The organism is Tenacibaculum finnmarkense genomovar ulcerans, from assembly GCF_900239495.1.
Lineage (GTDB): Bacteria > Bacteroidota > Bacteroidia > Flavobacteriales > Flavobacteriaceae > Polaribacter > Polaribacter ulcerans.
Map to the genome: position 1 here is coordinate 230,687 of NZ_OENE01000007.1, position 54,079 is coordinate 284,765.

Below are 54,079 nucleotides of genomic sequence, written 5' to 3' on the forward strand. Positions count from 1 at the left end.
AATATTTAAAATAAACTTTTTACTCCCCCTCATACCTAGTAGCCGTTGGGCAAAATAACAATTCTGTTGGATTATCAATATCATATAAATACTGATAACTTCTAGTTTCTTTTTGGCAATAAGGCGCTATTAATTGTAGCATGTTTTCAAAACCTGCTAAAGTTAGCACACAAAAAAATGTTTGCTTGTCTTTGGTTAAAATCCCTTCATCAGATTTGAATAAACCAAAAATTAAATTACAATTTCGAGTCTCAATAAAATCAATTTCAGAGACATCTAATCGTTGTTTTTTTTCGATAACAGTCTCTTTAATTAATGCACTAAATTTAGTCGCTTCCTCTTTATTGAAATTGTACAAACGCACTACATGTTCATCAAAACCATTGACATTATCTATATAATCTACTTCCATTTTCTCTTACTTTTCTTTATATAATAAATATTAATGTGCTTGTAACCAATTTTCACCAATTCCGATTTCTACATCCAACGGAACTTCCATTTTAAAGGCATTTTCCATTTCTTGCTTAATAATTGGTTTGATAATTTCTAATTCATCTTTATGAGCGTCAAAAACCAATTCATCATGCACTTGCAATAACATTTTCGATTTAAAATTTTCCTTCTCAAATCGCTTATAAATGTTAATCATTGCTAGTTTTATAATATCGGCGGCACTTCCTTGAATTGGCGCATTTACAGCATTTCTTTCTGCTCCTGAACGTACCATTCCATTTCTCGAATTGATATCTTTTAAATATCTACGACGATTTAAAACCGTTTCTACATAGCCATTATCACGCGCAAAATCGACTTGTTTTGCCATGTAATTTTTTAACTTCGGATAGGTCTCATAATAGGTATCAATCAATGCTTTTGCTTCTTTTCGAGATAAATCCGTTTGATTGCTCAATCCGAATGCCGAAACCCCATAAACAATACCAAAATTGACCGTTTTTGCGTTGCTACGTTGCTCACGAGTTACTTCATCTAAAGGAACATTAAAAACTTTTGATGCCGTAGAAGCATGAATATCTTCGCCATTTTTAAAGGCTTCAATCATGGTTTCTTCTTGGCTTAATGAAGCAATAATTCGCAATTCAATTTGAGAATAATCGGCAGCTAATAATACATAATTTTCATCTCTTGGGATAAAAGCTTTTCGAACTTCCTGTCCTCTTTTTGTACGAATCGGAATATTTTGCAAGTTCGGGTTGTTAGAACTCAACCTTCCTGTAGCAGCAACCGCTTGTGCATACGAGGTGTGAACACGCCCTGTTTTTATGTTTACTTCGTTTGGCAAAGCATCAACATAGGTGCTTTTTAGTTTTTTATACTGACGATATTCTTGAATATCTCTAATAATTTGATGGTCTTTCGCTAAAAGAGAAAGCACCTCTTCGGCGGTAGAATATTGCCCTGTTTTGGTCTTTTTTGGCTTTTCAACCAACGCCATATTTTCAAACAATACAATACCCAATTGTTTAGGAGAAGCAATATTAAATTCTTCGCCTGCTTGCTGGTAAATATTTTTTTCTAAACGTTCAATATCGTTTGTTAAATCAACAGAAAGTTCTTTTAAAAATGGCACATTTAAGTTAATTCCTTCAATTTCCATCGCTGTTAAAACCGATACTAAAGGCGTTTCAATATCATTAAATAGCTTGGTTACATTTCCACTTTCTAGCTCTTTTGTAAAATGTTCTTTTAATTGCAAGGTAATATCGGCATCTTCAACGGCATATTCGGTTTGTTTGGCAAGTTCAACAGTTCGCATTGACAGTTGATTTTTCCCTTTTTTACCAATCAAATCGGTAATTGGAACAGGCTGATATTTCAAATATGTTTCGGCTAAAATATCCATTCCATGACGCATATCAGGGTTAATTAAATAATGCGCAATCATGGTATCAAATAATTTTCCTTTAACAGAAATAGTATAATTTGATAAAACTTTGAGATCATATTTTAAATTATGCCCAATTTTTTGAATAGTTGATGCTTCAAAAAATGGCTTAAATTCTTCTAAAATAACAGCTGTTTCTTCTTGATTTTCAGGAAAAGGGACATAATATCCTTTGCCTATTTCCCAAGAAAAAGAAATTCCGATTAATTCAACTTCCAAGGCTTTTAAACCTGTAGTTTCGGTATCAAAACAGACCGATTTTTGTTGCATTAATTTTTCTAGTAATATTTTTCTTGATAAAGGAGAATTTACCTGTTGATAAAAATGCGGGGTATTTTCAATAGTTTTAAAACCAGAAACAGCCACTTTTTGATTAACAGTTCCAGTTCCTGGAGCGGCAAATAAATCAAATTGTCCATCGGAATCTGTTACAGGAATAGCCTTTGTTTCTTCTTGGCTTTTCAGTGAGTTATCTGCCAAATTTTCTGTTTTACTTTCGGTATTTTCTTCGGATGATTTTTCACCTGGTTTTACAGGAACAGCAGCAGTAAAGATTCTAACAAAAGTATCGGATAAACGTTTAAATTCTAATTCGTTAAAAATATCGGCAGTTGCTTGAATATTTGGCTGACACATTTCAAAATTATCCTGATCAAAATCAACAGGAACATCCAACATAATCGTGGCAAGTTCTTTTGATAAAAGCCCTAAATCGGCATTTGCAATTACTTTTTCTTTCATTTTCCCTTTCAAATCGGCAGTGTTTGCTAGCAGATTTTCCATAGAACCATATTGTGCTAAAAATTTCTTAGCCGTTTTGTCGCCAACGCCAGGTAAACCAGGGATATTATCCACCGCATCGCCCATCATTCCTAAATAATCGATCACTTGTTCAGGACGTTCTACGCCAAATTTTTCTTGAACTTCAGGAATCCCCCAAGTTTCATATCCACCGCCAAAACGAGGGCGATACATAAAAATATTTTCAGAAACCAATTGAGCAAAATCCTTATCAGGGGTCACCATAAAGGTTTTGTATCCTGCTTTTTCGGCTTTTTTTGCAAGCGTTCCTATAATATCATCCGCTTCATATCCTGATTTTACAACCACAGGAATATTCATCGCTTTTAACATGGCTTCAATATATGGAATCGCAATTTTTATAGCCTCAGGAGTTTCCTGTCTGTTGGCTTTGTATTCAGGGAAAGCTGCTCTTCTATCTACAGAACCACCACGGTCAAAACAGACGGCTAAATGGTCGGGGCGTTCTCGTTTTATAACATCTAACATCGAGTTTGTAAAACCCAAAATAGCCGAAACATCCATTCCTTTCGAGTTAATTCGTGGATTTTTAATAAAGGCGTAATATCCTCTAAAAATTAATGCAAAAGCATCTAGTAAAAAAAGTCGTTTTTGATTTTCCATTGGTGTTTTTTAAGCCTGTTGAAGTGTGGTTGAATATTTTTTTAAAAGCTATTTGAAAAGAAATGAACAACTAAAAAATAGTCATTAATTCAGTTGGCAAAGCTACGAAACTTTAACAAGACGTTAAAAATTGATTTTAATAATCAACCTATCTTTGTCTTACTTTTAAATATATTTATATGTCTCGATGGTTGCTTTCAATTTTAAGTATTGTATTTGTTGTTGTTATTTTTGAAACCTATGCTTTTCAGGCGATAAAAACAATTACTAAAAACACATTTATTCGTTATAGCTGGTTATCTATTGGTTTTTTAGCCTATGCTTATTTTTTTTATGTGGTATTTTCTTCGGATAGAAGTTCAGGGCAAACCTTACAATTTCAGGTTGCTTTGGGCATGCTTTTAGTAATGTTGCTTCCTAAGTTATGTATGTTATTGGTATTGTTTGGCGAAGATTTTTTTCGATGGATTCAAAAGGGAATTTCTTATATTTCATCCGAAGAAACAAAACCTTTAGCGGGGCGAAGAACTTTTATCGCAAAAATAGCCTTAGCAATGGCATCCATTCCTTTTGCAGGATTATTATATGGAATTTTTAAAGGAAAGTACAATTATAAAGTACTAAAATATCAATTGTCGTTTAAAGATTTACCCGAAGCTTTTGACGGTTTTACCATCACACAAATTACCGATATTCATTCAGGAAGTTTTACCAATAAAGAAAAAATAAGCTATGCGGTTGATTTGGTAAATCAGCAAAAATCGGATATGATTCTATTTACAGGCGATTTGGTTAATAATTTCGCCCACGAAATGGACAATTGGATTGACGTATTTAAAAAATTAGAAGCGCCTGTTGGTAAATATTCGGTGCTAGGAAATCATGATTATGGCGATTATTCTACTTGGAAAAATGATGCAGATAAAAAAGCGAATTTTAAGGCGATAAAAGATTTACATCCTAAAATAGGCTTTGAATTGTTATTAAACGAACACCGATATATTGAAAAAGACGGGCAAAAAATAGCCTTAGTCGGTGTTGAAAATTGGGGAAAAGGCTTTAATAAAGCAGGCGATTTAGGCAAAGCATCCGAAGGAATAAAACAAGAAGATTTTAAAATATTAATGAGCCACGATCCAAGCCATTGGGAAAACAAAGTAAAAAAAGACGCTTTTAATTATCAATTAACGTTGAGCGGTCATACGCATGGTTTACAATTCGGTATTGAAATCCCAGGATGGATAAAATGGAGCCCATCGCAATATGTGTATAAACAATGGGCTGGTTTGTATCAAGAATTTGGGCGTTATATTAATGTAAATAGAGGCTTTGGTTACCATGCTTTTCCAGGAAGAGTAGGGATTTGGCCTGAAATTACGGTTATTGAGTTGAAAAAAGCCTGATTTTGTTGTATATATCATAACTATTTGGTTAAAAAATACTATTTTTAAGAGAAATATATTTAAAAAACTAGATGTATGGCAAAATTTGGCGAAATTATAAGTAACAATAAACCCGTTTTAATTGATTTTTATACTGATTTAAATCCTTTAGATTCTACGGTAGAAATGCTTAGGCATGTTGCTGCTGCTTTAGGCGATAAGGCAAAAGTAATTAAAATTGATATTAAAGATAACGAAATACTGGCTAAAGCTTTAAGTATTAGAGGGAATCCTACTTTTATAATTTATAAAGAAGGTGTAATGAAGTGGCGAAAAACAGGCGTTCAAGACGCAAATACTTTAATCGGTTTGGTGAAGAAATATTTGTAAAAAAGTATTTTACCTTGTCTTTTCTATTAAAAAAAACCGCATTACTTAATGTATTATCATTAGTAATGCGGAAGTTCTATTGCTTTTAAAATACTTAAAATTAAGGTTTAATAGTATCTAATTCTCGAACAGGTTGTTGCGGTTCATTAGCCATTAAATGTTTAAATAAATTGGCATGATTCAAATAGGCTTCAAAGGCTTTTTTACCGTATTCCATATCATTATCATATTTTGTAATTTGTTGAATTAAATTTTGATACATGTATAAACTTGTTTCTAAATTATCAATAATTAAATCAACATCTTGGTCTTTAAAAGTACTGTAATATTTTAATTTTTGTTGAAAAACATCAATTAAAGTTTCTACGGTTTCATGTGCTTTTTCAATATCGCCCATGCGGTAATATAATTCAGGGTATTCTAAAGAAACACTATAGTGTTCAAATTGTTTAATTGGCAATTTATATAGCGATAAATCTAACACATCTTTTGCATTTACCGAATCACCTTCTTTTAAATATTCTTCGGATAAACGCATTAAATTATTACGGATAGAAATTGCGTTGCGCTTAGATTGCTCATCTAAATAAATTTTACCATTGTTGATGGTTTTCCAATTCCATTTTTTAACATTATCGTACATTTTTTTAGTGTCGATACGTCCCATACTCATTATTGATTTCCCTTTGTTTGATGTTTTAATAGGAACAAATTTATACGACATTCCGTCTAACTGTAAATAATCTTTTAACCAGATATATTCTTCATCGGCATTTGCTCCACCTGTGAAATAAATCGGACGTTTCCACTGAAAATTATTTAAAATATCGAGCATTAAAATTCGATTTTTGGTTAAACCTTGCTCGCTAACAGTAATATCGATATAGTCTAAAATTTTATCGGCATCTTTTTGTGCTACCAATCCTGTTTTTAAAACATTGGCTTTATTTACAGGAATTCGAATATGATTTGTAGGATAAAACTTTTCTCTAACATCATTTTCTTCATCAATATAATAGGTTTGGTCATTATCACTTTCAATCCATCGCATAAAATTATTTATAGACATTATAGAGTCTTTAAATCGTGGATGCGCAATATGATACGCCATATCTAAGGTTCCGTATTTATATTGTTCGTGTGTTAATTGCGACGGAATCGGATCTGCTTCATAAGTTTTCTTTTTCATTTGATCGATATACCAAGCAGTTTGAAAAAGACTCGTATTTACAATTTTAATATCCTGACGAACACCCTCAACTTGTTGCATATACCAAAGCGGAAAAGTATCATTATCGCCAATAGTAAAAATTATCGCATTCGGGTCACAACTCTCTAAATAGGTTTGTGCATTTAACTGCGAAATATAACGGTCGCCTCTATCGTGGTCATCCCAATTTTGAACGCCCATTAATACAGGAACAGCCAATAATGAAACTGCCGATACTCCAATTGCAACGGTTCTTTTGTTTGCATAATTTTTTAAATAATCATACAAAGCAAAAACACCAAAACCTATCCAAATTGCAAATACATAAAACGAACCAACTACGGCATAATCACGTTCACGAGGTTCAAAAGGCTTCGGGTTTGTATAAAAAATAATTGCAAAACCAGTAAAAGCAAAGAATAGGGCAAGGGTATATAAATTGTTTTTATCTTTTTTAGATTGATAAATTAATCCTATTAATCCTAAAATTAAAGGCAAGAAAAAATAGTTATTACGTCCTTTATTATTTTTGATGTCATCAGGTAAATGTTGTTGTGAACCCAAACGAAATTCATCAATAAAATCGATACCACTTAACCAGTTTCCATTTTCAATATCTAAATGACCTTGGGTATCGTTTTGTCTTCCCACGAAATTCCACATAAAATAACGCCCGTACATGTATCCAAATTGATAATCAATCATGAATTTCATGTTCTCTAAAAACGTAGGTCTTCTTTTACTTCGAGCCGGGATTCCTGCAATTCGTTTGTAATGTTGCTCGGAAGCAGGGTTTACCATTCTTGGAATAAATCCTTTGTGTTTGCTCGAATAATTAGGAACTATATTTTTGTATTTATTGACAATAATATATTTTCCGTTTTTCTTTTCGTATTTCGGTTTATCATCCTTAAAAGGTTGCTCAGCATCTTGAGCTCTATCATGTGTAACTGAATAATAGTTATCATAAAAAACATTGGCATCGCCATATTGTTCACGGTTATAATAGGCTAATAATTCACGCGCACTCGATGGATTATTTTCGTTAATAACAGTGTCGGCATTTGCACGAATTGGCAACATCAACCAAGATGAAAAACCAATCATAATAAATAGTACTGACAATATCAAAGTATTTGCCATTACTAGGTTATTTTTGCGGGTAAAACTTAATCCGAAGAAAAACAATCCGATTAAAATAATTCCAGCAATAATAGTTCCTGTGTTGTATGGTAAACCTATTTCATTGATAAAAAATAATTCTGAAACACTAAAGAATTTAAGGGTAAACGGAAACAAGAATTTAAAAACAAAAGCTAAAACCAATATTGAAATTAAAGTCGCAACTGCGGTTGTTTTTAGAGTGATGTTTTTATAAGTTTTGAAGAAATATAACATCACAATTGATGGAATAACCAAGAGCGATAAAATATGAACTCCAAACGATAAACCAACTACAAAACTAATAATTACGAGCCATTTGTGTCCTCTTGGAGTATTTATTTCGTCTTCCCATCGTAGCCCTAACCAAAATAATAACGCCATTAAAAATGAAGACATGGCATATACTTCACCTTCTACGGCACTAAACCAAAAACTATCTGAAAAAGTATAGGCTAATGCACCAACTAATCCACTACCTAAAACAGCGATGGCTTCATTTTTGCTAAATTCGCCATTTTTGATAGCCATTTTTTTAGCCAAATTGGTAATGGTCCAAAACATAAATAAAATAGTAAAAGCACTGGCTAGGCCCGACATGAAATTTACCATTTTAGCCCATTGACTAGGATCGTTGCTAAACATGGCGAAAAAAGCACCTAACATTTGAAACAAAGGCGCTCCTGGTGGATGCCCAACTTCTAGCTTAACAGCGGTAGAAATATATTCGCCACAATCCCACGAACTAACGGTTGGCTCTAGGGTTAAAGTGTAGGTTATTAGTGCTACTGCAAATGAAAACCACCCTAAAAGAGTGTTCCATTTTTTATAATTAAAATTGTTCATAGTTTTTTATATAGTAAAACACGAAAGTATTAATAACTGTTCATTTTTTATTGAAAACAAAAATATAATTTTAAGAGATTTAACCAAGTAATAGCCTACACAAAAAGATGTTAAAATAAAAAAAGCAAAAAAAGTTTGTGTATATAAAACTTTGTGCTATATTTGCACCCGCAATAAGTAATTGGCCTATGGTGTAATTGGTAACACACCGGTTTTTGGTACCGACATTCAAGGTTCGAGTCCTTGTAGGCCAACTTAGTAATTTTAAAACTTTAAGTTAGCTTTAAAAATTACTGAAATATGAAAAATATTTTTATATTTGCAACTTATTAACTGGCCTATGGTGTAATTGGTAACACACCGGTTTTTGGTACCGACATTCAAGGTTCGAGTCCTTGTAGGCCAACAAAAGCTTCATAATCGTTAAGATTATGAAGCTTTTTTGGTTTTATGAATTTAATTCTTCTTTTAAGGCTTCAATTACTTTTTTACTATTTCCGATAAATATTTTATCTTCCAAAATAAAAACAGGGCGCTTTAAAAAAGTGTATTCTTCTAAAATAAAATCACGATATTCAGCTTCGCTAATTTCCTTGTTTTTCAACTCTTTTTCTTTATACAATCGTGCGCGTTTATTAAACAGGCTTTGATAGCTGTCGGTTAATTTTCGCATTTCTTCTAATTGGCTAACAGTAACCTTATTGGTTTTTATTTCTTGCTTTTCAAATCCGTCAATGTTCACTTCTTTTAAAATGCGTTTGCAAGTATCGCAGGTTTGTAAATAATATACTTTCTTCATCGTTTGAGTGGTTTAATAATTATCTTTGATCTCCGCTAAAATAAGTAGAAAAATGAACACACAATTTGAAATTTTAAGAAAATCGAGAGCAGTAGTTTTAAAAAAAATCGAAAACTTATCGATAGAGCAATTACATAAAATTCCTGAAGGATTTACAAATAATATTGCTTGGAATCTTGCTCATTTAGTAGTAACTCAACAGTTATTACAGTATAAATTATCAGGATTAAATTGCTTGGTTTCTGATGAATTAATTGAAAATTATAAAAAAGGAACAGTTCCTACAGAAACATTTTCGGAAGAAGAGCTGGAGGAAGTAAAAGAGTTGTTTATCGGCTTACCTGATACCTTACAAGAAGATTTTGAGGCAGGTATTTTTACAGAATATACAGCTTATGAAACAAGTACAGGTTTTACAATAGATTCTATAGAATCGGCAATAGCTTTTAATAACTTACATGAAGGAATTCACTTAGGTGTTATTATGGCGCTAGTTAAATTGGTATAATAAAATTACTATTATATTTTTTTTAAGAATATTATAAAAACATAAAAACCTCGAAATTTTTAAAATTTCGAGGTTTTTTTAGTGCTTATTATTTCGATAGTAAAGAAGTTTACTTCATTAATATTATCGAAATAAAACTAATTACTTAGCTTCAGCAAATCTTCTTTCTACTTCGTTCCAGTTGATTACTTTAAAGAAAGCATCAATATAATCAGGACGACGGTTTTGGTAGTTTAAGTAATAAGCATGTTCCCAAACGTCTAATCCTAAAATAGGAGTTCCTTCGCAAGCAACTCCTGGCATTAATGGATTGTCTTGGTTTGGCGTAGAACAAACTTCAATTTTTCCACCTTTGTGAACACATAACCAAGCCCATCCTGAACCAAATTGAGTTGCAGCAGCCTTAGAAAAAGCTTCAATAAATGCTTCTTTTGAACCAAATTCAGCTTCAATAGCATCTTTTAATTCTCCAGATAAATAACCTTTATCTTCTGGGTTCATTACTGTCCAAAATAAAGAGTGATTGTAAAATCCACCTCCGTTATTACGAACAGCTCCGTTATTCATATCTAAATTAGCAAGAATAGTTTCAATAGATTTTCCTTCTAAATCAGTTCCAGCAACTGCTGCATTTAATTTAGAGGTATATCCGTTATGGTGTTTGCTATGGTGAATTTCCATAGTTCTAGCATCAATATTTGGTTCTAATGCATCGTAAGCATATCCTAATTCTGGTAATTGAAAAGCCATAATTGTTTATTTTTAAGTGAGTTAATTTTTTGTTTTAATAAATGTAAATTTAATTCAAAAAAATAAGGCAAACAACTGTTTGCCTTATTCTAAATTTATAGAACTATAAATAATTGTTATTATTTAATATACTGGTTTTTCATCCGAAGAAAATTCCTCCATAAATTCTTCTGCTTTTTCTACCATTTGTTTACTTCCGCAGAAAAAAGGCACACGTTGGTGTAATTCTGATGGCGCAATATCCATAATTCTTGTAAATCCGTCTGAAGCTTTTCCTCCTGCTTGTTCACAGATAAAAGCCATTGGGTTACATTCGTATAATAAACGTAATTTTCCGTTAGGCGTAATGGTGGTTGATGGGTAAATATAAACACCTCCTTTTATCATATTTCTATGAAAATCGGTAACTAATGAACCAACATAACGAGCTGTATAAGGTCGGTTATCAGCTTCATTTAAATCTTTACAATGTACTAAAAAACGTTTCATTCCTTCTTGAAAATACGTAAAATAACCTTCGCTTACCGAATATATTTTTCCAATTTCAGGAAATTTCATGTTAGGATGCGATAAGTAAAAAGTACCAATTGCTGGGTTTAACGTAAAACCATTTACACCGTTACCAGTAGTAAATACTAACATTGTTGAAGTTCCGTATGCCACATAACCAGCAGCTACTTGTTCGTTTCCTTTTTGTAAGAAATCTTCTTTTGTTACAGGTGTTCCTACAGGAGAAACTCGTCTGTAAATAGAAAAAATCGTTCCTACCGACACATTTACATCAATGTTTGATGAACCGTCCAAAGGATCCATTAATAAAACATATTTATTTTCGTTTGTTTTATCTTTTCCTTCAACAATCACAAAATCGTCTTCTTCTTCACTTGCAATACCACAAACAATTTCACGGTTAATAAGTGTTTGTTTAAAAAGGTCGTTTGCTAAAATATCTAATTTTTGTTGGGTTTCTCCTTGTACGTTGATATCGCCAGAAGCGCCTGTAATATCGACTAAACCAGCTTTTCTAATTTCGTGATTCACTACTTTTGCAGCTAAGCGAATTGAGTTGATTAAACGAGATAATTCACCAGAAGAGTATTTAAAATCTTTTTGATATCCAATAATAAACTCACCTAGAGTCATGTGCTTGTTGTTCATGTCAAATTTTTGTGTGGTTTACAAAGATGCCAACTTTTTTGCGCTTTTACAAAGTTTTTACATCTTAAAATTTTAACAAATAGAAACGATGTGTTTTAATTTTCTATTTGTTTTTTGGCAATATATATTAAGAATTACCTTTGCTTAAAATACAAGTGATGAGTTTTATAATTAGAGAAGGAGAAAAAAAAGATGCACAATCAATATTAAATTTAATTATTGAATTAGCTATTTTTGAAAAAGAACCAAATGCTGTTGAAATTAATCTTGAAACGTTAATTTTAGATGGTTTTTCTGATAATCCGAAGTTTAAAACCTTTGTAGCTCAAGAGATTGATGGAACAATTATAGGAATGACACTTTTTTATGAGCGCTATTCTACATGGAAAGGAAAATCAATTCATTTAGAAGATTTAATGGTTACTCAAACAAAAAGAGGCATTGGCGCAGGTAAAAAATTATACGGTTCTGTGATGAATTATGCACAAAAAAATGGTTTTAAAAGAGTTGCTTGGGAGGTATTAGATTGGAATACAAATGCCATCGATTTTTATAAAAATACAGGTGCAACAGTTTATAATCAGTGGCGAGTTTGCCAAATGGATGAACAGCATTTAACACAATTTTGTAATGAGAATATTTAAGTTTGGAGGAGCATCAGTAAAAGATGCCGATGCTGTAAAAAACGTAGCAAACGTGTTGCAGCACGAAGGTACAGAAAATGTTTTGATAGTCATTTCGGCAATGGGAAAAATGACCAATGCTTTTGAAGAAATTATCAATGCTTATTTTTATAAAAAAGATAATTTAAAAGAAGCGATTTGTTTTGTTGAAAATTTTCATCAAAAAATAGTAACCGATTTATTTGGTAAAAAGCATCCTGTTTTTAATAAAGTAAACCATTTATTAGGCGAATTAAGTGGTTTTATGGTTCAAAATACTTCGGATGATTATGATTACCTATATGATCAGATGGTTGGTTTTGGCGAGTTGTTATCGACGACTATTGTGAGTGCTTATTTATCTGAAATTGGCGTAGAAAACAAGTGGATAGACGTTAGAAACTGCATTAAAACTGATGCCAATTATAGAGATGCAAAAGTAGATTGGAAGCTAACCGAAGCGCAAATAAATACGCATATTGTTAAAAAAACCTTAAATATTACCCAAGGTTTTTTAGGAAGTACATGGCTTAAAACAGTTAAAAACAAGCAAAATACGCCTATAACAACAACCCTAGGAAGAGAAGGTTCTGATTACACCGCAGGTATTTTTGCCTATTGTTTAGACGCTAAAAGTGTAACTATTTGGAAAGATGTTTCTGGTGTTTTAAATGCCGATCCTCGGGTGTTTACACAAACGGAATTGCTACACGAAATTTCTTATACCGAAGCTATTGAAATGGCTTTTTATGGCGCATCTGTAATTCATCCAAAAACGATTCAACCTTTAGAGAAAAAAAATATTCCACTATTTGTGCGTTCTTTTGATGATTTATCAAACAAAGGAACTTGTGTAGGAAAAGGTACTAAAATTAACCCTGAAGTACCGTGTTTTATAGTGAAAAAAGATCAAATTTTGATTTCAATTTCAGCTAAAGATTTTTCTTTTATGGTAGAAAGCAATATCAGTGCTGTTTTTGAGAAATTACATAAATATAAATTAAAGGTAAATTTAATTCAAAATTCAGCCATTAGTTTTTCGGTTTGTGTAGAAGATAAATATGATTTATTTGACGCTTTTTACACTGAATTAAAATCAGATTTTAAGATAAAAACTTACAAAGAAGTTACACTTTATACGATTCGTCATTTTGATGAAAAAGCGCTTCAAAAAATACGTAAAAAAGGAAAATCAATTATAAGTCAAATTAATACAGAAACAGCGCAGTTGGTTATACAATAAAAAATTACAGTCTCGCAAAATTCAGTTATATTTGCATTTATGCCAAATTTGAATTAATGGGAATAGTTACATCAAAAGAAATTGCTAAAGTTATCGGATTAGATAAATTAGGTGTTGTAGGAACTTTTACAGGATGGTTATTGATGAGAGTTTTACGCATTTCTGCAATTAATAAAATATATGATAATAATAAAGATAAAACAGATTTAGAATTTTTAAATGGTGTTTTAGCTGACTGTAAAGTTACTTACGAAATACCTGAAGAAGATTTAAAAAGAATTCCTAAAGAAGGACCTTTTATTACCATTTCTAATCATCCTTTAGGAGCTATGGATGGTGTTTTATTACTTAAAATATTAGTAGAAAAAAGACCTGATTACAAAATTATAGCCAATTTTTTATTACATAAAATTGAACCTTTACAGCCGTATATAATGCCCGTAAATCCTTTTGAAGATAGAAAGGATGCTAAATCGAGTATTGCAGGAATTAAAAATTCATTATTGCATTTACGTGAAGGAAAACCTTTAGGGATTTTTCCTGCGGGAGAAGTTTCTACGCATCGTGATGGTAAATTAATGGTTGATAAACCTTGGGAAGATGGAGCTGTACGCTTAATTAAAAAAGCAAAAGTACCGGTAATTCCTATTTATTTTCATGCTAAAAACAGCCCGTTATTTTATTTACTGTCTAGGATTAGTGGAACTCTTAGAACGGCAAAATTACCATCGGAAGCAGTTTCTCAAAATAATAAGGTGATAAAAGTACGAATAGGAAAAGCTATTTCTGTAAAAGATCAGGCGGAATTTAAAGATATTCCTTCTTTTTATCAATTTATAAGAAAGAAAACATATATGTTGGCGAATCCTTTTGAAAAAGAAACGTCAAAAATATTATCACCTCAAAATTTAAAAATACCTAAAAAAGCTAAAAAAATTACGGCACAAAGAGCGCCTGATTTATTTGCTAAAGAGGTGGATGCTTTAAGAGAAAAGGGAAGCCGATTATTAGAAAGTAAAAATTATGAGGTCTTTTTTGCAAATGCGAAAGAAATACCAAATATTTTACATGAGATTGGTCGTTTACGTGAAATTACTTTTAGAGATATTGGTGAAGGAACAAACAAAGCCATCGATTTAGATAAGTTTGATAAATATTATCATCACCTATTTTTATGGGACAGCGTTGCTAAAGAATTGGTTGGGGCTTACCGAATGGGCTTAGGGAAAGATATTTTTAAAAAGTACGGAATTAACGGTTTTTATATACATACTTTATTTCGAATTGAGCCTGAATTGTATAGCATGATGGAAAGTTCGATGGAGTTAGGGCGTGCTTTTGTTGCAAAGAGTTATCAGCAAAAACCAATGCCGTTATTTTTACTTTGGAAAGGAATTGTACACGTTACATTGCGTCATCCTGAATATAAATATTTATTGGGTGGTGTGAGTATTAGCAATAAATTTTCGGCGTTTTCCAAGTCGTTAATGATTGAGTTTATGAAGTCTCATTATTACGATCCGTATGTGGCGCAATATATTTATCCTAAGCAAGAATTTAAAGTAAAATTAAAAGATGCCGATAAAGATTTTGTGTTTGATGCCACCAAAGCAGATATGCAAAAATTCGATAAAATTATTGATGAAATTGAGCCAGGGGCATTGCGTATGCCCGTGCTTATTAAAAAATATGTGAAGCAAAACGGACGTTTAGTAGCCTTTAATGTCGATCCGAAATTTAATAATGCTGTGGATGGTTTGCTGTATATAAAAGTAGCTGAAATACCTGATAGCACCTTAAAACCTGTTATAGAAGAGTATCAGGCACAATTAGAAAAGCAAGCTTCTGAAAATTTAAAGAAGTAGTTTTTAAAGGTTTTGAAATCAAATAAAATAGAAAAGCATCGTAGTTATTACGATGCTTTTTGTGTGGTATAAATTATTATTTAAAAGACAGTATTTCAATACTATTTGTAATTTTTTATCTGAATATGATGATATATATATATTCGTGTAAAATTTAATATATATGAAAACAAGAAAAAACAAAATTGAAAAAATTTTAAAAGCATGGCTACTATGTTTTAGTATTTCCTTACTTTTATGGAGTTGTGAAAATGAAGAAATTTTAAATACATCAAAAGCGATAACAAATGATAAAAATATTGAGGTAACTTCTATTACTTTAAATGAATTATATAATAATAAACAATTAAGTGAAAAAATTAAAGCAATAAACCCAATATTAGATATTCATCTAAAAAATATTCAAAGTCGTTAGAAAATCCAACAAAAATATACTGTTTTAACAGATGAAATTATAAAAATTCAAGAAAATAAAATTGATACTTATACTTTTAGAATAGGGAATAATGATTACAATACTTATTATTTTGAAAATTTAGTTATAAAAAAAGAAAAAAATATGTATAAATATTATGTATATTCTTATGAAGCTAATTCAGATGACCAAATCTTTACTTTAAAGATAAAACATATTACAAGTAATCAACTAAATTCATCTATAGAACAACAATTAAATAAAGTAGCAGCTTATGATGAAATCACTAGTTGTTGGTATACAGAGTCTTTTGACAGAGACTGTAATTGTCGATATGTAGAAGTTAATTTTTGCCATAGTAGTGGTGGCGGCGGTAGCTATGGTGCAGTTAGTAGCGGTGGTAGTATTAAAACTATAAAAGATAATTTAAATAATTATAATACAAGTGGGAATAATAGTTTTAATACTAATAATATTGGAAGTAATTCAAGTAGTTCGGGTATTTCATATGTAGGTGTATTGAATCCTCCTTTATTAGAATGTGGCGATGGTTATGAAAGATATTTTGATAAAGATTTAGGTCCTAGAGGGCAAAATATATGTAAACGCATAGCAATAGAAAATTTTTTAGGATTATCACTTCAAGAAACAAATTGGTTAAATAAACCTGAAAACAAATTAATTAAAACTAATATTGAAAATTTTTTAGATAAAAATAATAGTGATGCAGATGCTAAAAATTGGATTAAACAGGCCTTTGAAGAGCTTATAACTGAAAATGAAATTGATTACAATGTTTCAAATCTTGTAGATGCAGAGCCTGTTAAAAAATATATGGGAACTATTTCAAATTTTAAATTTTTACTCGATAATAGTCCAAGAAAAGTTGGTGAATTTAAAGGAGTTGAAGCTAGTGATTATTTGAAAAGCTTAGGAGAAACTAAATTTAATCTCTCACAATTTCGACCATTACCTACACAAACAGGTTTTTTTAACAATAAAATCGGAAGATATATATATACAAAAAAAGGGGGATGGATTGATATGGCACACTTTATGTTTTATGCGGGTAAAGCTTATCAGTACAAACTTAATGGTAAAATCAACCCAATAGGTGAGGCTGTGCAAGATGGATTTAAACAAGAACTATCAGACTCTTTTGTTGCTAAACATTCTGCTTACAGTTATGAAGATTTACCTAGTGATAAGTTTGGAGCTAAATTTGCAGTAAATCACTTCAATATTCAAAGTAATTTAACTTTTAGTGAACAATTAACTAATTATTTTAATAATGTATTAAAAGCATCTACTCCTAAGAGTGCTCCAAATTACAATGATACTCCCAGTAACGATTCAAAAAATAACCCTACAAAAACAAATAAAACTACAACACCAATATTTACATTACAAAATAACGAATTATGAAAAAAAGATATATTTATATAATTATTATTTGTGTTTTTATTTTCAGTTGTATTCTTTTTTTAAGAAATAAAGAGTCTTATAGTTATGTAGAAAAAGGGAATGAAATGATTAATAAAGTTTATCTCTATAAAAAAGAACATAAAAAATTTCCTGATTCAACTTCTAATTTTATTATTAACACTGAAATGGGACAAGGACCATATTACAAAAAGCTAAATGATACAGTATTTATTGTTTATTATAATCTAGGTTTAGATCATGATCAACTAATATTTAATTCTTTTACAAAAGAATGGAAATAATAAAATTATAACATCTATATAAAAAAAGCATCGTAAATTTTACGATGCTTTTTTTTGTTTAAAAAAGAACTATTTTACTTAAAAAACGTCCTAAAAATATCATTTCCATTGGCAAATAAAAGCAAGGTTATCAACAAAATAAAACCTACTAATTGTGCATATTCTAAAAATTTATCACCAGGTTTTTTACCGGTAATCATTTCCCATAAAGTGAACACTACATGACCACCATCTAAGGCAGGAATTGGCAATAAATTCATAACGCCTAACATAATTGATAAGAAAGCAGTGATGTTCCAAAAAACTTCCCAGCTAAATTCGGCAGGAAAAATACTTCCGATTGAAATAAAACCTCCCAAACCTTTGTAAGCACCTGTACTTGGGTTAAAAACCTTTTTTAATTGCTTAATATAATTGGTAACCGTTGACCATGCTTTTACTGTTCCCGCAGGAATCGCTTCGCTAATTGAATATGTTTTTTTAGCTAATTTATAATAGCCTAATTTCTCTAAATCTTTTGATGATAATTGCCCTAATCCAACTCCTAATTTTCCTTTTTCAGTAATTTTTACAGGAATACTTAAGCTTTCAGAAGCTCTTTGAATAGTTATATTAACCGCTTGTCCTTTGTTTTTTTCTAGTTCAATTTTTGCCTGATCTAAATATTTTGTTGAAACACCATTTATAGCAGTAACAATATCTTTTGCTTGTAAATCGCTATTAATATTTGGTGAATCTTTAGAAATATTTGCAATAACAAGCGGTAAACGAACCGAAATAAAACTTCCAGAATTTTTATCTCTATCAACTAATTTTGAAATAAAATCGGTAGGAATTTCTTTTTCAATAACAACGCCATTTCTTTGAATCGTATAATTATTTCCGTTGATAAACTCTAAAGGAAGTTCACTAAATTTTCGAATTGCTTGCCCGTCAATCGTTAATATTTTATCACCAGTTTGTAAACCTAAATCTTTTCCTAATTGACTTTGTACCCAAACACCATCTTTAAGATTTTCGTTTGGTAAAAATTTTTCACCATAAGCATACATCAAACAAATGTAAATTACAATCCCTAAAATAAAGTTTACCGTAACTCCACCTAACATAATAATTAAACGTTGCCATGCTGGTTTAGAACGAAATTCCCAAGGTTGTGCAGGTTTGCTCATTTGCTCGGTATCCATACTTTCGTCAATCATTCCCGCTATTTTTACGTAGCCTCCAAGTGGAATCCACCCGATTCCATAAACAGTATCGCCTATTTTCTTTTTGAAGATAGAAAACTTATAATCAAAAAATAAGTAAAATTTTTCAACCTTAGTTTTAAATATTTTTGCGGGTATAAAATGCCCTAATTCATGTAAAACAATTAAGAGCGATAAGCTCAAAATAAATTGTACTGCTTTTATTAACGTCTCCATAAAGATGTATTTCTAAATTTAAAAATAGCACAAATGTACGTATTTTCAATACAGCTGTAAAAGTTTGTAGTATTGATGTGGTTTTGTTTTTATATTTTTCTTTAGATAAGATATATAAAAGTTGTTTTTAGCTGTATTTTAGCTGAAATTTAATCAAAAATGGATTTAAAATTCTTTAAAAAATCAAAAAGTACCTTACTTTTTTTACTTGTTTTTTCTTTGATAGGCATTCCTGTTTTTTATCATTTGGTAAAAGTAGAGGATAGATTGCCTGTTTACAATCCTGCCGATATCAACCCTCGATTGGTAGATACATCAGTGCGTTCAAAATCAAAAAATCATAAGATTGGCGCTTTTAAACTCATCAATCAAAATGGCGAAATAATTACCAATGCCAATTATAAAGATAAAATTTATATCGCCGATTTCTTTTTTACCCGATGCCAAACAATTTGTCTTTTGATGGCATATAATATGAGTGAATTGCAAGAAAATTTTAAAGATGATGACGAGATTATGTTTTTATCGCATTCGGTAACCCCTGTAATGGATAGCGTTCCGCAATTAAAAAAATATGCCGATGCAAAAGGCGTAATTGATGGAAAATGGAACGTAACCACTGGCGATAAAAAGCATATTTATAACTTAGCACGTAAGCATTATTTTGCTGTTTTAGATGAAGGCGATGGCGGAGAACAAGATTTTGTACATACCGAAAACTTTGTTTTAATCGATAAAAAAGGACAAATTCGAGGCATGTATGACGGCACAAAAGAAGAAAATATGCAAAAAATTATAGATGATGTTATCTTGTTAAAACAGGAATATAAATAGAATATAATAGACCTCACAGGTTTTTAAAACCTGTGAGGTCTGACAGACTAATTTTACTTTAATTTATTTCCTTCATCATCAAAATTTTTGCTAATTTCTTGCTCTGTTTTAATTACCGATACCGCTAACGACAATAACATAATCGCCATAGGTTGCCAGCTGATGGTTTTATTTAAAGAAACAAAAATCAACGATGCCACCAATGAAATACTCGAATAGATTAAAAATTGTTTGGTGAAAAAGCTATTGGCAAATTGCCAAATTGTATCATTTTTGATGGTTTTATTGGTTCGGTATCCGTAGATTAAATTTATTTTTTTAGGTGGGAAAAAATAAAAGATAATACTGAATAAGAATAAAAATCCGTTTATGGAAAGTACGTAATAATAAGGGTTCATATTTATTTTTTAATTTATTTTAGTTATTTTTTAGTCTTTAATTGAAGCTATTATTTCTTTTAAAAATAGATTCATATCGGCATTTTTGGTTAATCCTGTACGAACGATGACCAAATTTTCAGTGGGCAAAATAAACACATTCTGTCCTTTATACCCATTAAAAGAATACATATTTTTAGGAACATCAGCATATTTTTCGCCAGCATTTAACCAAATTTGCGCACCGTATTGCTTATCGGAAGTTGGGGTAGGCGTGGTGGCGTACTCTACCCAATCTTTATCAAAAAGATGTTTGCCATTCCACTGACCATTATGTAAGTATAAAAGCCCGAGTTTTGCCCAATCTCTAGTGGTTGCCCAGCCGTAAGAAGAGCCTACAAAATTACCACTCATATCAGTTTCTATAAGCATTGAATTCATGCCGATTTTATCGATTAAAGCGCTGTACCAATAATCTAAATATGCTTGATGCGTGCTAAATTTACTGCGGATAAGCCCCGAAATTAAATTGGTTGTTCCTGATGAATAATTCCAATTTTCGTTTGGTTTTGATGTTAAAGGCTTTTTTAATGGTGTTTTAGTCATGTCATTTTCTAGGAAAAGCATTTTTGTAGCATCGCAAATACTGTTGTAATCTTCTTTCCAAGCCAAGCCTGAATTCATCTGTAATAAATTATGAAGCGTAATATTTTTACGTTTATCGTTTTTCCATTCTTCAAATAAATTAGCAGCATTTATATTTATTTTGCCTTCACACTGCATAATTCCAACAATCGTACTGACAATGCTTTTAGTCATCGACCAACCTAATTGTTTGGAGTTTTTATTAAAACCATCGGCATATTTTTCGGCAATAATTTGATCTTTATAAATTACTAAAATCGATCGTGTTTTGTTTTTTGCATCAAAAAGGGTGTCAATAACGTTGTTTAATTTTTTATAATTGATATTCTTAAAAATGCTGTCTTTCTGATTGGCATTTCCGTACGGAAAAGGCGCAGTATTATCGGGTTTACTACGTTTTGGAATGGGTGTTTTTTTAGTGATATCATAATCATTATTAATTAAAACAGCGCCTAAACCTTCACGATAAACGGCTTTTCGGGTTAATAAACCAAAAACGGAACCTGTTGCCGATTTTTCCTGGATATTTATTTCATCCGAAGTTAAATTAATAGGAGTGAAGTTGTTGTCGTTTTTATCGGTAAATTCTAAACTTCTACCCGCCAAAAAAATGGAGGAAGCGGTGTTTTTAGCCGAATATCCTGCTAGTATGTTTAGCTTCGGATAATTTAAATAAACAAGAATGCTAAGTGTTAAAACACTAAAAAAAGTGATGAATAACACGATTTTCTTTAAATTTTTCATAAAAAACAGTTTTAACAAATGTAAGAATTTAATTGATTGATGTTTGTAATTGAAATACAACTGCTACCTTTGTTACAAATATTATTTTTTATGTTTATTGTAGATAAAATTAGAGCTGATTTCCCGATTCTTAACCGAGAAGTTCACGGAAAAAAATTAGTATATTTTGATAACGGAGCAACTTCTCAAACGCCACAAATTGTTATTGATGCCATTGTTGATTATTATTCAAATTACAATGCAAATATTCATCGAGGCGTGCATACGTTAAGCCAAGAAGCTACCGATAAATATGAAGAAGCGCGTTTAAAAGTGCAACAACATTTTAACGCTAAACATTCGTATGAAATTATTTTAACCGCAGGAACAACGCATAGTATTAATGTGGTTGCTTCGGGTTTTTCGGCTATTTTAAAAGCAGGAGATCAGGTAATTGTATCGTCTTTAGAGCATCATTCAAATATTGTTCCTTGGCAAATGCTTTGTGAAAAAACGGGGGCTATTTTAAAGGTAATTCCGATGAATGAAGATGGTTCTTTACGCATGGATATATATCATGAATTATTAAATGCAAACACGAAATTGGTGTTTTGTAATCATGTTTCAAATGCCTTAGGAATTATCAATCCGATTAAAGAAATTATTCATGCGGCACATAAATTTGGTGCCTATGTTTTAATTGATGGAGCGCAAGCAGTACCGCATATAAAACCAGATGTACAAGGGTTAGATGCTGATTTTTATGTAGCATCGGCACATAAAATGTGTGGACCAACAGGGGTTGGTGTATTGTACGGAAAAGAGGAATTGTTAAAATTATTACCACCTTATCAAGGAGGTGGCGAAATGATTGAAACGGTAACTTTTGAAAAAACAACCTACGCAGGATTGCCTCATAAATTTGAAGCAGGAACGCCAAATATTTGCGGTGGAATTGCTTTTGGAGCGGCAATAGATTACTTAAATTCAATAGGTTTTGATAATATCGCCAAACAAGAAGACGAATTATTAGCCTACGGAACACAAGAATTAGAAAAAATTGAAGGCTTAAAAATTTACGGAACAAGCGATAAGGTTGCTGTAATTTCTTTTAATTTAGAAGGGATTCATCCGTATGATGTAGGGTCGATTTTAGATAAATTAGGCGTTGCCGTTCGTACCGGGCATCATTGTGCACAACCGATTATGAATTTTTACGGAATCCCTGGAACTGTTAGAGCATCGTTTGCTTTTTATAATACAAAACAAGAAATTGACGTTTTAGTAGCTTCTGTAAAAAGAGCGAAAATGATGTTGAGTTAATTTCTTTTTTTTAATAATTGAGTTTTATATATTAAAAAACCTCACAGATTTTTAAATTCTGTGAGGTTTTTGTTATTTATAGCTTGTTTAAAAATAAAATAAACTGTCAGTTCGAGTGATTTTTTTCCTTCAAAAAAATTGTATCGAGAACTTTTTTGTGTAAAATTCATCAACATAAAAGAACTCAAATTCTCGATACAATTTTAATTCCTTTTAGTCATTAAAATCACTCGAATTGACAAGAATTATCAAAAAAAGCGAATAACTACGGCAAATCAGGATGCAAAACTGAACTAAATTCAGTTTGACGGACGGAATTTAGATAATACACTTGGTTTTATCTACTTATAAAATGAAGCAGAAATTCCTAGCCCCGATTGAAGCAATTGTTTGAGCTCTTTTTTTGATTTTTCTTCAAAAAAAAGCGAGTGCGGAAAGCGGGAAATAGCTTCAAATAATTTTTAATCTCTTGACATAAAAATTTGTAAAACATACCAAAATAACAGCATTAACGAAGCAAATAATCCGATGGCGGCAGGGATATAATCATCAGTAGAAAATTTGTGAACAAGGTTTGAGGTTTGGTATAAAATAGACCCCGCAGCTAATACGCACATTCCTACAGAAAACCATAAACCAAGGTTAAAACCAAATAATGTTCCTGCAATTAATAAGGCAATGGCAATGAAAAAACCAATGCTTAAACCTGCTTTTATAAAGGAAAAATCTTTTTTGGTGATAAATACAATTGATGAAATTCCTGCAAATAATCCTAGGGTTACAATTCCTGCTTGCTTGATAATTTCAAAATTATTGGTGTATGAAATTGCCATGTAAATTAACGGAATAAAGATAAATGCTTCGGCAAATACATAGCCAGAATAGGCTAAATATTGTAAGTTTTTGTCGGTTGTTTTTAAGGCGGTGCTTTCGGCATAATTGGTTATTAGCATAAAACCACCGAGCAATAACAGCCACTTGTAGCCTTGTGTCATTGATAATGCAAATTCGACAATGCTGGCGTTTTGCAATAATAAATATTCAAAAAAGATAAATAATAATACGCCTAAACCAACGTGTGCGTATGTTTTTTTGTAAAAAGAAACGCGGTCTGTTACTGATAATTGCCCTACGCGAATTTTGTTGTTAAATGAGTTTTCCATGAAAATTTTTTAAGATAAAATGTAAATGTAAAGGTATGTTTTTTAAGCGAAATTTAATTTTTGTTTTACTTTTTGAAAAAACCTTTTTTGTAATTTTTGTTTCATAATTATTTATCTAACAAGGGCTGTCTGTGTCTTGAATTTGTTTTACTTTTATCAAAAATAAAATTTTACATTTTGAAAAATATTAAATTTCCTACACCGCATACTATTTTGTTATTAATAGCTGGTTTGGTGGCACTTTTAACTTGGTTTATTCCTGCGGGTAAATTTGATGCTTTGCAGTATCAAAAAAGTAGTAACTCGTTTACATATTCACATTTAAAAGAACAAAAAATACTTCCTGCAACTCAAGAATCATTAGCGGAATTAGGGATTAAAATTCCTTTAGAAAAATTTACAAATGGCGATATTTCTAAACCGATTAGTGTGCCAGGAACTTACACCGAATTACCTGCGCAACCTCAAGGAGTTTTGGCTTTTTTTAAATCGCCAATAAGAGGAATTACCCAATCGTCAGACATTATTTTGTTTGTGTTGATTTTAGGAGGTGTTATCGGAATTATGAATTTTACGGGTGCTTTTGATGCAGGAATTGCATGGCTGGCAAAAAAATTAAAAGGGAAAGAATATTGGTTAATTTTTGTGGTAATAAGTTTAATAGCGGCGGGTGGAACTACCTTCGGATTGGCAGAAGAAACCATTGCTTTTTACCCTATTTTGATTCCTATATTTTTGGCGGCAAGATACGATGCTATTGTTGCTTTAGCCTGTGTTTATATAGGTTCGTCTATTGGAACTATGTGTTCAACAGTAAACCCGTTTAGTGTGATTATTGCTTCGGATGCGGCAGGAATTAACTGGACAACAGGTTTTGCCGGAAGGTTATTAATGCTGGTTTGTGGAATTGTTATTTGTGTTATTTATATTTTACGTTATGCTAATAAAGTTCAAAAAGATCCGACAAAATCAATTATTTACGACCAAAAAGAAATGATTGAAAATATCTTTGGAAGTAGTACTTCTGACACCCATGTTTTAACAGGAAGATTGCGTATTATATTAACTGTTTTTACGCTTTGTTTTGTAGTAATGATTTACGGAGTTTCTCGTTTAGAATGGTGGTTTGAAGAAATGACTGTGGTCTTTTTAGTAGGGGCAATTCTTATTGGTTTTTTAGCCAAAATGAAGGAAGAAAATTTTGTAACAACCTTTATAAAAGGCGCAAATGATTTGTTGGGTGTTGCGTTTATTATTGGAATCGCACGAGGGGTTTCAATATTGATGGAACAAGGATTAATTAGCGATACTATTTTACAAAACGCTAGTGAATTTACTACAGGAATGCCAAAAGGAATTTTTGCAAACGTGTTATTGTTTATTTATTCGGGCTTATCATTTTTTATTCCAAGTTCGTCAGGAATGGCGGTTTTAACCATGCCGATAATGTCGCCACTAGCCGATACGGTTGGTATTGGGCGTGAAATTATTGTCAATACTTATTTATACGGAATGGGTTTATTTTCGTTTATAAATCCAACAGGATTAATTTTAGCCTCTTTGGCAATTGTAAAAGTTGGTTATGATAGATGGCTGAAATTTGCACTTCCTTTGGTTGTTATTTTAACAATTTTCACCATGATTTCTTTAACAATTCAGGTATATTTATAGACGATGAAATATTATTATACATTTATTCTTTGCTTTTTTATCTTCGGATGTAATAAGGTAGACAAAACGAGTATTAAAAAGATGAAATCACCTAAAATAGTAATTGCACATCGTGGTGCATCAGGATATTTACCCGAACATACCATGGAGGCTAAAGCAATGGCGTATGCTATGAATCCTGATTATATTGAGCAAGATTTGGTACTAAGTAAAGATAATGTTCCAATTGTTATTCACGATATTTATTTAGATGATGTAACCAATGTTGCGCTTGTTTTTCCTGATAAAAAAAGAGCGGATAATCGGTATTATGTAATCGATTTTACTTTTGATGAATTACAGCAATTACAAGTAACCGAACGGTTTGATACCAAAACACAAAAACAATTTTATCCAAAGCGATTTCCTAAAGGAAAAGGAAATTTTAAACTTCATTCTTTACAACAAGAAATTGAACTTATTCAAGGTTTAAATTATAGTACAAATAAAAATATTGGAATTTATCCAGAGATAAAAAATCCTGATTTTCATCATAAAAATGGAAAAGATATCGCTAAAATAACTCTAAATATTCTTTCTGATTATGGATATAAAACCAAAAAAGATGCTTGTATTTTTCAATGTTTTGATGCCAAGGAATTAGAAAGAATTCGAAAAGAACTAAAATCGGATTTGTTTTTAGTGCAGTTAATAGAATTTGATGAGCAAGTTAAAAAATTAGAACATTTTGCAACTTATGCCGATGGAATAGGACCGTGGTATAAGCAAATTTTAGCCGATAAAGTAGCCGATAAATTTACCTTTACAAACTTAGTTTTAAAGGCGCATCAGCTCGGCTTAAAAGTACATCCGTATACTTTTAGAGCCGATAGTTTAGACGAGTTTTCTTCGTTTGAACAAATGATGCAGGTATTATTTTTTGAAGCGAATATTGATGGCGGTTTTACTGATTTTCCTGATAAAATGGTCACTTTTTTGAATGAGAATTAAACTTTTAAATGTCAGTTTCACATCCTGATTTGCCACCATTTTGTCAATTCGAGTGATTTTAATTACTAGAAGGAATTAAAATTGTATCGAGAATTTTATTTTGATTCCTTTTGATGCTAAAAAATTACTTGAACTGACAGATTATTTGTGAACTTTTGTAATAATATTTTATTGACTAAAATTTAAACAGGTTCTTAAATTTTTTAAGATTGTTTTTTTTCTTGACTATCAATATCTTTTATCAGTTTAAATGCAAAATAAATAATCCCTAAAGAAGCTAAAAGAATACAAATCCACATAAAAATAGTGGTTTGCCAAAAAGGTATATTTTTAGGCGATACGGCTTTGCTTTTGTTTTTAGAAAACGATGTAATATTTGTTTCAGCAATGTTTTTTGTAGTCGATGAAATGAAATTTCCTAAATCGTATGACGGTTTTGTTAAAGTGGAATCAACTATTATTTTGTAATTAGTTGCTTTCTTCAAATTAGCAATTAAATAGATTGGCTTCTGAAAGAATTGAATATTTTCTATTGCTAAAGCAGGATTATCTTTATTTTCAATTTCGATAATAAATTCTTTTTCATTTAAATTATTAAAGGTAAACGAATTTTTATTTTTAGAATTTAGTTTAAACGATGCAATAGTTTGGGTGTAGCTTTCTACACGTTTTTTAATTTTTCGTTCTCTTTTTACAAGTATTTTAGCATTTCTTAGAAAAAAATCGGAATCAATTTTAAAAGAAATACTATTGATATTATGCGAATTTTCAGCCGTAAATTTAAGTTGTGTAACTTTTTTCTTTTTTTCGGTAGCAATTAATTCTTGTTTGTATTGATTTATTTGAATCGCATTTTGAGTAAAAATTTTACTTTTATAAATTCCAGCTTCCAAAATATTTATGGGTAAGGAGTTTTTATCATCAAAATTAATGCGTAAAAATGGATAGGTATTTAAAGGAAAATGAATAGTTTGCTCTAAAAATATTTTTCCTGAAGCTGTTTTTTTAGGTGCGTTTTTAGGCGATAAAATACGATTAGAAATCAGCCCAAACCAGTCAGAACCATTATCACTTCCGTAAATGTTATAGCTTTTTCTGATTTTTGTATTGGCAATTTTAAGCGTAAATTTAGCTAGTTTTTCTGCCGATTTATTTTCTATTACAATTGAGGTTACAGAATCTTTAATAACATTTTTTGATGCTATTTTAAGTTGCTCAAAGGTTGAGAATTTTTTATCATTATTATAAATTAAAACATACGGAACATCATTTTTTAAAGAGTCTTTAATTCTTAAAAAATTGTAATTTTCGTTGCTAACAGCTCTAACTTTTAGAGGTAGCATTATTTTATGCAAACCGTTTTCATTTATCGGATGAATACTACCTGTATAATTTTGAGCAAAAGTAGTAAGAGAAACGAATAAGCTAATTAATAAACTATATTTTTTCATCTTGATGGTTTTTTTTAGCGTCATTTTCAATATCATTTTTAGCTGTTTTTTCATCAATAACTAATTTTTTTAATTTTTGATACACAAAAGAAATTATCAATATTAAAACTCCTAATAATATAAAAGCAATAATTTTTCCTGTTTCTGAAACGTTTTTAATATCGTAGATAAAAAGTTTTAAAATAGTGAATCCAAGTAAAGAAAGTGCGATTACTCGTAAGTTTTTCCATTGTTTTTTAATCCCAATAATTAAAAAGATAAAAGAAAAAACTCCCCAAAGTATTGGATATCCTATTTTAATAATTTGTGTTTTTGTCGCTGATATTTGGCTGCGTACAAAAATATTTTTATCGTAAAAATCATTTTCTGATTCCGTAAATTTTTCAGATAATACTACTGTATCAATTGTATTTGAAAGATGTAAACCATGTATCATTACTTCATTACTTAAAATATAGACAATAGCAAAAGTAAATATCCAAGGTAACCATTTACGTTGTTTTGGTTTTATCTTAAATAATAAATCGGATGTCTTATATAATTGATATCCAAAATAAATTAAACAACTTAAAATGATATAATGAAAGTAAAAAGCATAGGAAGTATTCGTGTTTTCTAAGAAATTTTCAATCAATTCGTTTGCTGGTAATTTGTAAAAAAACAAAATGTAACTTAGTATAGAAATGCAACTTATTAACAGTATTGCTTTTGTAAAAAGGTTGTTTTTTAAAGTGCTTGTTGTATAAATAAGTACCGAAATGAAAATAAAATGATAGGTTACAGAAAAAGATAGGGCAGAATAAATATTTGCTAAAAACTGATTTGCTTGGTAATTAGTTTCTAAAATTCCTGTAAAATAACTAGCCAAAATGGCAATTATCAAAATAAAATTAGCATAAGAATGGCTGCTAACTAGAAGCTGTTTTATTTCGGTTTTTGGAGCTTTTTTTAATAACCAATAGGTTAAAAATAACGAACAACTAACCACGAAACCTGCAATAAATAACGGATTTAAAATAACGTTTAAATCTTTTGTAAAGCTGTATTTGTCCCAATCTAAAAATAGGCTGATAAGGGTTAATATTTGTACGGCAATTGCACCAATTTTAAAGGTGTCTATTTTTGATTTTTGAGATAGCCAAAACAATAAAACAGCTTCCAAAGCCCAGAAAAGTGTAATAATATTACCTTCAAATTGAATTGGAATTGTTAAGGTAACAAAAGTTAAAGCAAGTCCGATTAATAAGTAAATAGCATTTTTATCTAATCCGAATTTTTTATATAAAATAGTAGCGTAAGTAATGTTATAAAGCGCTAATAGTAACGTAAATAATCCTGTTAAATTTGATGCTAAATCATTTAAAATTAACATTCCTAAACCAAAAAAGATAAAGGTATTTGCTACTAAAATAAAATATTCTATGTCAGAGAATTTTCCTTTATTTCGAAGGTTATTTAAAACAATAGTAATGCTAAATATAAAATAGAATAAGGTTGCAAAAATTAAAGCTCCTGTGTGTGAAAAGGTATTGCTACCTATTTTTAAATTACACCAACTTCCGAATAATATTGTTGTAAATATAAAAGATAAAACAGTTGAAACACGCCATTTTTTAAAGTAAGAAATCACTAGCATTCCGATATTTAAAATAGCGATGTAAGTAAATAATACTACGTAATTTCCTTCGCCAGTACTTACCATAAATGGTGCTGCAAAACCACCAATTAACGATAAAACAGCTAGTTCTTGCTTGTTGTAAGAAACCGAAACTAGGGTGCTAAAAATGGTTATTACCGTCATAATAGCAAAAGCTACGCTTTGACTAAATAACTCGTATTCATGAAAAGCAATATAAATAGTAAAGTAAAAAATACTAATTGCTCCCGCTACTAAAACCGAACTAAAAGAGGTGTAATTTTTCTTTAATTTATGTGCAATTGCCATAATTAATGAACCACATAAAACGCCAATTCCAACTCTTGCAGGTTCGTTTATCCAATCTTTATCGATGGCATATTTTACGAAAAAACTAATTCCTAATACTAAAATTAAGATTCCTAGTTTATTAATTAAGTTTTCACCGATGAATTTTTCTAAATCAGGGTTTTTTTCTTTAAAATTTTCAAAAAATGATTTTTCAGGAATTGATTTTACAGCCTGATCTTTGGTTTGCTGTATCGTTTGTTTTGCTATTTTTTTATCCTCTAAAACAGGTGTTGTTTTTAAAGAATTAGTAACAGAAGGTGTTATTATAATTTCCTCTTTTTTAGGAGTAGGAATTATTGGTGCTACTGTTTTAATTACTTCAGGAATTACAATTTTTTCTTCTTCGGATGCTACATTTTTATGAACTGTAACGGTATCTTTTGAAAAAACTTTTTTTTGTAAATCAGCAATTGTTTTATTGAGTTGTTCAAATTTTGTGTTTATATTTTTATTGATAAAATATAAACAGAGTAAGACGATTATAAATAAGAGTCCTTCCATAAAATATCGTTTTGAATTTTAGTTCAAATGTAATCAAAATGTAATCTTTAATGATGTGTTAGATATTTTTTATGTAAAATAAGCATCAAGAATATTATTCTTATACATTTGTAAATCAGTGATACATCAGAAAAAAAATATTCAAAACATGACAGTATATGATCTTATAAACATCCTTAGTAATAATTCAAATACGATAATAAATTACTATATAACGTTACTTTTACTGACATTATTAGGTCTTTTATTTTCAAATATGATTCGCCCTAAATCGCCAATTTTATATGTGTATAGTATTTTAATATATGCTTTGGCGATACCTGGAATTTTAGCTATTATCTTGGTTGTTTATAATTTTTTCTTTTTGCGTAAAAATTTACTGCAACTTCAATTAATCACGTATTACTTACCAATAATAGCCATGATATTGTTGCTGTTAATTATTAAAAAAACAGTTCCTTTAAAAGCAATTCCTGGTTTTGATAAATTATCAGGGCTGTTTATCATTTTAATCATCACTTTTTTAATTACGTATTTTATTCAAAAAGCAATTATAGGTGTGTTTTTTATAGGAAGTTTTACACAGCTTATAGCCATATTTTTAGTGCTATTGGTAGTTTTAAAATTAGGATGGAATAAGTTGGTAAAGTAATCAGAAAATAATCAAAAAAGATAAAGGCTCTTATAATTGGTTAATTTTTTTAAATTTGTTAAAACTAGAGTAACTATGTTAAAAAATTTAAAATCGCTATTTTTTACTGAAGATGAAAGTGAAAAAGAGAACAAGCAAGAAGATAAAAAACAAGCGGTATCAGCTAAAAAATCCGCAGAAATAAATACAGTAAATAAATCAACCACTATAAATAGTAATGTTACAGGTAGTGTTGATGCTGCTATTGTAGAAAAATTATTAGCTGCAATTGAAAACAATAATTTAGATGGTTTTGATTATTTAGAGTTTAAAAAAGCCTTAAAAGCTTTAGATAAAATTCCAATGGATGAGGCTACAAAATACCGTTCAACCTATGCGGCAGCTTCTACAATGGGCGCAACTTTACCAAGTTTATTAGAAACTATAAAACATTATATTGGTGTTTTAGATACTGAAAATAAAACTTTTACAAAAGCTTTTGAAGGGCAATTGGTCGCTAAAGTAGGAAATAAACAAAAGGAAATTACCCAGTTTGAAGCGGTTGTTAACGAAAAATCAGCAAAAATAAAGCAGTTAACAAACGAAATTACAACGCATCAAAATCAAATAGAAGAATTAAAAAAATTGATAGCTGATAGTAGTCATAAGATTACTAAAACTCAAAATGATTTTAAAATTTCTTATTTGCATTTAAGAACACAAATAGAGCAAGATGCTCAAAAAATAAAAGAATACATAAAATAAAAGAATGGAAAATTTTACACCCAAATCTTTTTGGGAAAAACCAGAAGGAAAAACAGGAATGTTTTTTACAGCTTTATTAGCAGGAGGGAGTATGTATTTTTTATACAAAGCATTGCCTTATCTTATTAATATTGTTGAAAACACCTTACATTTAGGATTACTTTTAGCAGGTTTAGGAGCGTTAATTTATATGATTTTAGATCCTAAAATGCGTAACCTTATTTTTTACATGTACAAATCGTTTATGCGATGGATTACAGGTTTGTTTATTTTAATTGATCCGATAGGAATTTTAAAAAGTTATATTGATGATTTAAAAGATAACTTAAAGAAAATGAACAAACAAATTGCTGTTTTAAAAGGTCAAATGAGAAGGCTACAGCAAATAATGAATGAGAATAAAAAGAATATCAATAACAATTTAAAGCTTGCAAGTGCGGCAAAAGAAAAAGATAAAAAAGGAATTATGATTCTGAAATCTCGTAAAGCAGGGAGATTAAGAGAATCTAATTTAAAGCTAGATGAGTTGTACAGAAAAATGGAAATTTTATACAGAGTATTAACAAAAATGTATGAAAATTCTGAAATTTTAGTCGAAGATATTGAAGACCAAGTACTGGTAAAAGAACAAGAACGTAAGGCAATACGTGCGAGTCATTCTGCTATGAAATCGGCAATGAATATTATTTCTGGGAACAACGATAAAAAAGAAATGTTTGATAGAGCTTTAGAAGCAATTGCTGATGATGTGAGCATGAAAATTGGCGAAATGGAACGTTTCATGGAAATGTCTAACGGTTTTATGGATTCTATCGATTTACAAAACGGAATTTTTGAAGAAGAAGGTTTAGATTTATTAGATAAATGGGAAAAAGAAGGGGTTTCTTTAATCCTTGGAAATCAAAAAGATTTATTAGTAAATGATAGCCACAGTGTAGATTTAGATGCACCAACTTTAAAGAAAAATAAAAATCATAATAATCAATATACTGATTTATTCAACTTTTAAATATTTATAATTAAAAAAATATCAACTAGTAAAAAAATAAATTATGGCAGGAAAAAAATTAACTCCATTATCCAAAATATTAATCGTTGCAGTAATTATTGGCGGTGTTTATTTCTTATTAAATAAACTAAGAGATCCGAAGGTTAAAGATAAAATAAATGAAGTAACTGCAAGTGCTGATAATTCAGAAACTAAAGAAGGGTATCAAGATGTACTGAATATCGGAGTTGTTACTTGGGGAGGTTATGCTGGTGGACAGTATTTTAATGAAGGGTTTAAAGCAAATACAAATTCTCGATTTTATAAAGATTACGGATTTAAAGTAAATTTTAAAGTAATTGATGATTTTGATGCTTCTCGTGATGCTTTTAAAAATGGCGATATCGATTTAATGTGGGCAACTATTGATGCTTTTCCTACCGAAGTTGCAGGATTATCGCAATATCAACCGCAAGTTGTTTTTCAAGCGGATTGGAGTCGTGGAGGAGATGCCATTGTTGCACGTAGAGGAATTAATAAAGTAAGCGATTTAAGAGGTAAGAAAATTGCAGTAGCACCAATGACACCATCGCACTCGTTTTTAATTTGGTTATTAGAAGCTGGAGATATTAGTGTAAAAGATGTTAAAATTATAGAAGTACCAAGTGCTATTGATGCTGCCGATGCTTTTAAAAGTGGAACTGTTGATGCAGCTGTTGTTTGGAGCCCGGATGATGCTGATTGTGTTCAAAAAGTAGCAGGAGCTAGGGTTTTAGAAAGTACTAAAAATGCAACGCATATTATTGCAGATGTTTTTGTCGCTAAAAAAGATTTTATCGAAAATAATAAAGAACAATTAAGAGAATTATACGAAGGTTGGATGATTGGAGCTTCTGAATTAAATAATTCGGATGCTAATAAAAAGAAAGCCGCTAAAATTTTAGCTGAAGGTTTATCGCAACCTGAAGATTTTTGTTATGATGCGATTAATAATGTACGTTTAGCGACCCATGGCGATAATCAAAATTTCTTCGGATTAAATACTAATTACAACGGTGTAACAGGAGAGAATTTATATAATAAAATGAAAGTAAAGTATCAAAATTTAGGATACAATACTTCAGGAGCTAAAAGTTGGAGATTACTTTCTACAAAAGATTTAGTAACAAAAACAACTTCTTTAACAGGAGCAAATCATGTTTCAGAAAAAGAAAAACAATTTTCTAAAGCCAATGATAAATTAGCTAAAAAAGCCTCTTTATCATCAAAAAAAGTAAGTATCAGTTTTAGAACTGGTCAGTTTATTTTAAGCGATAATGCAAAGCAATTAATAGACGTACAATTTACGCCAATAGCAAAAGCTTTTGCAAATACACGCATCCGTATTGAAGGGAATACTGATAATGTTGGAAGAAGAAGTTCTAATGTGTTACTTTCTAGAAGAAGAGCTCAGTCGGTGGCTAATTATTTAATCGATCAACATAATATGCCTAAAAATAGATTTATCATTTTAGGAAATGGTCCTGATAAACCAATTGCTGGTTGCGAGAGAAATCAGAATAAAAGCTGTCAGGCTAAAAATAGAAGAACCGATTTTGAATTAGTTGTAGACTAATGAATTATAAAAAATTATTCGAGTTACGAGGAGAACTCACATCGAAAGAAAAAATTACGCTAACCATTTTGGGAAGCGTAATTCTTATTTTGTTTTGGTTTTTATTAGCGGAAGTTTTATCTAAAACAATCATCACCCAAAACGACACGATCTCACCTACTTCTTTATCCGAAGAACATAGAAAATACTACGAAAGCGATTCCCTTTTAGTGGCTAATTACACACTTTTAGAAACAAAAAGTATTCAAGATTTAACCCAATTCGGTTTAGTTAAAAATAAAGTATATCCTATTTTACCTTCGCCAATAAAAGTAATCAAAGCTTTTCCTGAATTAAATAAAGATGATGATGTTATTGGAAATACTTTTTTATCGATTAAATTAAATGTTTTAGGATATTTACTAGCAATTATTATTGCAATTCCTGTAGGTTTTCTCTTAGGATTAGTGCCACTTTTTAGAGGTTTGTTTAGCAAAATAATTGATTCATATCGTTTTATTCCGCTAACCGCCGTAACAGGAATTTTTATTATGTGGCTAGGTTTAGGAAGTCAAATGAAAGTCAGTTTTTTAGCTTTTGGTATTATCGTTTATTTAATTCCTGTGGTGGTTCAACGAATTGACCAGGTTCAAAAAGTATATTTAAACACGGTGTTTACTTTAGGAGCAACACCATGGCAAACCATAAAATCGGTATATATGCCGTATGTGTTTTCAAAATTAATTGATGATATTCGAGTATTAACCGCAATTTCTTGGACATATATTACCATTGTAGAAATGCTAAATAAAGGTGGTGGAATTGGTGAATTAATTTGGACAGCAAAAAGACAAAGTAGAATAGATAAGGCGTTTGCAATATTAATAATCATTGTTATTATCGGAGTAATACAAGACCGATTATTTGTAATTATAGATAAACTATTGTTTCCTTACAAACATATTAATAAAAACAAACGTTAACAATGAGCTTACTATTTACAGATAACGCACAGGCAGCTAATCTTATCGAATTACGTAATATTGAGCAGTCGTATAATAACGGACAAACTAAAATTATTCAAAATTTAGATTTGCTAATTGAAGACAAACCAATGCAAGGGCAGTTTGCCGTTATCTTAGGAATGTCAGGTTGTGGGAAATCTACTTTATTAAGATATATTGCAGGTTTGCAAGAACCAACATCAGGAAGTATTTTAGTAAAAGGGCAACCTGTTAGTAAACAAAATAGGGTGAGTATGGTTTTTCAGCAATATTCTTCTTTACCTTGGATGACCGTTTTAGACAATGTTGGTTTGGCATTAAAATTTGAAGGAATTTCTAAAAAAGAACGTGATGAACGTGCTATGGAAATGATTCAATTGGTCGGTTTAGATGGGCATCAAAAAAAATATGCGCAATATCCAAACTTATCAGGAGGACAGTTACAGCGAATAGCAATTGCACGTAGTTTAATGTCGAATCCAGAAATTTTATTGATGGATGAGCCTTTTGGAGCTTTAGATGTTAAAACAAGGTTACAAATGCAAGATCTATTAATCAATATTTGGGAGAAATTTAGCCCAACTATTTTGTTTGTAACACATGATATTCAGGAAGCCGTGTATTTAGCCGATGATATTTATATCATGAAACACGCACCATCAAATTTTGTAAAACATATTAATGTCGATTTGCCTTTTCAACGAAATAGAGAAACTAAAAGATTGCCTCATTTTGATGAATTAGTGCATCAAGTAGAAGATGCAATGATGGCAATAGATTCAAAAAATTAATAATAAATAGTCTATGAATAGTACAAAATCGTATAAAATAATCGACCTGTTTTTTAAGAAATTATCTTTAGAAAATACGTCTTATTTTTTTAAAGGGAAATTGGTAAATCCTTTAAAAATAATTGCTATTTCTGCGGATTTTTCAAAACTGAAAATTAAAGATGAAGATTTATTATTGCTTTATTCGTCAAAGGAAAATAGCAATGATTTCGATTTTGTAATTACTTCAAAACATATTCACACAAAAAGTAACACGTATTTATTAGAAATTACGACTTTAAAAAATGACGAATTTCTTTCTTTTGATAAAGAACATTTATCATTAATAAGAAATTTGGTGAGTGATTTAGGTTTATCAGTAAATGAAGAAAAGAAAAATTTAGCTTCTTTTACTGATAAATTTAAACGCTTTGTGAATCAAAAAGAAAGTAGTGCTACTAATTTTGATATTGATGCTTCTTTTTTAGAAATTTTAAAAAATGAAGGTGATAAAATTCAAAATTTAGCAGACGATTTAAATAATAATAAACGGTTTTTATCAGTAATTAATGATATTGTAACTAAAACTGATGATGCCGTAAAATTTACAGCCGAACACATCATATTACAAGATATTATTAAAGTTTTTAATAAGGTTTGTAATTTAACAAGTGAAGAAAATAAAATAGCAACCCTAAGAATTAAATTTTTATTAGCTTTTTTGTTTGAAAAATTACAAGGAAACGATATTATAAGTAGTTTAAGTATCGCCCGAATAAATGAATTTGTTGCTTCAGATAGTTTTGATAAAAATATCGAAATTATAAAAGAAGCCACTCTTTTTGATTTAGGAGATACCTACAAAAATGAGTTTTTATTACCGCTAATTTTAAAGCGATTAAAGAATCCACATTTTTCAAATTCAGCTGCTTTTTTATATCGAATTGCTTCTTTAATTGCAAAAGTAGATGGAACAGTATCTGAAGAAGAACAAGAAATTCTTAAAAAGATAAACGATAAATTACAGCATCCGAAGGAAAAATTACAAGGCGTAAAAGAGGTTGAGATTGATGAAAATGAGACTTTAGAAGAAGTTTTAGAGGAATTGAATCAATTGGTAGGTTTGGATAATATTAAAGGCGCAATTGCTGAATTATCGAATTTTTTAAAAGTTCAAAAATTACGAGAAGTCGAAGGATTAAAAAGTGTAAATAATTCCTTGCATTCTGTATTTATGGGACCTCCAGGTACAGGAAAAACTACGGTAGCACGTTTAATTTCTAAAATATACAAACATTTAGGCTATTTAGAAAAAGGGCATTTAATAGAAACTGACCGTAGCGGAATGGTTGCGGGTTATGTTGGGCAAACGGCTTTAAAAGTTGAAGAAATTGTAACCGCTTCGTTAAATGGTGTTTTATTTATTGATGAAGCATATGCGTTGGCAAAAGATGCTAAAAAAGATTTTGGAAACGAAGCAATTGAAGTATTGCTGAAAAAAATGGAAGACCACAGAAAAGAATTGGTGGTTATTGTAGCTGGATATCCTGATGAAATGAAAAGTTTTATCAATTCAAATCCAGGATTACAATCTCGTTTTAATAGGTATTTTACTTTTGATCATTATAAACCGACAGAATTGGTAGCTATTTTTGAGCTTTTTTGTAAAAAGAACGATTTTGTTTTAGCTGCTGATGCCAAAGAAAAACTCTTATTTATCTTTGAAAAACTCTACGAAAAAAAGGATAAAAACTTTGGAAATGCTCGTGTAGCAAGAAATCTTTTTGAAAAAATAATTGAATATCAAGCAAACAGAATTATTGCAATTGCTCCGATAACAAAAGAATTATTAATCACTATTATTGAACAAGATATACCGCCAATAAATAAAACAGTGGAAAAGTATTTGATGTTTCAAGAAGCCGAAGAAACGTTATAAAATGATTACAGAAAAAGAGATATCCGAACAATTAAAACGAACTATAAAAGCGCCAATTCGTATTGGTTCGTTAACCGATTTAGCCATTAATAAAGCTGATTTTATAGTATCTTTTAAACCTTTTTTTGATACTGATTTAATGGATGATGTGTATTTGGTTAAAAATAATCAAATGGCATTTTTAAAGTCAATTTTTATAGAAGATAGAATTTCTTTAGAAAAAATACATCAGGCTTATTTTGAAGGAAAGTTATCAAAAAGTGTTTTAAATCCTTGGATTGATAAATTATCAGAAAATCAAAAGAAAGAATTTTTAATCCTTTCTAAAATTACAAGACAACGAAATATTTCTTCTTTTACAGTTGAGAAATCCGTAGAAAAATCATCACAGAAATCATCAGAAAAACAAACTGATAATTTAGATGTAAAACGTATTGAAGCAAAATCATTTAAACAAGATGTATCCGATTTTAGAGTTTGGAAACGTGTTTTTAAACAAGCATCAAAAGCATCCGTAGAAAATGAATTATTTAAAAGCCTTTTAAAACAAGTATTTCTTTTGATAAGTGAAATTCATCCAACTACTCAAAAGATAAAAGTTACGAGTCATTTTATGCGCACAATTTCTGATGTTCAGATAAAAGGAGAAAACTCTCCAGAAGGTGTTCATGAAGATGGTGCAAAATATATTGTGTCTGCTTTGGTTATCAATAGAACGAATATTTTAGGTGGAGAAACTCAAATTTTTGAAGCTATTTCAGAAAAAAAAGACTTGATTTTTAATACAGTTTTAGAAGAAGGAGAATTTGCTTTTCAAGCAGATACTGGCGAAGAAAAAGAATTTGGAACTGATTTATGGCATTATGTAACGCCTATTCAGCCCATAAATTTAGCTGAAAAAGGCGTTAGAGATATTATTGGTTTTGATATTGAAATAGTATCTTAATAAATACTATTCTATTATAGTAACATTATTTTTCAAATCATCTTTAAGACTACTTAAATTTAAAGTAGGTAAAATAACAGGACTAATCCCAGAAAGAGCTGTTAAACTGGTTATATACGACCGAATATATGGGAATAATATAGCTGGTGCGTTTAAATACAAAAATTGATTTAATTTTTCCTCAGTTAAATTACGATACGTAAATACGCCTTCTGATTGAACTTGAATATTTAATTTGCTTGTTTTTTCTGTAATAATAACGTCTAAAACTAATTTAAAAGTAGTTTTGTTTTTGTTTAAAGTACCTGAAGGTTTAAATTTAATAGATAAGTTTAAATTTTCTGTATTATCTATTTCTATCTTAGTTTTTTTTATTAAAAACCCATTAAATTGAAATCCTGAATTTTCCATATTTTTTTATTTATACTAAGCAGCTGATGCAAAATTAAGTTCATTATTAATGTCCATTTGAAAATTATTCAAGGGTTCATCAATTGTGTAAAATAATTGTTTTTCTTGTTTATAAACTATTTTAATAGGTGATAATGTTAATAATGGATTTTCAATTTTAGATAAAGAATCTTCGGAAATAAAGACTAAATCTTCACTTGGAAATAACTCAGAGAATTTTTCTTCTAATGATATTTCTTTATCAATATATACATTATTTGTGCTAAATAAATCTAACGGCTTTACCTCAACAAAATGTGTAAAAGTACTTTTTTTAAATTCATATCTTATTTCAATTCCATCTATTAAAGAAAATAATTCCTGTAACTCTTGTTTTACTAATTCGATTGAGTTCATAATTTTATATAGTCTTTAGTTCTTTTAATAACGTTTCGCTTTTAGTTAATGCAAAACTACTTATACTATGATTTATTTCTAAATTTTCATAGTCTGATTGTATTCTAAAAGCTTTTAAATCGTTTATCTTATTCTTAATTTCTCTTTTTTTATATCTATCTTGAATGAAGTTACAAAACTCCTCAATAACATATTTATGTGTGTTTCTTTTGTCTGCCATTATCCTATCACTTAAGTCATCATAAGTAATGTCTTCTTTTATAATGTATTGGTGCTTTAGTTTTTGAAAAACAGCGTAATAAGAACAATGTACGCTTGGAGCAAAAAGACTGTTTTCAATTAACAACTTTGCCCCTTCTAAATTAAATTCTGATTTATTATTTAAAAAACTCAAATGTTAAATTTATTAAAACAATGTTTAAAGAGGTTACAAAGATATAATATTTCCTGAGAAAAATCTAGCTGAAAAATTAAGAAAGTATACAGCTAATTTTATCAAGAGAATCGCCGTATTTAAAACTAAAATCGATATGTATTAAATCACCTGCTTTAACTTTTAAAGTATTGGTGGTTTTTAAAACCGTAGGAGGCATTAAACTATCTGTACCTGTAAAATTAGCACCAGGTGTAACTTCTACATACGATTCTAAATATAAGGCATTAATTGTACCTGAAAATAAAGCAGGAACTGAAAAACTTAAATGTACACCTTCTTTTTTTTCTTTTAATAATTCAATTTCATTGGCTAAAAATTGTTGCGATAAAAACATCGGTTGATGCCTTGTAAACATAACAGGATAATGTTGTACATTTTCATCTATTTCAGCCTCGCATAATCTTGCGAAATTCACAATTCTATTCGGGAATAATTTACCATCCGATTTTAAAAACTGACGCATATGTTGAAAAATTTGCACCTGAAATTCATTCGCACAATAAATACTCATTAATTCACCAATAACATGATCTACTTTTTCGGGTAAATTGACGGTAAGTGCATCGGCATAAATAACTTCTACTTTATCTTTCCAATCGTATTTTTCAATCTCTTTGTTGATAAAAGGAATTAAATCGGGATTGTTTTCAATTAAATATGCCTTTTTAACATATGGCATATACAATTTTGTTAGTGGCAAAGTACCAACGCCAATTTCACAAACTACGGCATCTTTAAAGTTATTATGTAGCTCAAAAGCTTTTTTAAATGCGTTGACTCTTTGCGCATCGGTTTCCATTATTTTATAATAAATTTCAGGAAAACCAAAATGAGATTCATCAAAAGTTTGTGCTTTTAATAAGGCATATTTTAAGGTATCGTAATTATCTATAATTTGATGGTGTAGTTTGTCGTTCATTTATTTTGTAGGTTTTTCTGTAAGATAAAAGTACTAAAAAATCTCTTAGTAAAATCAGCTTAATTTTAGCGAAAAACTGTAATTTTATCCTTAAAACAAAACAAGAATAATGAAGTATTTTACCGTAATTTTTTTAGTAATAACAAGTGTTTTAACAGGATGTAAAAACTCAGAAAATACAACAGCTATAACGCCAAAATCTATAACAGAAAAAGTTGTTGTAGAAAAAAATACAGAAGAAAAAGTAATGTCTTCAAATACACATCAAGTGGTTGTACTTGAAAAAATAAATGCTGGAGGTTATGTTTACTTGAAAGTTTCAGAAAAAGAGAAAGAAGAAGGAAAACAATATTGGATTGCCGTTCCTGGAAAACAAGTAAAAATAGGCGCTACTTATTATTATGATGGTGGAATGGAAATGAGAAATTTTGAAAGTAAAACCTTAAAGCGAACTTTTGATCGTGTTATTTTTGCACAAGGTATTCGAGATGAAAAAAAGAAAATCAAGAATAAAACGATTAAGAAAAATGCTACTACAGGAAAATCAAAAATTAATATAGAAAAAGCAACTAATGGAATACGAATTGCACAACTTTTTGAAAATCCAAAAGCATATCAGAATAAAGAGGTTATTATTAAAGGGAAAGCTGTAAAGGTAAATAATGGAATTATGGGTGTTAATTTCATCCATTTACAAGACGGAACAACAGGGAACGGGCAATATGATATTACCGTTACCAGCAATGAAATCGTAAAAATTGGCGATATTATTACGCTAAAAGGAACTGTTATTTTGAATAAAGATTTCGGAGCAGGCTATGTTTTTGATGTCCTTATCGAAAAGGCGGTTGTTTTAAAATAGTTCTTTAAAAAAAAGTATCTAAACTGAACTGAAATCCCTTTTAAAAATATGTTTTTAAAAGGGATTTTAATTTTATATATCTTTAATTAAAAATAATTAGCAGGAAAAAAATCATTCGAACGGACTATTTTTTAACGTTTAAAGACATTTTTGTGTATTTAATAAATAGCTTTTAGTTTGAAATAAAGGGAAAAAAAGTTCCTTTAAAAAAAGAATAACTTATTTCTATCAAAAACAGTACAACAACGATTGTCAAAGTAAATTTTACACTTTTTTTCGCACCTAATTTATTTGGTTTTTTCTTCAATTTTTATAGTTTTATTTTTGTTGATAAATAGTAATACGATCGATATAATAAGAAGTATTGAAGCGCTTATAAAAATCCAAGTGCTTTTTGATTCAATATTGAAAGTAGCAAAGTCAAAATTTAAAATAGTTAAAAACATAGCCAATATAGTCATTACTAATGATAGCTTTCTTTTAGTCATGTTATAATCGATTTAATTATAAGGTGTTTCATAATAATTTTTAATGCTATAAGTTGTTATTATTTGTACGGGAATTTTGAATAAACAGTTAAAAATTCTTTTTTTCCAAGTAAATTTTTACCACTTAAAAGTTGTTCAGATTCTATAATTACATCGTCTAAATCAAAACCTTGCATTGTTCTTCCTAATAAAAATGAAATGGTATAATCTTTCCAATTTGAACCTAAATTTTGTGCTGTATTAACTGCTTGATTAATAAAGTTCCAACATTCTTCTTCTGTTAAATAATCACACCAAAAACACCATTTTGCTAAGGATACTGCTCTACAAATATCCCAAGAAAAAGTTGATTTTACTTGCTGTATTTCTCCTAGTTCTAATTTTAAGCCTTTTGCTATTTTCTTTTCTATCTTGGTTAAATCTTCCGAAGGATTTAATAGATATTTATCAAATTCTTGACTTCTTTCAAGTGAAATTAATGCACTAATTGTTTGAATAGCTTCTTCTTTAGTTGATATTTCCCAAGAATCTCTTAATCCGTTTTTATAGGTGTCAATTGAATCTTTAGGTTTAATTTCTAAGATATCTTCGCCTCTGTGGTAAGAAAGTATTGCACCAAAGACTAAGGCATTTTTTTCGTTTTTGTTTAAAGGTTTTAGGTTGTCAAATTTTTCTAATTGTTTTTTCTTTCTTTTACTAGCGTAAGTGATTACAAAAATTATATATATGGTAAAAACGATTGCAATTCCTCCTATTATGTAGTATGTATTTTGATTCATATTATTATAATTTATTTCTTAATTGTTGTATTCCTGAAATTAATGCAAAAAGCCCTAAGCCTTCAAAAATTGCGAGAATTGCATATTTTCCACCAAAATCATAGACTATTTGAAATACTTTTTTCATTCTTACGGGTAACCCAGCTTCTTCCGTTGTTTTCATATCAAAAAAGAAATATATTCCTCCAATAATTAAAACGATACCAACAATAAATACCCAGAATTTATTTTGTTTTTCTAATGCATTTTCAATTTTTGCCATATTTTTTTATCTTATTTTAAATACGAATATAATTAATCTAAATAAATTTTATTGATTTTAAAATGTTAATTTATATTGAGTTATATAAATAATCCCAACAAAAAAATCCCGTACTAAAAGCACGGGATTTTACAATATATTTTAAAAAAAGATTACTCTTTCAAATCTAATTTAATGCTTAATTCTGATAATTGTGCATCATTTAAAGCAGCAGGAGCGTCAATCATTACATCACGTCCTGAGTTATTTTTAGGGAAAGCGATAAAATCACGAATCGTTTCTTGTCCGCCTAAAATAGCAACTAATCTATCTAATCCGAAAGCTAAACCTCCGTGTGGTGGTGCGCCATATTCAAAAGCATCCATTAAGAAACCGAACTGCTCTTTTGCTTGTTCTTCAGTAAATCCTAAATGTTTAAACATGATAGCTTGTGTTTCCTTGTCATGAATACGGATAGAACCTCCACCGATTTCATTTCCGTTTAACACTAAATCGTACGCATTTGCTTTAACTGCTCCAGGATTTGTATCTAATAACTCTAATTGCCCTGGTTTTGGCGATGTAAACGGGTGGTGCATTGCATGATAATGCCCAGTTTCTTCGTCTAATTCTAATAATGGGAAATCAATAACCCAAAGAGGAGCAAATACTTTAGGATCTCTTAAACCTAAGCGTTCTGCTAATTCCATTCTTAAAGCCGATAATTGGGCTCTTACTTTATTGGTATCTCCAGATAAAACACACACTAAATCACCAGCTTTTGCACCTGTAATTTCTGCCCATTTAGCTAAATCTTCTTGATCGTAGAATTTATCTACAGAAGATTTGAATGTTCCATCTTCGTTTACACGAGCATAAATCATTCCTAAAGCGCCAACTTGAGGACGTTTTACCCACTTAATAATATTGTCTATTTCTTTTCTTGTGAATTTATTTCCTCCAGGAACAGCGAAACCAACCACTAATTCAGCACTATTAAAAACGCCAAAATCTTTGTGTTGTGTTACTTCGTTTAATTCGCCAAATTCCATTGCGAAACGGATATCAGGTTTATCATTTCCGTATAAACGCATTGCGTCATCATATAACATTCTAGGGAATTTATCAACTTCAACATTGTTAATTTCCTTTAATAAATGACGTGTTAATCCTTCAAAAATATTTAAAATATCTTCTTGTTCAACAAAAGCCATTTCACAGTCAATTTGTGTAAATTCAGGCTGACGGTCGGCACGTAAATCTTCATCTCTAAAACACTTTACAATTTGAAAGTATTTATCCATTCCACCAACCATTAATAGTTGTTTGAAGGTTTGAGGCGATTGTGGTAAGGCATAAAATTGCCCTGCATTCATTCGAGAAGGCACTAAGAAATCACGCGCTCCTTCAGGAGTTGACTTGATTAAATAAGGCGTTTCAACTTCTATAAATTCTTGGTCAGATAAATATTTACGCACTTCCATAGATACTTTTGATCTGAAAATCAAACTATCTTTTACAGGATTACGACGAATATCTAAATAACGATATTTCATTCTGATATCTTCACCACCATCTGTTTTATCTTCAATAGTAAAAGGTGGCGTTTTTGCTTGGTTTAAAATTTCTAATTTAGTAACCAATACTTCAATTTCACCAGTAGCGATGTTTTTATTTTTCGATTCTCTTTCAATAACAGTACCTGTAACTTGAATTACAAATTCACGTCCTAAGGTTTTTGCTTGTTCGATTAAATCTTTAGAAGTACGTTCTTCATCAAAAATTAATTGCGTAATTCCGTAACGATCTCGTAAATCGACCCAAATCATAAAACCTTTATCACGTGATTTTTGTACCCAACCAGAAAGGGTTACTTCAGTATTAATATGCGAGGCTGTTAATTCGCCACAAGTATGTGTTCTGTACATTTCTAGAATTTTAGATATGCAAAATTACGCAATTATAAATATATTTTATCTAAGTTTTTTAACTTAAGATTATTAGCAGTTTTTCTATAAGGTAAATGATAATTATGAGAATAATTTGTATCATAATTGTGTTTTTTTTACTGATCAATATCAAATAAATATTCTACGGTAACATCAAATAAGCGTGCCATTTTAATTGCCAATGTTACCGACGGATTAAATTTTTGGGCTTCAATTGCGTAAATAGTTTGCCTTGAAACACCTAATTTTTCTGCCAAAGCACCTTGGGTTAAATTATGCCTTGCACGTTCTACTTTTAGTAAGTTTTTCATGTTAAAATTGTCTTTTTTTAATCCCAAAAATGAGTAAATAAATCCATGAGTAAACGCTAATAAAACTGTCTATATTAACGGTGAAATTATTAGAAATCCCATAAAGCAACAGGGAAGCCGATAATACTATTAATGCTGTTATTTGATAAGATTCTAACCTTAGTTTATTGATATAATCATCTTCTATTTTTTCTTTGGATACTATATAAATAATCATCCCAATTAAAGAGAACATTCCAAATAAATGAATCAAATTATCGCCAAAATATTCTCGAAATGTAAATACTCCTGTATTTTGAAGAGATTGATAGGGTTTTCCTGTAAATCCTTCTATAAAATCATCTCTTCCCTCTATAAAAGAACCGATTACAAAAACGGTTAAACCTATTTTTTTACACCAATTAGGTAAAATTTGTGTGTTCATATTTTTTTTATCAAATGTAAATAAAACTTTACATTTTTAAAATAAAACGTTACTTTTTTTTAATTATTTTTCTGTTGATGCGATACAGAACTAAATTCTCGTCATGCTAAATCTAGTTTTTTATCCTTTGAAATATGGTCTGTTTAGCCTCTTTCTCGTATTTAATTAAATCGTCAATTGTCATTTTTGGATATAATTTTTTTAAGAACCAAGCATTTAAAACTTTCAATAATTTAGAAATTATTAATATGATTAGAAAATTTAACATTACAGTTGTTTTTAAATATGAATACATAATTTTTTTTTTTAAATGAGGATTACTTTAATATTTAACCCATGTAAGGAGTTTTCTATTATGTAAATTCACTTTGTTTATCTTTGGGTAAAATTATTGTACCGACTAATTTTAAAATAGGACACTAAATAATATTGTTTTTTTAGTGTAAATCACTGTTAGTTAGGATTTTGTGTTTTTGACTTGTGTTTTTTAAAAAAAAGAAAAAACCATAAAATACTGTTTGTGAATTAGTTAGTGTATTTTTTTGTAGGACAGTTTTATGAAATAATTTTTTTGTCCTAAAATGATGAAAACAATAATGCTGAAATGCTTAGTGAAATAAAGGGGTAACAAGGTTTTTACTAATCTGATTTCAGGACAAACTATGTTTTTAGACATAAAAAATGTAATTTAAAAGAGGGGTAAATAATTTATTTATCAGTATAAAAATATAATTATGACATTACAAGAATTTAAAAACAAACTAAGAAACACACCTAAAGAACTAGATTTTTCAGAAACAATGAACGTAATTGAAGAAAACTACACTTTTACGCCATCAGCATTTAAAAATGGCGATTTAGAAAATACGAGTACTCAAAATTTAGGTTCGTGTAAAGTGTTTTCATTTGCTATTAAACAGCAATTAAGCAAAGAAGAAACCTTGGCTTGTTTTGCACAATATTATTTTATTGATGTTTTAGAAACCCCAAACGGAGCAGGTCATCAGAATATTAGAAACTTTATGAAAACAGGTTTTGAAGGATTGGTTTTTGAAAATGAAACTTTAGTAGAGAAAGTATAATTTATTTTTTCTAATTACTAGTTTCATTGCTACAAAAAATGTAATAATATTTTGTAATATTACAAGAAAAAAAGCAAATGAAACTAGTAATAAAAGACATTGATGGATTGGATTTTCCTCAAGAGTTTAAATCTCCAGAATACTACATAGATAATCTTAAAAATAGTTTTGCAACTCAAGTTGTTAAGAACAGTGAGTCATATTATTCTGCTGAAATAAAGATCAATCAAATTAATTTTTTTATAGGGGCAAATAATTCAGGGAAAAGCAGGTTTATGAGGGGTTTGTTAAAAGTTTCTCCTGAGCCTTATGAATATATTTGTAAGCAATCTCTTTTTATAGATTTATTAGAAGAACTAAAACAGATTGTATTAAATCCACATGAAGACGAAATTTTAGAGAAAAAAAATTTAAGTTTTGAAAAGATAATAGTTAATGATATTCCAAATAAAAAAAGAGGTTTAGTTAATTATAATAAAGAAATAAGTGAAAGTTTAAACTTACGTATTAAAGAGTTAGAATTAGAATTAGAAAAAGAAGATGACTTATTTGAAAATTTAAAATGGTATGTAAACAAGCTTAAAGATTTAGTTAAAGAAACCGATTTCTCTAAAAACAATAAAATTTCAAAAAAAACATATGTTCCTATTTTAAGAAGTTTATTAGAAAATCCAAGCTTAGTAGAAGGTGCTTTTAAAGATACAATTAAAAAAGTTTTTTTTAATGATAATGATTCGCTACCTAATCATCTAAAAATAGATACAGGTTTAAATTTATGGGGTGATATGTCCAAAATTCATAACAGTCGAAATATTGGAGATATTGAAAATTTTTCTAATTTTTTAAGTCAACATTTTTTTGATAATGAAAAAGTACAACTATTGCCAGATAGAGAAGGTCTTAAATTAATACAAATAAACATTAATAATAAGGGTTTTAGAGGTATAAATGAAATAGGCGACGGAGTTCAAACAATAATATTATTACTCTTTCCAATATTTACAGCATATAATAACGAATGTTTTTATATAGAAGAACCTGAAACAAATTTACACCCAGCATTTCAACGAATATTTATTGAAACCTTATTAACAAATGAAATTTTAGTAAATAAAAACTTAAAATATTTTTTCACAACACATTCTAATCATTTTTTAGATTTAACTTTAAGAAGTGATAAAGTTTCTTTTTTTCAGTTTCAAAAAATAGCAGAAAACAAACATCTTATAAAAACGAATATAAAACCCAATAAAGAAACTTTAGATTTATTAGGTGTAAATAATTCATCTGTTTTTTTAGCGAACACATCTCTTTGGGTAGAAGGACCTACGGATAGAAAATATTTAGCCAAATTTTTAAAACTTTATTGTGAAGAGAAAGAAAAACCATATTTAAAAGAAGACATTGATTTTGCTTTTTTTGAATATGGAGGTAATTTAATTGCTCATTATTTATTTGATGAAAATCAAGAATTTGAAGATGATGAAATTCGAGATAAAATAAATGCCTTTGCAAATGCTAATAAAATATATCTTTTAGCTGATAATGATAATGTGAAAGAGGAAAGTGCAAAATATTTAAGACAGAAAAATTTAGAGAATTTAGCGAGTAAAAACTCTTATTTTAAGTATCAAAATACAATAGTTAAAGAAATAGAAAATTTATTATCTGCGAAAGTTGTTAAAGGTTTTATTTCTGAATTGTTAAAAACAGCAAGTAGTAAAGAGAAAGTTAAAAATATAAAATTGAAAAAAGATGATTATTCTAGTATTGGAATAGGTCAATTTATTGAAGATGTTTTAATAAAGAATAATATTTCTGATATGAAAAAGTTTAAAGCAGAATCAGGAACATTAACAAATGAATACAAAAATAAACTAGCCAATTTTGTTATTGACAGAACTTATACTTACAAAGATTTAATTGAAGATAACGAGCAGTTAAAAACTTTAATTGAAGATTTATATAAGTTTATTAAAAATTAAAAAGTATAATTATAAAATACAAATTATCAAAAACAGCACAAATTCCTAGCCCCGATTGAAGCATTTGTTTGAGCTCTTTTTTTGATTTTTCTTCAAAAAAAAGCGAGTGCGGAAAGCGGGAAATAGCTTCAAAAAAAAGTGGCTTGTAATAATGTTACAAGCCACTTTTAGGTGTTTTCGTTGAATTAAGTATCAAAAAAAAGCTATTTGAAAATGAAATTATTTACAAACTACGCCTTCTTTATTTAAAAGGTCGATATGCCTGAAAAATCCTTTTTGAATTGTTCCTTCTTGAAAGATAAATGTTTTGTCGTGTAAAATATTATTTTCGAAAAAAGTAACCTGAAATTGATTGTCTAAAGCAAATAATTCGGGTTGCATTATTTCAAATTTAGAAAATGATTTCGCTTTTAAAAGGTCAATTTTTCTTCGGAATAAAGAGGTTTTTTTAGTTTCAGAAAATCCTTGTGAAACAATAACGACCATTTCTAAATCAACGTCTTTTTTATTGATAATATAAACGCTCCACTCCTCTAAATTATCCTGTGGATTTTTTTCTAAAGTGATGGCAATTTCTACATCAGTAACTCCTGGTATTTTTATGTCTTTTCTCATGTAATAGGTGTTAAAAGCAAAAAGTTGAAAAGCAGAATTGATTCTTTACTTTTCAACTTTTTGTATTTAATAGTAACTTTTATTTATATAACTGATTTAAATTGCTCTAAAAAACGTTTGTCGTTTTCGTAAAACATTCTAATATCAGGAATTTGATATAATAACATAGCGATACGTTCAATTCCCATTCCGAAAGCGTATCCTGAATATTTTGTAGGGTCAATATTGGCATTTTTCAATACATTAGGATCTACCATTCCGCAGCCCATAATTTCTAACCAACCTGTTCCTTTGGTAATTCTGTAATCAGTTTCAGTTTCTAATCCCCAGTAAATATCTACCTCAGCACTTGGCTCTGTAAATGGGAAATAAGAAGGTCTTAATCTAATTTTTGACTTTCCAAACATCTCTTTGGTAAAGTATAAAAGTGTTTGTTTTAAATCGGCAAAAGATACATCAGTATCAATATACAATCCTTCTACTTGATGAAAAATACAGTGCGAACGTGATGAAATATCTTCGTTTCTAAAAACACGCCCTGGAGAAATGGTTCTAATAGGAGGTGTATTATTTTCCATATATCGAACCTGTACCGATGAGGTATGGGTTCTTAATAAAGTATCTGGGTTTTTGTCGATAAAAAAAGTGTCTTGCATATCGCGTGCCGGATGGTATTCTGGCAAGTTTAATGCGGTAAAGTTATGCCAATCATCTTCAATCTCTGGTCCTTCAGAAACGGTAAAACCAATTCTGTTAAAAACCTCAATAATCTGATTTTTCACCAATGAAATTGGATGACGAGAACCTAAGTTAATCGGTTCTGACGGACGGGTTAAATCGCCATAAAAACTTTTATGCTCAAAAGTGCTATCTAAATTATCATTTAATTCGCTAACTTTTTGTTCTGCCGATTTTTTTAAAGTGTTTAATGCCTGCCCAAAATCTTTACGCATTGCTGGATCAACATTTTTAAATTCAGCAAATAAATCTTTCAATAAACCCTTACTTCCTAAGTATTTTATTCTGAAAGCTTCTACTTCTTGTTTTGAAGTTGCTTGAAAAACATTTACATCACCAATCAATTCTTTTACTTTGTCTAACATCTTATCTGTCCAAAATTTGACTGCAAATTTAATATTTTTATATCAAAATACATAATAACTGTCATTAACTATCGGAATTAAAAAGTAGTGTGTAAAACAAGGCATATAGTAATCTGGATATAATCGCCATAAAAAAGCAGATACCGCCTTGTTTTTTTTCGCAGTAATTTGCTTTTATATTTGAAAATCATAAATAAATATTAAAACAGTTAATTTTTGATGATTTTAAATTTAACAGATTGTAAATTAATTATATTTGCCTAAAGGAATTTGTTAATCAGAATTACAATACATAAATAACACAAACTAGATTATGGAATCTAAAATAAATGATTTTATGAATTACGTGAACGAACGTAATTCTAACGAGCCAGAATTTTTACAAGCTGTTCACGAAGTAGCAGAAACTGTAATTCCATTTATTGAAAACAATCCTAAGTATCAAGGGAAGAAATTGTTAGAAAGAATGGTTGAACCAGAAAGAACTTTAATGTTTAGAGTTGCTTGGGTTGATGACAAAGGAGAAACACAAGTAAACAGAGGGTACAGAGTAGAGTTTAACTCGGCTATCGGACCTTACAAAGGTGGTTTACGTTTTCACCCGTCTGTAAACTTATCAATCTTAAAGTTCTTAGGATTCGAACAAGTATTTAAAAACTCTTTAACTACTTTACCAATGGGTGGAGGAAAAGGAGGTTCTGATTTTAATCCAAAAGGAAAATCTGATAGAGAAGTAATGGCTTTTTGTCAGGCTTTTATGTCGGAATTATTCCGTCATATTGGAGCTAATACCGATGTTCCTGCGGGAGATATTGGTGTTGGAGGAAGAGAAATCGGATTTATGTTCGGTCAATATAAAAAATTACGTAACGAATTTGTTGGAGTTTTAACTGGTAAAGGTGCCTCTTGGGGTGGTTCTTTAATACGCCCAGAAGCAACAGGTTACGGTGATGTTTATTTTGCTCAAAACATGTTAAAAGTAAAAGGAGATTCTTTTGAAGGTAAAACTGTTGTGGTTTCAGGTTCTGGAAACGTAGCACAATATGCTACTGAAAAAGCAACTGAATTAGGAGCTAAAGTAGTTACTTTATCAGATTCTTCAGGATATATTTATGATGCTGACGGAATCGATGCTGAGAAATTAGCACACGTTATGGAAATTAAAAATGTTCGTAGAGCTAGAATTAGCGAATATGTAACAAAATATCCTAACGCAAAATTCTTTAAAGGCGAAAGACCTTGGAGCGTTAAATGTGATGTAGCTTTACCATGTGCAACTCAAAATGAGTTAAACGGTGAAGAGGCAAAAACATTAGTTGCAAACGGAGTTATTTGTGTTGCCGAAGGAGCAAATATGCCTTCTACACCAGAAGCTGTTGAGGTTTTCCAAAACGCAAAAATCTTATTTGCACCAGGAAAAGCATCTAATGCAGGTGGAGTAGCAACTTCAGGATTAGAAATGAGCCAAAACTCATTACGTTACAACTGGACAAGAGAAGAAGTAGATGCTAAATTAAAACAAATTATGAACGATATTCACGCATCTTGTGTTGAATATGGTACGCAAGCTGATGGTTTTGTAGATTACGTAAAAGGAGCAAATGTTGCTGGTTTCGTAAAAGTTGCTGATGCAATGTTAGATCAAGGAGTTGTGTAATAATTCTTTATTATAATATTTAAAAGCACGCTATTTATAGCGTGTTTTTTTTATGTCTATTTTTGAAAAACGCCAATACATCAAACAAATAATTACTTACTTTTATAGTTAAAACTGCTATATGAAACATTTGTTAATTTTTTTGTTCTTTTCATCAACTTTAAATGCTCAGTTTACTGATTTTGAAAAGGAACATGTTATTTTTAAAAGAGTAAAAAACAGCCAAACATTTAAAATCAAGGAATTTAATTTTGTAATAACATGGGATGAGAAATTATCTTATTCGTCTAATTTAGAACGGCATTATGGCGGTATAAAATTGCTGGAAATATGTAAAAAAGATATGCATATTACTAGCTTTAATAATATAGAAGATCCAACAGCTTTAGATGAAATTGTAATTCGTTTTTACGACTACAATTTAGATGGATTTATAGATTTTGCCATGCCTATTAGTGTTGGTGGTAGTACTTGGTTAAGATATTATATATACAATCCTACTACTAAAAAATACTTGCATGAAAAAGAGTGGGATTATTTAAGAATTCAAAAAATAGATAAAACTAATAAACGTATTCTTACCCAACCTGATGGAGGTATTGATAATAGAAAATTATTTAAAATTGAAGGAAGTAAATTAATTAAGGTAAAACGATAATTTTTATCTACAAACAAGAAGATCATCCTCAAAAATAATTCGTGAAAATCCGTGAAATTAGCGTCTCAACAAAACAAGATCTCCTCAAAAATAATCCGTGAAAACCCATGAAATCAGCGCTTCAACAAAACAAGATCATCCTCAAAAATAATCCGTTAAAATCCGTGAAATTAGCGCTTCAACAAAACAAGAAGATCCTCAAAAATAATTCGTGAAAATCCGTGAAATTAGCGCTTCAACAAAACAAGAAGATCATCCTCAAAAAATAATCCGTGAAAATCCGTGAAATTAGCGCTTCAACAAAACAAGAAGATCCTCAAAAAATAATCCGTGAAAATCCGTGAAATTAGCGTCTCAACAAAACAAGATCATCCTCAAAAATAATCCGTGAAAATCCGTGAAATTAGCGCTTCAACAAAACAAGAAGATCATCCTCAAAAAAGAATCCGTTAAAACCCATGAAATCAGCGCTTCAACAAAACAAGATCATCCTCAAAAATAATCCGTGAAAATCCGTGAAATTAGCGCTTCAACAAAACAAGATCTCCTCAAAAAGAATCCGTTAAAACCCATGAAATCAGCGCTTCAAC

General features: G+C 29.8%; 49 protein-coding genes and 2 tRNA genes. 28 read left to right on the plus strand and 23 right to left on the minus strand.

Features of this window, described 5'->3' with window-relative positions:
* Positions 1-19: 19 nt before the first annotated feature.
* Both DPIF8902391_RS03445 and polA read right to left on the minus strand, forming a co-directional pair.
* Positions 20-412: a hypothetical protein gene (locus DPIF8902391_RS03445; RefSeq protein WP_058886040.1), complete on the minus strand. Its 393-nt coding sequence runs from the start codon at positions 410-412 to the stop codon at positions 20-22.
* 30 nt (positions 413-442) lie between these two features.
* The gene (polA, locus tag DPIF8902391_RS03450; RefSeq protein WP_172505044.1) at positions 443-3,331 is read right to left on the minus strand and encodes a DNA polymerase I; all 2,889 of its coding nucleotides are present in this window, start codon (positions 3,329-3,331) and stop codon (positions 443-445) included.
* 179 nt (positions 3,332-3,510) lie between these two features.
* Here polA and DPIF8902391_RS03455 point away from each other — a divergent pair, with 179 nt between their 5' ends.
* Both DPIF8902391_RS03455 and DPIF8902391_RS03460 read left to right on the plus strand, forming a co-directional pair.
* Positions 3,511-4,734 carry a metallophosphoesterase gene (locus DPIF8902391_RS03455; RefSeq protein WP_172505045.1) on the plus strand — a complete coding sequence of 408 codons (1,224 nt, stop codon included), beginning with the start codon at positions 3,511-3,513 and terminating at the stop codon, positions 4,732-4,734.
* Positions 4,735-4,809: 75 nt separating this feature from the next.
* Positions 4,810-5,103: a thioredoxin family protein gene (locus DPIF8902391_RS03460; protein ID WP_058886037.1), complete on the plus strand. Its 294-nt coding sequence runs from the start codon at positions 4,810-4,812 to the stop codon at positions 5,101-5,103.
* Between the two features lie 100 nt (positions 5,104-5,203).
* Here DPIF8902391_RS03460 and DPIF8902391_RS03465 read toward each other — a convergent pair whose 3' ends face one another.
* Entirely contained in the window at positions 5,204-8,320 is a 3,117-nt protein-coding gene (locus DPIF8902391_RS03465; RefSeq protein ID WP_172505046.1) for a glycosyltransferase family 117 protein, read from the minus strand.
* Between the two features lie 182 nt (positions 8,321-8,502).
* Here DPIF8902391_RS03465 and DPIF8902391_RS03470 point away from each other — a divergent pair.
* Both DPIF8902391_RS03470 and DPIF8902391_RS03475 read left to right on the plus strand, forming a co-directional pair.
* A tRNA-Gln gene (locus tag DPIF8902391_RS03470) sits at positions 8,503-8,574 on the plus strand.
* Positions 8,575-8,654: 80 nt separating this feature from the next.
* Positions 8,655-8,726, plus strand: a tRNA-Gln gene (locus tag DPIF8902391_RS03475).
* A gap of 42 nt (positions 8,727-8,768) precedes the next feature.
* On the opposite strand, the gene DPIF8902391_RS03480 is transcribed toward DPIF8902391_RS03475, so the two are convergent.
* Positions 8,769-9,119 (minus strand): arsenate reductase family protein, encoded by a 351-nt coding sequence (locus tag DPIF8902391_RS03480; protein WP_058886035.1) that lies wholly within the window; start codon positions 9,117-9,119, stop codon positions 8,769-8,771.
* Positions 9,120-9,171: 52 nt separating this feature from the next.
* Here DPIF8902391_RS03480 and DPIF8902391_RS03485 point away from each other — a divergent pair, with 52 nt between their 5' ends.
* Positions 9,172-9,627 (plus strand): DinB family protein, encoded by a 456-nt coding sequence (locus DPIF8902391_RS03485; RefSeq protein ID WP_172505047.1) that lies wholly within the window; start codon positions 9,172-9,174, stop codon positions 9,625-9,627.
* Positions 9,628-9,768: 141 nt separating this feature from the next.
* Here the strand turns inward: DPIF8902391_RS03485 and DPIF8902391_RS03490 are convergent, their stop codons facing one another.
* Positions 9,769-10,377: a superoxide dismutase gene (locus DPIF8902391_RS03490; protein WP_172505048.1), complete on the minus strand. Its 609-nt coding sequence runs from the start codon at positions 10,375-10,377 to the stop codon at positions 9,769-9,771.
* Positions 10,378-10,500: 123 nt separating this feature from the next.
* Positions 10,501-11,535: a class 1 fructose-bisphosphatase gene (gene fbp, locus DPIF8902391_RS03495; protein WP_058886032.1), complete on the minus strand. Its 1,035-nt coding sequence runs from the start codon at positions 11,533-11,535 to the stop codon at positions 10,501-10,503.
* 158 nt (positions 11,536-11,693) lie between these two features.
* Between fbp and DPIF8902391_RS03500 the strand changes: the two genes are divergently transcribed.
* The 6 genes from DPIF8902391_RS03500 (at position 11,694) to DPIF8902391_RS03525 (ending at position 17,447) form a co-directional block, all read left to right on the plus strand.
* On the plus strand, positions 11,694-12,179 hold the full coding sequence (locus DPIF8902391_RS03500; RefSeq protein ID WP_058886031.1) for a GNAT family N-acetyltransferase: 486 nt from the start codon (positions 11,694-11,696) through the stop codon (positions 12,177-12,179).
* Positions 12,166-13,440 carry an aspartate kinase gene (locus DPIF8902391_RS03505; protein ID WP_172505049.1) on the plus strand — a complete coding sequence of 425 codons (1,275 nt, stop codon included), beginning with the start codon at positions 12,166-12,168 and terminating at the stop codon, positions 13,438-13,440. Before DPIF8902391_RS03500 ends, DPIF8902391_RS03505 begins: the two co-directional genes overlap by 14 nt.
* 56 nt (positions 13,441-13,496) lie before the next feature.
* Entirely contained in the window at positions 13,497-15,305 is a 1,809-nt protein-coding gene (locus DPIF8902391_RS03510) for a GNAT family N-acyltransferase (RefSeq protein WP_172505050.1), read from the plus strand.
* A 163-nt stretch (positions 15,306-15,468) separates the two neighbouring features.
* Positions 15,469-15,720, plus strand: coding sequence for a hypothetical protein (locus DPIF8902391_RS03515; RefSeq protein ID WP_172505051.1), 252 nt, complete (start codon positions 15,469-15,471; stop codon positions 15,718-15,720).
* 144 nt (positions 15,721-15,864) lie between these two features.
* Entirely contained in the window at positions 15,865-17,145 is a 1,281-nt protein-coding gene (locus DPIF8902391_RS03520; protein WP_198912906.1) for a hypothetical protein, read from the plus strand.
* Complete coding sequence (locus DPIF8902391_RS03525) at positions 17,142-17,447, plus strand: hypothetical protein (protein WP_172505052.1); 306 nt, start codon at positions 17,142-17,144, stop codon at positions 17,445-17,447. The genes DPIF8902391_RS03520 and DPIF8902391_RS03525 overlap by 4 nt, the downstream gene beginning before the upstream one ends.
* A 74-nt stretch (positions 17,448-17,521) precedes the next feature.
* Here DPIF8902391_RS03525 and rseP read toward each other — a convergent pair whose 3' ends face one another.
* Positions 17,522-18,871, minus strand: a complete 1,350-nt coding sequence (gene rseP / locus DPIF8902391_RS03530) for an RIP metalloprotease RseP (protein WP_172505053.1) — start codon at positions 18,869-18,871, stop codon at positions 17,522-17,524.
* 159 nt (positions 18,872-19,030) lie between these two features.
* Here rseP and DPIF8902391_RS03535 point away from each other — a divergent pair, with 159 nt between their 5' ends.
* On the plus strand, positions 19,031-19,705 hold the full coding sequence (locus DPIF8902391_RS03535) for an SCO family protein (protein WP_058886026.1): 675 nt from the start codon (positions 19,031-19,033) through the stop codon (positions 19,703-19,705).
* A 53-nt stretch (positions 19,706-19,758) separates the two neighbouring features.
* Here DPIF8902391_RS03535 and DPIF8902391_RS03540 read toward each other — a convergent pair whose 3' ends face one another.
* On the minus strand, positions 19,759-20,103 hold the full coding sequence (locus tag DPIF8902391_RS03540; protein ID WP_058886025.1) for an SdpI family protein: 345 nt from the start codon (positions 20,101-20,103) through the stop codon (positions 19,759-19,761).
* A gap of 30 nt (positions 20,104-20,133) precedes the next feature.
* The gene (locus tag DPIF8902391_RS03545) at positions 20,134-21,471 is read right to left on the minus strand and encodes a serine hydrolase domain-containing protein (RefSeq protein ID WP_172505054.1); all 1,338 of its coding nucleotides are present in this window, start codon (positions 21,469-21,471) and stop codon (positions 20,134-20,136) included.
* A 90-nt stretch (positions 21,472-21,561) separates the two neighbouring features.
* On the opposite strand from DPIF8902391_RS03545, the gene DPIF8902391_RS03550 reads away from it, so the two are divergent.
* Positions 21,562-22,773, plus strand: coding sequence for an aminotransferase class V-fold PLP-dependent enzyme (locus DPIF8902391_RS03550; RefSeq protein ID WP_058886023.1), 1,212 nt, complete (start codon positions 21,562-21,564; stop codon positions 22,771-22,773).
* Positions 22,774-23,234: 461 nt separating this feature from the next.
* On the opposite strand, the gene DPIF8902391_RS03555 is transcribed toward DPIF8902391_RS03550, so the two are convergent.
* On the minus strand, positions 23,235-23,936 hold the full coding sequence (locus DPIF8902391_RS03555) for a Bax inhibitor-1/YccA family protein (protein ID WP_101903321.1): 702 nt from the start codon (positions 23,934-23,936) through the stop codon (positions 23,235-23,237).
* Positions 23,937-24,113: 177 nt separating this feature from the next.
* Here DPIF8902391_RS03555 and DPIF8902391_RS03560 point away from each other — a divergent pair, with 177 nt between their 5' ends.
* Both DPIF8902391_RS03560 and glpQ read left to right on the plus strand, forming a co-directional pair.
* Positions 24,114-25,607 (plus strand): YfcC family protein, encoded by a 1,494-nt coding sequence (locus DPIF8902391_RS03560; protein ID WP_058886021.1) that lies wholly within the window; start codon positions 24,114-24,116, stop codon positions 25,605-25,607.
* 3 nt (positions 25,608-25,610) lie between these two features.
* The gene (gene glpQ, locus DPIF8902391_RS03565) at positions 25,611-26,597 is read left to right on the plus strand and encodes a glycerophosphodiester phosphodiesterase (RefSeq protein WP_172505055.1); all 987 of its coding nucleotides are present in this window, start codon (positions 25,611-25,613) and stop codon (positions 26,595-26,597) included.
* Positions 26,598-26,800: 203 nt separating this feature from the next.
* Here glpQ and DPIF8902391_RS03570 read toward each other — a convergent pair whose 3' ends face one another.
* Together DPIF8902391_RS03570 and DPIF8902391_RS03575 are read right to left on the minus strand one after the other, a co-directional pair.
* The gene (locus DPIF8902391_RS03570) at positions 26,801-28,048 is read right to left on the minus strand and encodes a hypothetical protein (protein ID WP_172505056.1); all 1,248 of its coding nucleotides are present in this window, start codon (positions 28,046-28,048) and stop codon (positions 26,801-26,803) included.
* On the minus strand, positions 28,035-30,536 hold the full coding sequence (locus DPIF8902391_RS03575) for a DUF2339 domain-containing protein (RefSeq protein ID WP_172505057.1): 2,502 nt from the start codon (positions 30,534-30,536) through the stop codon (positions 28,035-28,037). The genes DPIF8902391_RS03570 and DPIF8902391_RS03575 overlap by 14 nt, the downstream gene beginning before the upstream one ends.
* A gap of 256 nt (positions 30,537-30,792) precedes the next feature.
* Here DPIF8902391_RS03575 and DPIF8902391_RS03580 point away from each other — a divergent pair, with 256 nt between their 5' ends.
* From DPIF8902391_RS03580 to DPIF8902391_RS03615, 8 genes are all read left to right on the plus strand, one after another.
* The gene (locus DPIF8902391_RS03580; protein ID WP_101914168.1) at positions 30,793-31,188 is read left to right on the plus strand and encodes a hypothetical protein; all 396 of its coding nucleotides are present in this window, start codon (positions 30,793-30,795) and stop codon (positions 31,186-31,188) included.
* Positions 31,189-31,263: 75 nt separating this feature from the next.
* Positions 31,264-31,932 (plus strand): hypothetical protein, encoded by a 669-nt coding sequence (locus DPIF8902391_RS03585; RefSeq protein ID WP_058886016.1) that lies wholly within the window; start codon positions 31,264-31,266, stop codon positions 31,930-31,932.
* 4 nt (positions 31,933-31,936) lie between these two features.
* Positions 31,937-32,941, plus strand: a complete 1,005-nt coding sequence (locus DPIF8902391_RS03590) for a PspA/IM30 family protein (protein WP_172505058.1) — start codon at positions 31,937-31,939, stop codon at positions 32,939-32,941.
* Positions 32,942-32,984: 43 nt separating this feature from the next.
* Positions 32,985-34,535 carry a phosphate ABC transporter substrate-binding/OmpA family protein gene (locus DPIF8902391_RS03595; protein ID WP_172505059.1) on the plus strand — a complete coding sequence of 517 codons (1,551 nt, stop codon included), beginning with the start codon at positions 32,985-32,987 and terminating at the stop codon, positions 34,533-34,535.
* Complete coding sequence (locus DPIF8902391_RS03600; protein ID WP_172505060.1) at positions 34,535-35,497, plus strand: ABC transporter permease; 963 nt, start codon at positions 34,535-34,537, stop codon at positions 35,495-35,497. Before DPIF8902391_RS03595 ends, DPIF8902391_RS03600 begins: the two co-directional genes overlap by 1 nt.
* Positions 35,498-35,499: 2 nt before the next feature.
* A complete protein-coding gene (locus DPIF8902391_RS03605; RefSeq protein ID WP_172505061.1) occupies positions 35,500-36,309 on the plus strand; it encodes an ABC transporter ATP-binding protein in 810 nt (269 codons plus the stop codon).
* 13 nt (positions 36,310-36,322) lie between these two features.
* The gene (locus tag DPIF8902391_RS03610; protein ID WP_172505062.1) at positions 36,323-38,227 is read left to right on the plus strand and encodes an AAA family ATPase; all 1,905 of its coding nucleotides are present in this window, start codon (positions 36,323-36,325) and stop codon (positions 38,225-38,227) included.
* A gap of 1 nt (position 38,228) precedes the next feature.
* A complete protein-coding gene (locus tag DPIF8902391_RS03615) occupies positions 38,229-39,173 on the plus strand; it encodes a 2OG-Fe dioxygenase family protein (protein WP_172505063.1) in 945 nt (314 codons plus the stop codon).
* Positions 39,174-39,179: 6 nt separating this feature from the next.
* Here the strand turns inward: DPIF8902391_RS03615 and DPIF8902391_RS03620 are convergent, their stop codons facing one another.
* From DPIF8902391_RS03620 to DPIF8902391_RS03635, 4 genes are all read right to left on the minus strand, one after another.
* The gene (locus tag DPIF8902391_RS03620) at positions 39,180-39,584 is read right to left on the minus strand and encodes a protein-export chaperone SecB (protein WP_058886010.1); all 405 of its coding nucleotides are present in this window, start codon (positions 39,582-39,584) and stop codon (positions 39,180-39,182) included.
* A 15-nt stretch (positions 39,585-39,599) separates the two neighbouring features.
* Positions 39,600-39,980, minus strand: a complete 381-nt coding sequence (locus DPIF8902391_RS03625; protein WP_172505064.1) for a hypothetical protein — start codon at positions 39,978-39,980, stop codon at positions 39,600-39,602.
* Positions 39,981-39,984: 4 nt separating this feature from the next.
* Complete coding sequence (locus DPIF8902391_RS03630) at positions 39,985-40,374, minus strand: hypothetical protein (RefSeq protein ID WP_058886008.1); 390 nt, start codon at positions 40,372-40,374, stop codon at positions 39,985-39,987.
* 76 nt (positions 40,375-40,450) lie between these two features.
* Positions 40,451-41,335 (minus strand): rRNA adenine N-6-methyltransferase family protein, encoded by an 885-nt coding sequence (locus DPIF8902391_RS03635; protein ID WP_172505065.1) that lies wholly within the window; start codon positions 41,333-41,335, stop codon positions 40,451-40,453.
* A gap of 109 nt (positions 41,336-41,444) precedes the next feature.
* On the opposite strand from DPIF8902391_RS03635, the gene DPIF8902391_RS03640 reads away from it, so the two are divergent.
* Positions 41,445-42,197, plus strand: coding sequence for a DNA-binding protein (locus tag DPIF8902391_RS03640; protein ID WP_172505066.1), 753 nt, complete (start codon positions 41,445-41,447; stop codon positions 42,195-42,197).
* Positions 42,198-42,744: 547 nt separating this feature from the next.
* Here the strand turns inward: DPIF8902391_RS03640 and DPIF8902391_RS03645 are convergent.
* The 5 genes from DPIF8902391_RS03645 to DPIF8902391_RS03665 form a co-directional block, all read right to left on the minus strand.
* Positions 42,745-43,464, minus strand: coding sequence for a DUF1266 domain-containing protein (locus DPIF8902391_RS03645; protein ID WP_172505067.1), 720 nt, complete (start codon positions 43,462-43,464; stop codon positions 42,745-42,747).
* A gap of 4 nt (positions 43,465-43,468) precedes the next feature.
* Positions 43,469-43,726 (minus strand): hypothetical protein, encoded by a 258-nt coding sequence (locus DPIF8902391_RS03650; RefSeq protein WP_172505068.1) that lies wholly within the window; start codon positions 43,724-43,726, stop codon positions 43,469-43,471.
* Positions 43,727-43,878: 152 nt separating this feature from the next.
* Positions 43,879-45,633, minus strand: a complete 1,755-nt coding sequence (aspS, locus tag DPIF8902391_RS03655; RefSeq protein ID WP_172505069.1) for an aspartate--tRNA ligase — start codon at positions 45,631-45,633, stop codon at positions 43,879-43,881.
* Positions 45,634-45,770: 137 nt separating this feature from the next.
* Positions 45,771-45,965: a helix-turn-helix transcriptional regulator gene (locus tag DPIF8902391_RS03660; protein ID WP_058886319.1), complete on the minus strand. Its 195-nt coding sequence runs from the start codon at positions 45,963-45,965 to the stop codon at positions 45,771-45,773.
* 1 nt (position 45,966) lies between these two features.
* Complete coding sequence (locus DPIF8902391_RS03665; RefSeq protein ID WP_101914184.1) at positions 45,967-46,389, minus strand: hypothetical protein; 423 nt, start codon at positions 46,387-46,389, stop codon at positions 45,967-45,969.
* 734 nt (positions 46,390-47,123) lie between these two features.
* Here DPIF8902391_RS03665 and DPIF8902391_RS03670 point away from each other — a divergent pair.
* Together DPIF8902391_RS03670 and DPIF8902391_RS03675 are read left to right on the plus strand one after the other, a co-directional pair.
* Positions 47,124-47,471 (plus strand): HopJ type III effector protein, encoded by a 348-nt coding sequence (locus DPIF8902391_RS03670; RefSeq protein ID WP_172505070.1) that lies wholly within the window; start codon positions 47,124-47,126, stop codon positions 47,469-47,471.
* 77 nt (positions 47,472-47,548) lie between these two features.
* Complete coding sequence (locus tag DPIF8902391_RS03675) at positions 47,549-49,456, plus strand: AAA family ATPase (RefSeq protein ID WP_172505071.1); 1,908 nt, start codon at positions 47,549-47,551, stop codon at positions 49,454-49,456.
* A 219-nt stretch (positions 49,457-49,675) separates the two neighbouring features.
* Here DPIF8902391_RS03675 and DPIF8902391_RS03680 read toward each other — a convergent pair whose 3' ends face one another.
* Both DPIF8902391_RS03680 and pheS read right to left on the minus strand, forming a co-directional pair.
* Positions 49,676-50,071 carry a hypothetical protein gene (locus DPIF8902391_RS03680; RefSeq protein ID WP_058885996.1) on the minus strand — a complete coding sequence of 132 codons (396 nt, stop codon included), beginning with the start codon at positions 50,069-50,071 and terminating at the stop codon, positions 49,676-49,678.
* A gap of 83 nt (positions 50,072-50,154) precedes the next feature.
* Positions 50,155-51,174 (minus strand): phenylalanine--tRNA ligase subunit alpha, encoded by a 1,020-nt coding sequence (gene pheS / locus DPIF8902391_RS03685; protein ID WP_058885995.1) that lies wholly within the window; start codon positions 51,172-51,174, stop codon positions 50,155-50,157.
* A gap of 313 nt (positions 51,175-51,487) precedes the next feature.
* On the opposite strand from pheS, the gene gdhA reads away from it, so the two are divergent.
* Positions 51,488-52,831: an NADP-specific glutamate dehydrogenase gene (gdhA, locus tag DPIF8902391_RS03690; RefSeq protein ID WP_058885994.1), complete on the plus strand. Its 1,344-nt coding sequence runs from the start codon at positions 51,488-51,490 to the stop codon at positions 52,829-52,831.
* Between the two features lie 121 nt (positions 52,832-52,952).
* Entirely contained in the window at positions 52,953-53,489 is a 537-nt protein-coding gene (locus DPIF8902391_RS03695) for an XAC2610-related protein (protein WP_058885993.1), read from the plus strand.
* The last annotated feature ends 590 nt before the right edge of the window (positions 53,490-54,079 follow it).

Coding starts and splice junctions, on each gene's coding strand:
- polA (WP_172505044.1), bottom strand. CDS start 3,331: ATGGAAAATCAAAAACGACTTTTTTTACTAGATGCTTTTGCATTAATT.
- DPIF8902391_RS03665 (WP_101914184.1), bottom strand. CDS start 46,389: ATGAACACACAAATTTTACCTAATTGGTGTAAAAAAATAGGTTTAACC.
- DPIF8902391_RS03510 (WP_172505050.1), top strand. CDS start 13,497: ATGGGAATAGTTACATCAAAAGAAATTGCTAAAGTTATCGGATTAGAT.
- rseP (WP_172505053.1), bottom strand. CDS start 18,871: ATGGAGACGTTAATAAAAGCAGTACAATTTATTTTGAGCTTATCGCTC.
- DPIF8902391_RS03540 (WP_058886025.1), bottom strand. CDS start 20,103: ATGAACCCTTATTATTACGTACTTTCCATAAACGGATTTTTATTCTTA.
- DPIF8902391_RS03445 (WP_058886040.1), bottom strand. CDS start 412: ATGGAAGTAGATTATATAGATAATGTCAATGGTTTTGATGAACATGTA.
- DPIF8902391_RS03460 (WP_058886037.1), top strand. CDS start 4,810: ATGGCAAAATTTGGCGAAATTATAAGTAACAATAAACCCGTTTTAATT.
- DPIF8902391_RS03660 (WP_058886319.1), bottom strand. CDS start 45,965: ATGAAAAACTTACTAAAAGTAGAACGTGCAAGGCATAATTTAACCCAA.
- DPIF8902391_RS03575 (WP_172505057.1), bottom strand. CDS start 30,536: ATGGAAGGACTCTTATTTATAATCGTCTTACTCTGTTTATATTTTATC.
- DPIF8902391_RS03645 (WP_172505067.1), bottom strand. CDS start 43,464: ATGAATCAAAATACATACTACATAATAGGAGGAATTGCAATCGTTTTT.
- glpQ (WP_172505055.1), top strand. CDS start 25,611: ATGAAATATTATTATACATTTATTCTTTGCTTTTTTATCTTCGGATGT.
- DPIF8902391_RS03545 (WP_172505054.1), bottom strand. CDS start 21,471: ATGAAAAATTTAAAGAAAATCGTGTTATTCATCACTTTTTTTAGTGTT.
- DPIF8902391_RS03555 (WP_101903321.1), bottom strand. CDS start 23,936: ATGGAAAACTCATTTAACAACAAAATTCGCGTAGGGCAATTATCAGTA.
- DPIF8902391_RS03675 (WP_172505071.1), top strand. CDS start 47,549: ATGAAACTAGTAATAAAAGACATTGATGGATTGGATTTTCCTCAAGAG.
- DPIF8902391_RS03525 (WP_172505052.1), top strand. CDS start 17,142: ATGAAAAAAAGATATATTTATATAATTATTATTTGTGTTTTTATTTTC.
- aspS (WP_172505069.1), bottom strand. CDS start 45,633: ATGTACAGAACACATACTTGTGGCGAATTAACAGCCTCGCATATTAAT.
- DPIF8902391_RS03670 (WP_172505070.1), top strand. CDS start 47,124: ATGACATTACAAGAATTTAAAAACAAACTAAGAAACACACCTAAAGAA.
- DPIF8902391_RS03455 (WP_172505045.1), top strand. CDS start 3,511: ATGTCTCGATGGTTGCTTTCAATTTTAAGTATTGTATTTGTTGTTGTT.
- DPIF8902391_RS03640 (WP_172505066.1), top strand. CDS start 41,445: ATGAAGTATTTTACCGTAATTTTTTTAGTAATAACAAGTGTTTTAACA.
- DPIF8902391_RS03585 (WP_058886016.1), top strand. CDS start 31,264: ATGTTAAAAAATTTAAAATCGCTATTTTTTACTGAAGATGAAAGTGAA.
- DPIF8902391_RS03680 (WP_058885996.1), bottom strand. CDS start 50,071: ATGAGAAAAGACATAAAAATACCAGGAGTTACTGATGTAGAAATTGCC.
- DPIF8902391_RS03490 (WP_172505048.1), bottom strand. CDS start 10,377: ATGGCTTTTCAATTACCAGAATTAGGATATGCTTACGATGCATTAGAA.
- DPIF8902391_RS03520 (WP_198912906.1), top strand. CDS start 15,865: ATGTATAAATATTATGTATATTCTTATGAAGCTAATTCAGATGACCAA.
- DPIF8902391_RS03650 (WP_172505068.1), bottom strand. CDS start 43,726: ATGGCAAAAATTGAAAATGCATTAGAAAAACAAAATAAATTCTGGGTA.
- DPIF8902391_RS03590 (WP_172505058.1), top strand. CDS start 31,937: ATGGAAAATTTTACACCCAAATCTTTTTGGGAAAAACCAGAAGGAAAA.
- DPIF8902391_RS03615 (WP_172505063.1), top strand. CDS start 38,229: ATGATTACAGAAAAAGAGATATCCGAACAATTAAAACGAACTATAAAA.
- DPIF8902391_RS03570 (WP_172505056.1), bottom strand. CDS start 28,048: ATGAAAAAATATAGTTTATTAATTAGCTTATTCGTTTCTCTTACTACT.
- pheS (WP_058885995.1), bottom strand. CDS start 51,174: ATGTTAGACAAAGTAAAAGAATTGATTGGTGATGTAAATGTTTTTCAA.
- DPIF8902391_RS03610 (WP_172505062.1), top strand. CDS start 36,323: ATGAATAGTACAAAATCGTATAAAATAATCGACCTGTTTTTTAAGAAA.
- DPIF8902391_RS03695 (WP_058885993.1), top strand. CDS start 52,953: ATGAAACATTTGTTAATTTTTTTGTTCTTTTCATCAACTTTAAATGCT.
- DPIF8902391_RS03625 (WP_172505064.1), bottom strand. CDS start 39,980: ATGAACTCAATCGAATTAGTAAAACAAGAGTTACAGGAATTATTTTCT.
- DPIF8902391_RS03635 (WP_172505065.1), bottom strand. CDS start 41,335: ATGAACGACAAACTACACCATCAAATTATAGATAATTACGATACCTTA.
- DPIF8902391_RS03550 (WP_058886023.1), top strand. CDS start 21,562: ATGTTTATTGTAGATAAAATTAGAGCTGATTTCCCGATTCTTAACCGA.
- DPIF8902391_RS03580 (WP_101914168.1), top strand. CDS start 30,793: ATGATTCGCCCTAAATCGCCAATTTTATATGTGTATAGTATTTTAATA.
- DPIF8902391_RS03605 (WP_172505061.1), top strand. CDS start 35,500: ATGAGCTTACTATTTACAGATAACGCACAGGCAGCTAATCTTATCGAA.
- fbp (WP_058886032.1), bottom strand. CDS start 11,535: ATGAACAACAAGCACATGACTCTAGGTGAGTTTATTATTGGATATCAA.
- DPIF8902391_RS03515 (WP_172505051.1), top strand. CDS start 15,469: ATGAAAACAAGAAAAAACAAAATTGAAAAAATTTTAAAAGCATGGCTA.
- DPIF8902391_RS03535 (WP_058886026.1), top strand. CDS start 19,031: ATGGATTTAAAATTCTTTAAAAAATCAAAAAGTACCTTACTTTTTTTA.
- DPIF8902391_RS03465 (WP_172505046.1), bottom strand. CDS start 8,320: ATGAACAATTTTAATTATAAAAAATGGAACACTCTTTTAGGGTGGTTT.
- DPIF8902391_RS03480 (WP_058886035.1), bottom strand. CDS start 9,119: ATGAAGAAAGTATATTATTTACAAACCTGCGATACTTGCAAACGCATT.
- DPIF8902391_RS03485 (WP_172505047.1), top strand. CDS start 9,172: ATGAACACACAATTTGAAATTTTAAGAAAATCGAGAGCAGTAGTTTTA.
- DPIF8902391_RS03500 (WP_058886031.1), top strand. CDS start 11,694: ATGAGTTTTATAATTAGAGAAGGAGAAAAAAAAGATGCACAATCAATA.
- DPIF8902391_RS03600 (WP_172505060.1), top strand. CDS start 34,535: ATGAATTATAAAAAATTATTCGAGTTACGAGGAGAACTCACATCGAAA.
- gdhA (WP_058885994.1), top strand. CDS start 51,488: ATGGAATCTAAAATAAATGATTTTATGAATTACGTGAACGAACGTAAT.
- DPIF8902391_RS03595 (WP_172505059.1), top strand. CDS start 32,985: ATGGCAGGAAAAAAATTAACTCCATTATCCAAAATATTAATCGTTGCA.
- DPIF8902391_RS03505 (WP_172505049.1), top strand. CDS start 12,166: ATGAGAATATTTAAGTTTGGAGGAGCATCAGTAAAAGATGCCGATGCT.
- DPIF8902391_RS03620 (WP_058886010.1), bottom strand. CDS start 39,584: ATGGAAAATTCAGGATTTCAATTTAATGGGTTTTTAATAAAAAAAACT.